Origin of the sequence: Clostridium sp. HBUAS56010 (genome assembly GCF_007115105.1) — a bacterium.
GTDB lineage: Bacteria > Bacillota > Clostridia > Lachnospirales > Lachnospiraceae > Lacrimispora.
The window spans coordinates 286617-344287 of the sequence record NZ_SULJ01000001.1; the positions used below are offsets into that span (position 1 = coordinate 286617).

Here is a 57671-nt window from a genome sequence, read left to right on the forward strand (position 1 = left end):
CCAATTTATCTGTGATAAAGAAGGTAAAACGGTTAACGAAGTGATGGATATCCTGAATAAGAAATCTGGTATTCTGGGTATGTCCGGCGGAATTTCAAGCGATTTCCGTGATGTTCAGAAGGCACAGGCAGAAGGAAACCATCTTGCAGATAATGCAATCAGCGCTTACGTTTACCGTGTTGCAAAATACATTGGTGCGTACACCGCAGCTATGAATGGTGTGGATGCCATCGCATTTACGGCAGGTGTTGGTGAGAACGATATGCCGATCAGAGCAGAAGTTTGTGAATACTTAGGCTATCTTGGAGTTGCTATTGATGCGGAAGCAAACGGCAAAAGAGGGGATAACAACATGATTTCCGCTCCGGAATCCAAGGTTAAGGTCTGCGTCATTCCTACAAACGAAGAGCTTGCAATTGCAAGGGAGACAAAAGCTCTGGTATAATCCAGGCTATGATGGTGCATCCTAGTTATGCAGCATCAAATATGGAAATATTTTGTTGACAAATAGTGCGCGTCTATGTATAATAACATAGGTGCGTATTAGGAGACTAATATGCTTATTAATTTAACCGAGTTGTTTACCCTTGATGGGAAAGAGAAAACCTATACACCCGATATTGATATGAAGATTTACCATGGGCCATACGGTGATTATGAAGTAGCGGCTGCGAAACCGGTTGTTTTACGGATTATGAATCTGGGCGGCAAGAAACTGGAAGTTGAAGGGAAAGCCTGTCTTACTCTTGCAATTCCATGTGCCCGTTGCCTGGAACCAGTGCCAGTTGAGTTGGAGTTCGATATTGTTCGTGCCATTGATTTGAATGAATCAGAGGAAGAACGTGTAGTGGATCTTGAAGAGCAACCATATGTTAATGGTTATAATCTGGATGTAGACCAGTTGGTTTGTGATGAACTCATACTGAACCTGCCTATGAAGGTTCTCTGCAGTGAAGACTGTAAGGGGATTTGTAATAGATGTGGAACAAATCTCAATCATGAGACTTGTGACTGCGATATTAGGCCTACAGACCCTAGAATGGCAGTTATCCAGGATATTTTTAAACAGTTTAAGGAGGTGTAACCATGTCTATCTGTCCAAAGAACAAATCTTCTAAAGCAAGAAGAGACAAACGTAGAGCAAACTGGAAGATGAGCGCTCCAAACTTAGTGAAGTGCAGCAAATGCGGCGAGCTTATGATGCCTCACAGAGTATGCAAAGCTTGCGGTTCTTATAACAAGAAAGAAATCATCAGCGTTGAAGCTTAATATTCTTAAGGATTAAAAGGCTGTTACTCAGATATCTGAGTAACAGCCTTTTTACATTTCAGTAATTTATTTATTTTTATCAAGAGCTTCTTCCAGTGTGTGCCATGCAAGAACTGCACACTTGACTCTGCCTGGCATATGTGAAATTCCTTGAAGTGCAACGATATCATCCAGAACTTCCAGTTGTTTGTCATCGGTGATCTCACCTTTTATCATGCCGTAAAAGGTGCCCAGAAGCTCTCTGGCGTCCTCTACGGTCTTTCCTGTGACCAGATCAACCATCATAGATGCAGAAGCCTGGGAGATGGCACAACCGCTTCCCGTAAAGCCTGCGTCTTTGATAATTCCCTTATCTACATACAATTCGATGGTAATATCATCTCCGCAACTTGGATTAACACCCTCTAAGACAGAGGTCGCGTGTTCCACTTTGTGCCGGTTGTGGGTAGCACGGCTATTTTCTACAATTATCTGGTTATATAGCGCTTTCAGATCCAAATCCCATCCACCTCCTTACATTCTTCAGACTATTTAGAAATGCATCCACATCGTCTGTTGTATTATAAATTCCAAAGCTGACCCGGACACATGCGTTAATCTTTAAGTATTCCATGAGAGGCTGTGCACAGTGATGGCCAGCCCGTACGGTAATCCCGTCTGCATCCAGCAATGTGGCTGTGTCATGAGGATGAACTTCGTCCACATTGAAGGAAATGACTCCATGTCTTTTTTGGGGAGAGAGATCTCCGTATACGGTCACATGCGGAATGGATTTTAACCCCTCTAATGCCTGGGACATCAGCTTTTGTTCGTGGGTCTTAATATAATCCCACCCAATAGAGTCTAAGTACTGTATAGCAGCCGCAAGGCCAACCTCTCCACCTACATTTCTTGTCCCTGCTTCAAAACGCCTTGGCACTTCTGCAAAGGTGGAATTCTGCTCATGGACGTTGCCAATCATATCCCCGCCTGTTAAGAAAGGGGGCATCTGATCCAGCCATTTCTTTTTCCCATATAAAACGCCAACTCCCATAGGGGCATACAATTTGTGAGCGGAAAATGCAGCGAAATCAACATCAAGAGTTTTCACGTCCACAGGCATATGGGGAACACTTTGGGCACAGTCTAAAACAACAACAGCGCCGACAAGTCTTGCCTTTTTCACGATGGAAGCGACCGGAATCTCAAGACCTAAAACATTGGAAACATGACCAATTGCAACAAGCTTTGTATTTTTGGTAAACTTTTTATCTAATTCTTCTTCTGTTAATAATCCATTGGCGTCGGGGTAGAGATAGACCAGTTTTGCACCGGTTACCTTCGCAACCCGCTGCCAGGGAACCAGATTGCTGTGATGTTCAGCCACAGATAAAAGGATTTCATCCCCTTCTTTCAAAAACTCCATTCCATAACTGTAAGCAACCAGATTTAAGCTTTCTGTAGCATTTTGGGTAAAAATAATTTCTTCTGGTGTAGCATGTAAAAATTCTGCTACCACAAGGCGGGAGTCTTCGTGTGCCTTGGTTGCACGGGCAGCCAGTTCATAAACACCCCGGTGTGGATTGGCGTTGTCGTTGCGGTAGTAAGCATCCACGGCATCAAGGACTGGCAGAGGCTTTGAGGTTGTTGCTGCATTATCCAGATAAACCAACGGCTTTCCGTTTTCGGTAATGGACAGAATAGGAAAATCATTCCGGATATTTCTCATGGCTGTTAAGCCTCCTTTCAATATATTCAAGAATTTCATCCTTTAAGGCTTTATCTGGAACCATGTCAAGGACAGGAGCAAACCTGGCTTCCACCATCATACGTTTTGCTTCCAGAGGTGTCAGTCCTCTGGAACAGAGGTAATAGAGCTGTTTTTCATCAAACCGGCCAAGGGTGGCAGCGTGTTGTCCTTCCACCTGTTCTTCACCGCATAGGATAAGGGGAGCAGTGCGGTTGCGGGCTTTGGGGCTTAAAAGCAGTACAGTTTCATTTTCATGTCCAACCGAGTGGGAAGCTCCGCTGCAAAAATCAATGGTTCCCCGCAGGATTTTGCTGCTTTCATCTGCCAGAACACCGGAAGTATCCATCTCACAGGTGGTTTCTCTGCCTATGTGGCGGGCAATATCGTTAAAATCCAGATACTGTTCCTGGTGCCCGAAATAAGCGGTCTTTAATTCATAGTTTCCCTTTTGTTCTTCTAACAGGGCAAGGGAGCCACAGGCGGCTACACTTCCTCCAAGAACTGCACGGGTAAGCTTAACTTGTGCACCTTCTCCGATTCTGGCACCGACCGCTTCCCAACTGCGGCTCTGATTGCCTAAAAGCTGTATCTGTATAAGATGGAGAGAAGAACCAGCTTTTGCATCAATCTGGGTCAGGTTCATGTAAGCGCCGTCTGGGGCATCACCCCGGCTGATCTGAACCACAGTTAAGTGGCTGCCCTCTGCAGCCGTAATGCTCATGTGGGTCCGGCTGACCGGACGTTTAGGATCAATTATTTCAGTCATAACAAAAGAGTTCTTTACCTTTTTATCTATTGTAAGAAAACAGGTTTTATCAGCCCTGTCTTTGAGATAACCGTCAAAGTATTCTCCCATACCGCTTTCAATGGCTGATAATTCTTCCGAAAGGGTATCTGCACAATGGATGCCATCTGGGACCTCTCCATTATAGGGGATTTTCTTTCCCGGTAAAAATGTGTTCTCTGGTAAATTGGCTTTTTCATCCGCCCAGTTGACTCCGGTACGGTTCCAGGTGGGAACCGGCAGTATGTTTATCTTTTCATTCATGTTCCAGTTCCTCCTTTCAGCCTATGCTTCCAATCATTTCCAGATGGATCAGGTTATTCATCTCAACTGCGTATTCCAAAGGCAGTTCCTTTGCAATGGGTTCTGCAAATCCCCCTACGATCATAGCTCTTGCATCCTCCTCAGATAATCCCCGGCTCATCAGGTAAAAGATGGCTGATTCGCTGATTCGTCCAATTTTAGCTTCATGACCAATATCTGCATCATCACACTGAATATCCATCACTGGAATGGTGTCGGAACGGGATATGCTGTCTAACATCAGGGATTCGCAGGATACGGAGGATTTACTGCCGGCAGCACCTGGAGTCACTGTAATGGAGCTGCGGAACGTGGAGTTTCCCCCGTCACGGGAAATAGATTTTGTTGTAATGTGAGAGGTAGTATCAGGAGCGGAGTGAAGTACCTTTGCTCCGGTATCCAGACTCTGACCTTCTCCTGCAAAGGTAATTCCTGTAAACTCCATTCTGGAATTTTTTCCCTTTAAAATGCTCATGGGGTAGAGATAGGAGGTGTGGGAGCCGAAAGAACCGGATACCCACTCAATGGTTCCGCCTTCTTCCACAGAGGCACGTTTGGTATTAAGGTTATACATGTTTTTTGACCAGTTTTCAATGGTGGAATAACGAAGTCTTGCATTTTTTCCTACAAAAAGCTCTACGCATCCGGCATGAAGATTTGCCACATTATATTTTGGAGCTGAGCAGCCTTCGATAAAATGGAGGTAAGCACCCTCGTCCACAATAATGAGTGTATGTTCAAATTGTCCGGCTCCCGGTGCATTTAAACGGAAGTAGGACTGGAGAGGAATCTCAACGGATGCTCCCGGTGGAACATAGACGAAAGAACCGCCGGACCAGACTGCCCCGTGAAGAGCTGCAAATTTGTGATCGGAAGGAGGAACAAGACGCATAAAGTGTTTGCGGACCATCTCTGAATAAGGACCGGTGAGGGCGCTTTCCATATCTGTGTAAACAACGCCTTGAGCCGCGACTTCTGCCCGTACACTATGATAGACCACCTCTGAATCGTATTGTGCCCCTACGCCTGCCAAAGACTCCCGCTCGGCTTTTGGAATGCCCAAGCGTTCAAACGTGTTTTTGATATCGTTTGGTACATCCGACCATTTGGTACGCATATCCGTTTTAGGCCGGACATAGGTTACAATATTTGCCATATCAAGCTCATCAAGGGGAGGTCCCCAGGTGGGCATAGGAGTCTTGTGATAAGTCTCAAGGGCTTTTAAACGGAAAATACGCATCCATTCCGGATCGTGTTTTTCTTCGGAAATCTTCTGAACAATGGCAGAAGAAAGACCGGAAGACACTTCAAAATCTGAATCCACTTTATCGCGGATGTCATAGACGCTGCGGTCCATTTCATCGACAATGGTTTTCTCCTGATTAAAGTCCTTCATAAGCAAGTGCCTCCTTTCCAAGCATACCGAATCCATCATTGGTTATCTGGGCGACCAGTTCCTTTCCGCCGGTGCGGACAATCCGGCCATGTTCCAGAATATGAACGGCATCAATGGGAAGCCCTTCTAAAATTTTGGCGTTATGAGTAATAATAAAAAGGCCGTTGTGGCGGTTGCGGTAGCTGTGGATTCCTTTGGTAACGGTGCGGACTGCATCGACATCAAGACCGGAATCTGTTTCGTCCAGCAAAGCAAGTTTGGGGCGCAGCATAAGCATCTGCAAAATTTCTGCCTTTTTCTTTTCACCTCCGGAAAATCCCACATTCAGATATCGCTCCGTATAAGACGGGTTCATCTCTAAAGCTTCCATCTGTTCCAGCAATTCTTTTCGAAAAGAAAGAATCTTTGGCTGATGTCCGTCAACAGCCCCTCTGGCAGTGCGTAAAAAATTCTCTAATGTAATTCCTGGAATCTCTTCTGGTGCCTGGAAAGATAAAAAAACGCCGGCTCTTGCTCTGGCATCTGTTTTTTCTTCTGTAATATCCCGGCCTTCAAAGAGAATCTGTCCTCTTTCAATGGCATACCTGGGATCTCCCATAATGGCAGAAACCAGTGTGGACTTTCCTGTGCCGTTAGGTCCCATGAGCACGTGAAGCTCTCCGGGCTGAATGGTTAAGTTTACTCCATCAAGAATAACTTTGTTTTCTACGGAAACACTTAAATCTAAAATTTCAAGCAATGGACTGCTCATATATATCAACCTCCTCTATGCCTTAGGCAGGCAATTCTTTCGTTAGTAAAGTCTAACTATTCTTACATAATAATACTATACCTTTTTACTAGGAATTACAAGCCTTATTTTGGCTGAAATGACAAAAAAGAACCTAGGTCAAGTCCTTTTTGAGGGGGTGATGGAGTAGGATTCAGTATTTTTGAAATACATCTTGTGATATTGATAAGGGGTTATTTCTTCTTTTTCTTTAAAAAGGCGGATGAAATAGTTGATATTATCATAGCCTATTTTATTACAGATATCGCCTATGGATAGATTTGTATTTTGCAATAATATTTTTGCTTTATTTATACGGATGAGCTGAATGTATTTTTTAAACCCATAGCCAATGATTTCCTTGAACTGATGGGAGAGATAATATTTATTGATAAAAAAGGTTTGTGCCACTGTTTCCAGGCTTAATGGTTCCATATAGTGATGGTCAATATAATCTTTTATGGAGAAAATAATATTTAAGTCCTGGGTACTATTATCCAGAATGAACATGTCCTGGTTGTTCCGGTAGAGCAGGATTAACAGTTCAAAGAGAATGGCGGCACAACGTTCTTTCCACTTCATTTCCTGGTTTTCTGTCTCTGAAATCAGATTTTTAAAGTATTGTTCCACTTGGTTTGCCTGATTTTCTGTCAGGTTGATAATTCCCCGCCGGCTTCCCATTATAAATGCAGAAGCCATAAGCGGATCAGATATATATTCAGAACACAAATCCATTGAAGAAACAAAGACATATCGCCGGTATGGTGTCCGGATCGAGTGAGTGGAGTGCCTTTCCAGAGCACTGATGAATATCATCTGATTTTTTCTAATTGCGTATGGTTCCCCACCGATTTCAAACGTACATTCCCCTTCTTTTACAAAAATGATTTCATTTTGTGTGTGATGATGCCTTGTCATGGCTGCATTATGAAACCTTTCATTATAATAGGCGTAAGCAAATTCTTTTGGACGAATAATTCGATTTTGTTCACAATGACTGTTTTCGTTCATATTCAGGCTCTCCTTTTACTGTGGTGGAGTATTTAAAATAAAAAGAACTATTTTGTAAATTATAACTATTTTTTAAGATAAGTCAACTGAAAATATGTATTAATACCACAGAGAAACAAAAAAGGTGTATTATAGCCCAATTTAATGTCTAGATAATATGAATAAAACTTTTTATAATTAACTTACATAAATAGTATAATTTTGGAGGTCATAATCATGGGAAATCATAAAATGTTTCGGTATAAGTCATTGGAGGAATTAAGACAGGAGATTGTAAATGAAGATTTACATATTCAGTTGACAGATGATCTTTCTCCTCTCCGTAACACTGTGAAGATCGGACATTTAACAACATCAAATGCAATGGCAGTTTTGCCAATGGAAGGATGCGACTGCAACCCGGACGGATCTATGTCTGATTTGACAAAAAGGCGATATCTGAGATTTGCAAAAGGCGGTTCCAGTCTGATCTGGTGGGAAGCCAATGCGGTTGTGGAGGAAGGAAAAGCCAATCCAAGAGCCTTAATGCTGAATAAAGAAAACCTGACATCTTTTCGGGAATTCGTAAAGGAAAGCAAACAGGCGGCAAAAGAAGCCAATGATGTTTCCTTAATTAATATTCTTCAATTAACCCATTCCGGACGCTATAGCCGTCCTGGTGAAGACAGAGCACCCATGGTTGCGTTCCGTGACCCTATGTTAGACGGCAGAAGCGGTGTGATCAGTGATGAACAGGTGGTTACGGATGAATATCTGGATTCTCTTACTGAGAAATATGTTCAGTCCGCAATACTTGCGAAAGAAGCTGGTTTTGATGGTGTGGATATCAAATCATGTCACAAATATCTTTTAAGTGAATTATTAGGCGGTTTCACCAGAAAAGGAAAATATGGTGGTGAAAGTCTTGAAAACCGAAGCCGGTTCCTTGTTCAAACGGTGGAGGCAGTGCGCAAAGCAGTAGGAGATGAATTTGTTATCGGATGCCGGTTGAATGTGTTTGATGTTCATCCATATCCATACGGGTTTGGCTGTGATAAAGAAGATTTCCGCAAATGGGACAGTACAGAACCAAAAGAACTAATCAAGATGCTTGTAAAAGCTGGTGTAAATGTATTTGCACTTTCTTCCAGCAATCCTTACTACATTTATCCCCAGTTTGGACGCCCGTTTGATATTCCAAGCATTGGTGTTCCGGAGCCGGAAGAATCCCAGCTTGGTATTATTGAAAAAATCTTTGAATATTCAAGAGTCTGCCAGGAAGCGGCTGGTGATGTGCCTCTTATTGGCAATGGTTACAGTTGGTTCCGCAACTTCATTCCCAATGTTGCAGCGGCAAATTTAAAAGCCCACACCACAAAAATGGTTGGCCTTGGACGTTCCAGTTTTGCATATCCCGATGCGGCTCATGATTTGTTTACCAAAGGTGAGATGGACCCGAGAAAAGTGTGCGTAAGCTGCAGCAAATGTACTCAGATCATGAGAGATCATGGAAGTACAGGCTGTGTTGTCCGGGATTCAGAAGTCTACGTTCCAAAATACAGAGAAGCGAGAGCACAGGCAGAAGCCCTGGCATCAGCCAGCAGGTAATAGGAGGAAACGCAATGTCAAAGACAGCAATTGTAACTGGTGGAACCAGGGGAATTGGTCTTGCCATAGCCAAACAGTTATCCGATGACGGATTTTGTGTGGTTGTTGTAGGAACAAGGGAAAAAGAAGCATATAAAGAACATTTGCAATGGTTTGAAGATAATAACAGAGACTATTTTTATGTGGCTGGTGATATCTCCAGCCATCAGGACAGAATCCATATTGTTGAGGAAAGTGTAAAACATTATGGGAAAATAGATGTTCTTGTCAACAATGCAGGCGTAGCACCAAAGGTGAGGGCGGATCTGCTGACCATGACAGAAGAAAGTTTCGATTATGTGCTTGGAATAAATCTTCGTGGAACCATGTTTTTAACCCAGCTTGTTGCTAATCAGATGATTAAGCAGAAAGAAAAGGGAATTATTGTTAATGTTTCCTCCTGTTCTGCAGAAGTGTCCTCCGTAAACAGAGGAGAGTATTGTATATCAAAAGCAGGTATCAGCATGGTCACAAAGCTTTATGCAGATCGTCTTTCCTCAGAAGGGATTCTTGTTTATGAAGTGCGTCCGGGCGTTATTATGACAGACATGACAAGCGCAGTTCATACAAAATACGAGAAGATGATCGAGGAAGGTGTATTCCCCATCAGCCGTTTTGGTGCACCAGAAGACGTAGCACTGGCAGTCAGTGCTTTCGCTGGAGGAAAATTCCCTTATACCACAGGTAACTATATTGATGTGGATGGTGGATTTCACATCAAACGATTATAGCAGAGGTATGTGATGGAAAAGATAAGCTATCAATTTTTAGAATATGATACGGTTGTTGTAGGAAGCGGAGCAGCGGCTTTTAATGCGGTTGACTGGCTTTATGATCTTGGCAGAAGAAATATTGCTTTACTGACGGAGGGGATTTCCATGGGAACTTCCCGCAACACTGGAAGCGATAAGCAGACTTACTATAAGCTTTCCATTGGCTTTCAGGATCATGATTCCATTTTTGATATGGCACAGACCTTATACGATGGAGAAGGGGTGGACGGGGCAATTGCTTTGGCAGAGGCAGCCAATTCTCTGCGGTGTTTTTATAAGCTGGCAAATCTGGGAGTGGATTTTCCAACCGATGAATATGGTGTTTATGCAGGATATAAGACGGATCATGATCCTCGTCAGAGAGCAACTTCTGCAGGACCGCTTACTTCCAGGTATATGACAGAAGCTTTGGAAAAATCGGTAAAAGCAAAGGACATCCCGATTCTTGATCAACTTCTGGCTTTTCATATATATAAAGAAGAAAATCGGGTTCGCGGAATTGTTTGTCTGAATAAGAAAAAACTTTCAGACGACGGGCTGGAACTGGTAGTAATTGCTGTGAATCAGGTAATCTGGTGTACAGGAGGTCCCAGTGCATGTTATAAAAATGTAGTGTATCCGGCAGGACACACAGGAATGTCCGGTGCAGTGTTTAACGCAGGAGCCGATGGCGCAAATCTCCAGGAATGGCAGTATGGTCTTGCTTCTATAAAATACCGATGGAATGTATCGGGAACCTATCAGCAGGTGCTGCCCCGTTATGTATCTGTGGATGAAAATGGAGTGGAGCGGGAGTTTTTAAATGATTATATGACTGCAGAAGAAGCGGTAAACCTTGTGTTTTTAAAAGGATATCAATGGCCTTTTGATGCGGACAAAAAAAATGGCTCATCACGGATTGATTTATGTGTATATGAAGAAACTGCGATAAAAGGACGAAGGGTATTTATGGATTTCAGGAAAAACCCTTCTGGTCTGGAAAACGGATTGAAAGGTTTATCAGAAGAAGCATATACTTATCTGGAAAAATCAGATGCGCTGTTTGGAACTCCCATAATGCGGCTGAAACGAATGAATCCCCTTGCCATAGAGCTTTACAGAAATCATGGCATTGATCTGGAAACGGAACTGCTGGAAATCAGTGTTTGCGCCCAGCACCATAATGGGGGGATTTTAGTAGATGTCAACTGGGAGACCTGTGTAAAGGGCTTATATGTTGCTGGAGAAGCGGCTGGTACCTTTGGCGTTCACCGTCCAGGGGGTGCGGCACTAAATTCCACTCAGGCTGGTTCCATGAGAGCGGCCCAGCATATTTCCTATACCTGCAAAGAACAATTGCCAGACAGGACTTCCTGGGACATTCAGCCTGAAGAGCTGGCAGAAAAGATTGTTCGTGAATTACAGGATATGATAGGGGATCATGCCAATGTTTTTGATATAAGAGAAGAACTTCAAAGTTCCATGTCCAAAGCTGCGGCACAGGTTCGCGATTTGGAAAAGTTAGATGCTTTACGGAAAAAGGCAGAAGATTACCGGGTCAATTTTAAGGACAAGGTCCGGATTGAAACTGTCCGTACCCTTCCGGTTTTATTAAAAACCTATGACATGATTGTGACACAGTGTGCAGTTTTACAGGCGATGAAAGAATCCGCAGAGTTATTTGGCAGCAGGGGAAGCTGTCTGGTAAAAGGAAAAAACGGCATGTACCTGGAAGGAAAGTCTGAAAAGAAGAATTTGCGTCTTGTTACACAAAAGCAAAATGGCAGATTTGTAAGTTTTACGGAAGAAGTGCACCCTGTTCCTCAGGGGGGCGAGTGGTTTGAAACGATATGGACAGAGCACCGAACATTGCGTTGTTCTAAAACAATCCAATAGAAACCATCTCATAATACTAGAAAATCATATCGTAAAGAGAACTAAGGAGTATCATATGAAATACAATAAAATGGCTCAACGTATTGTTATATACATAATTGGAGTTCTATTGCTTGCACTTGGAGTTGTTCTTAACACAAAATGTTTACTGGGAGTTTCCACAACCAATTCTGTACCGTATGTCATCAGCAAAATCAGCCAATTGACACTTGGAACAGCCTGCACCATTGTGTATCTGGCAGACGTTTTATTTCAATGCATTATTTATCGTAAAATTAAAATTAAAGTTCTTCTTCAGTTTCCATTCTCTTTTGTTTTTGGGTGGATTGTAGACTTTTATAACAAATTTATTGTGATATCTAACCCGGATGGGGTGTTGAAATTTATTCTTTTAATATTGGCAATTCTCTGTATTTCCGTGGGAATCAGTATGGTGGTTAATATGAATTTTGTTCCTAATCCTCCTGATGGCGGAGTACAGGCTTTGGCTTCCCTTACAAAGCTACCCTTTGGGCGGGCAAAACTGATTTACGACGGAATTATGTTGTTGGTTACGGGTGTTATCAGTTTTATAGCTTCTGGAAAAATCATTGGTATTGGTATTGGTACGATTGTAGCTTTCTTTACAATCGGAAATATTATATATTTCATCAATAAACATTTTGGCACCTGGTTTCGTTCTGTTTATGATAAGGAGTCACAAGCGGTAAAGGGTTAATTACCAGGACCAAAGAAAAGACAATCTCATGGCTTAGAAATATAAGCTTTGAGATTGTTTTTTCTTGTAATTTTTAAAATATCGGTGACAAGTGAAAAGGAACGTGATAGAATACGTTTGCACTGCTGTAAAACAGCCTGACTTTCAAACGAAAAAGGATGAAAAAAATGGAAACAGATATGACAAAAGGCAGCCCTCTTCCGCTTATTTTAAAGTTTACGCTGCCTCTTTTTTTAGGAAATATTTTTCAACAGTTATACAATATGGTTGATACCATTGTAGTAGGTCGTTTTGTTGGACCAGGAGCTTTGGCAGCAGTCGGTTCTACTGGAACGATCATGTTTCTTGTCATTGGTTTTTCTCAGGGAATGAGTACTGGATTTACCGTTCTTACCAGTCAGAGGTTTGGGGCTGGTGATGAAGATGGAACCAGACGGTCTGTGGCAAACGGAACGATCCTGTCTTTTTTTGTTATTGCGTTCATTACGATTACAAGTCTGGCGTTTATGAAACCCATTCTTCGGCTCATGAATACACCGGAAGATATCTTTCAGGATGCACTGACCTACATTTCCATTATTTGCGTGGGAATAGCTGCGAACGTTTTTTATAACCTGTTCTCAGCATTTTTGCGAGCAGTTGGCAACAGCCGGGTTCCACTTTTGTTTCTTGCGTTCTCATCATTATTAAACCTGGCATTGAATCTTTTGTTTGTAATTGCCTTTCAATGGGGTGTTTCCGGGTCTGCATGGGCAACCAATGTATCCCAGGGGATTTCTGCTGTGCTCTGTCTGTTTTACATTTACAGGAAAGTTCCTGTCCTTGCTCCTGAAAAGGGTCACTGGAAACTGGGAAGATCAGAAACAAGGCATCAGCTTTCCATGGGCATTCCTATGGCACTCCAGTTTGCCATTACAGCGTCAGGAGCAATGATTATGCAGTCAGCTATTAATCTGTTTGGTTCGACAGCCGTTGCCGCTTTTACCGCAGCCAGCAAGATTCAGAATATTGCCATGCAGGGGATGATGGCAATGGGGCAGACCATGGCAACCTACACAGGGCAGAATTATGGAAAGGGAGATATAAAGAGAATTCATAAAGGTGTCCGTCTGGCGATTGGAACAGAATTTGTTTATGCGATTTTGTGTTCTCTGATTGTGACTCTTGCGCTTCCTCATGTGCTGGGAATATTCTTTTCAAAAGGAGTGGATATTACAGCCATGCTTCCCTGGGCAAAAACCTACATTTATTTGTGTGCGGCATTCTATATCCCTCTCAGTACGATTTTTATATTCAGAAACACCATGCAGGGCTGTGGATACGGTCTGCTGCCAATGCTGGGAGGTGTGGTAGAGCTTTTTGCAAGATTTTCCATGGCAGCTCTGGCGATTCGTCTGGTCAGCTATCCTTTGGCAAGTGCCTGTGATCCGGCAGCATGGACATGTGCGGCAATTTTTACAGGTGTCTCTTATATGATTGTGATGAAAAAGGTGAAAAATAAGATGCCTGTACCGCTCAGGGGAGAAACACAAAGAGAGATTTAATAGATTATTGTAATGCTTGTTTTATAGATTTTGTTTTATGCTTTATTTTTATCAAGTTATTGTTGATTTATAGAATAATATTTAGTATATTATGTAATAGATTATCTAGGAAGCACTTGAAAGGGGAATCGTGATGATAAAAGTAGCTGTAGATGCCATGGGCGGTGATTATGCACCAACTGAGATGGTTGCAGGTGCAGTGGCGGCTGTTAATGCGAATAAGGAGATCCAGGTTCTCTTAGTAGGGCAAGAGCATATTGTATCTGAGGAATTATCAAAGCATACCTATTCAAAAGATCAGATCCAGGTGATCCATGCGTCAGAGGTAATCGAAACGGAAGAACCTCCGGTTAATGCCATACGAAAGAAGAAGGATTCTTCTATTGTTGTTGGAATGAATCTGGTAAAGAAAAAGGAAGCGGATGCGTTTGTTTCAGCAGGCAGTTCCGGTGCCATATTAGTTGGCGGGCAGGTAATTGTCGGTAGAATCAAAGGGGTGGAGAGACCACCGCTGGCACCGTTAATTCCTACAGAAAAAGGTGTTTCCCTGTTGATTGACTGTGGAGCCAATGTGGATGCAAGACCATCCCATCTTTTACAGTTTGCCCGGATGGGGTCCCTTTATATGGAACATGTAATGGGGATTAAGAATCCACGGGTTGCCATTGTTAATATTGGTGCAGAGGAAGAAAAGGGGAATGCCCTTGTAAAAGAAACATTTCCACTGTTAAAAGAGTGTGAAGAGATCCGTTTTACCGGAAGTATTGAAGCCAGAGAGATTCCGCAGGGCGGGGCAGACGTGATTGTCTGCGAAGCATTTGTAGGCAATGTGATCTTAAAGCTTTATGAAGGTGTGGGAGCAACTTTAATCAGCAAAGTGAAAAGCGGTATGATGGGAAACTTAAGAAGTAAAATTGGAGCTTTGCTTGTGAAACCAGCTTTGAAGGAGACATTAAAATCATTCGATGCATCCCAGTACGGCGGAGCACCGCTTCTTGGGCTTAATGGTCTGGTTGTTAAGACTCACGGGAATTCAAAGGCAATAGAAGTAAAAAACTCCATACTTCAGTGTGTAACCTTCAAAGAACAGGGAATTAATGATAAGATAAGAGAAAGTCTTAAATCAAAGAATGAAGGAAATCAAGAATAGGAGAGAGGAAAGAAAAATGGAATTTGAAAAATTACAGAACATTGTTGCAGAGGTATTAAATATTGAGGCGGATGAGGTTTCTATGAATTCTACATTTGTGGATGATCTTGGCGCTGACTCCCTCGATGTGTTTCAGATTATTATGGGCATTGAAGAGGAATTTGATATCGAGATTCCAACGGAAGTGGCAGAGAACATCGTTAGTGTCAGTGACGCAGTAGAACAGATCAAGAATGCTTTAAATTAATAGATGTGGGTGCTGCAGGGACTTTTTTGTCTGTCCGCAGCACCTTCTTTCATAATTGGGAAAGAGGGATTGTATGAGTAGAAGTTTAAGAGAACTGGAGGAACGGATCGGCTATCGTTTTTCGGACAAGCATCTGATGACGCAGGCAATGACCCATAGTTCCTACGCCAATGAACATCGGTTAAATAAATTGGAATGCAATGAACGGCTGGAATTTTTAGGCGATTCTGTGCTTGAGATATTCTCCAGTGAATGTCTGTACCACAAATACCCTGATAAGCCGGAGGGTGACTTAACAAAGATACGGGCGAGCATTGTCTGTGAACCAACCCTGGCGTATTGTGCAGAAGAAATAAAGCTTGGGGAGTATTTACTTCTTGGAAAAGGGGAAGAAGCAACAGGGGGAAGAGGACGTGCTTCTATTGTTTCCGATGCCATGGAGGCGCTGATAGGAGCCATATATCTGGACGGTGGTTTTGCTAGCGCAAAAGAGTTTATCCTTCATTTTATTATGAATGATCTGGAACACAAGCAGCTCTTTTATGATAGCAAGACTATCTTGCAGGAGATTGTACAAAGCCAGACAGAAGAACCTTTGACATACAACCTTTTGCGTGATGAAGGACCGGATCACAATAAAGTATTTGAAACACAGGTTTTGATTGGAAATAAGGTGATTGGGCAGGGAACCGGCAGAACGAAAAAGGCAGCAGAACAGGTGGCAGCCTATAACGGAATCCTGGCACTTAAACATAAGGAGAAATTCTGATCTATGTATTTAAAAAGTATTGAGATACAGGGGTTTAAGTCATTTGCAAATAAGATCATCTTTGATTTTCATAATGGAATCACTGGAATTGTAGGTCCCAATGGCAGCGGTAAGAGCAATGTTGCTGATGCGGTCCGCTGGGTTCTTGGGGAGCAGAAAGTAAAGCAGCTTCGTAGTTCCAGTATGCAGGATGTAATCTTTTCCGGAACAGAACAGCGAAAGCCTCAGGGATTCGCCTATGTGGCAATCACGCTGGATAATTCCGATCAGCATCTTTCGATTGCTTATGATCAGGTAACTGTTTCACGAAGAGTTTACCGTTCCGGAGAAAGTGAATACAGAATCAATGGCAGTGCCTGCCGGTTAAAGGATATCTATGAACTGTTTTATGATACAGGAATCGGAAAAGAAGGGTATTCCATCATCGGTCAGGGACAGATTGATAAGATTTTGAGCGGTAAACCGGAAGAACGACGGGAATTATTTGATGAAGCGGCAGGTATAGTAAAATTTAAAAGGCGAAAAGCAATAGCTCAGAAAAAACTGGAAGATGAGAAACAGAATCTGGTCCGGGTCAATGACATTCTTTCTGAACTGGAGAAACAGGTGGAACCACTTGCCAGGCAGTCAGAGGCTGCGAAGGAATACCTGCGTCTGAAAGAAGATTTAAAACGGTATGATGTGAACCAGTTTTTAATGGAGACAGAAGCATTGCGTTTTCAGATAAAGGAGCAGGAAGACAAAGAGACCATTGTTTCAAGAGATTTAAATGATGCGAAGAAAGATTCTGAGGGAATTCGGGAGAAGTATGACGCTCTTGATGCGTATTTAAGTCAACTGGATGAGTCTGTTACATTCCTTCGCAATGATAAGAACCGGTCTGACATGGAAGCTGGTAATTTAGAAGGCCGTATTAATGTATTGAGAGAGCAGATTAATACGGAACACATGAATACGGAACATATTGAAGCCCGTGCCGCCTCTATTCTTTCTGAGATTGAGTTAAAGAAGGCCCAGGAAGTTACCTATGAGCAGGCGCGTGCCACAATTGCCAGTCAGGTAAAGGAAGCACTTGTAAAACTTGGAGAAGCAGAGAAAATTCTCGCATCAGAGGATGAGAAGATCAGGCTGTTTGAGCAGCAGATTGAAGCTGGAAAAGGACGAATCATAGATCTTCTGAATGAGAAGGCCTCTCTTGCTGCCAGGCAGCAGCGGTACGAAGCCATGCTTGAGCAGGTAAACGTCCGCCGCTCCGAGGTTTGCCAGAAACTATTAAAATATAAAAGCGATGAATCCGAGCAGGATGAACAGATCATCAGCCTTCAGAAAGAATCAGATGAGGTTTCTCAGGAGATTGAGAAACAGGAAGAGGCACAGGCATTTTGTGAAGGCAGAACTGAGGAACTGGAAATCCTGGTAAAAAAACTTAATAAAGATTTAAATGACAGGCAGCAGGAATATCACACCAGTCATACAAAACTGGAATCATTAAGGAATATGGCAGAACGGTATGACGGCTATGGCGGAAGTATCCGTAAGGTCATGGAAGTAAAAGACCGGATCAGAGGAATCCACGGTGTTGTAGCTGATTTAATAACGGTAAAAAAGAAATATGAGATCGCCATTGAGACTGCTCTTGGCGGAAGTATACAAAACGTTGTTACAGATTCGGACCAGACTGCCAAACAGTTAATTGAATATCTGAAAAAGAACCGGTTTGGAAGGGCGACTTTCCTTCCGATTACAAGCATTGGCAACCGAAACTTTTTTCAGCAGGAGAAGGCGTTAAAAGAGCCTGGTGTACTGGGGCTTGCCAATTCCCTTGTGGAGGCTGCCCCTCAGTATGAAGGGCTGATGAATTATCTTCTCGGCCGTGTGGTAGTGGTGGATACGATTGATCATGCCATTGCATTAGCGAAAAAGTTTCAGTATTCTCTCCGGATTGTTACATTAGAAGGGGAGCTGTTAAGTGCCGGTGGTTCCATGACCGGCGGTGCTTTCAAAAACACAAGCAATCTTCTCGGCAGAAAGAGAGAGATTGAGGAACTGGAAGGTGCTTTAAAAAAAGTTCTGGCTGATATTGATCATCTGAATAAAGAACTGACTATGAATGAGGGACTTCTTGCAGAAAGTAAAGAAGAACTGGAAAAGATTCGTAAAGCAAAGCAGAATCTTTATTTAAGGCAGAATACGGTTAGAATAAACCTGCGCCGGGTGGAAGAAAAGAAGACGGAAATCAGAGAATCCTACGGAGACCTGGAGCAGGAGAATATTCAATTGGAATTTCAGATTCATGAAATCACCAACAGTCAGCAGGAACTTTCAGTCCAGGTGAAAAATCTGGAGAACAGAAATCAGGATACAGGAGGAGAACTGGAGTCTTTGAATCAGGCACTGGAAAAATCAAAGACGGACAGGGAAGAATTCTTTAAGAATCTGTCTTCTGTTCAGATGGAGACGTCTGGATTAAAGCAAAAAGATGATTTCGAACTGGAAAATCTTCGAAGAATCAAAGAAGAGATAAAACGTATGGAAGAAGAACTGTCTGGACTGTCCGATGGTTCAGAAGGTTCCAGACAGATTATTGAAGAGAAGCAACGGGAAATCGAAGAATTAAAAGAGAAGATCGGGAAAGAAAAAATCCGCAGCAAGGAACTGGAAGAACGAATCGAAGAAGAAGCGGGCAAAAAAGAACATAAATCCAGAGAACAAAAAGAGCTGTTCCAAAAAAGAGAAGAACTGACGGGCAGAATTGGACTTTTGGATAAAGAACTGTTCCGTCTGCAAAGCCAGAAGGAAAGGCTTCATGAACGATTGGAAGATCATGTCAACTACATGTGGAATGAATATGAGCTTACGTTTTCTACTGCAGAGGTTCTGCGGAATGAGGAATGGACTTCTCTGCCTGATATAAAACGGATGATTGCCTCTTTAAAGGAGGAGATCAGGAAACTGGGCAATGTCAATGTCAATGCCATCGAGGATTACAAGGAAGTTTCTGAACGCTATGAGTTTATGAAGACCCAGCATGATGATCTGGTAACGGCAGAAGGCACCTTATTAAAGATCATTGATGAATTGGATGGAGGAATGAGAAGGCAGTTCGAAGAAAAATTCAGGGAGATTCGTGCAGAATTTGACAAAGTATTTAAAGAATTATTCGGAGGCGGCAGAGGAACCCTTGAACTGGTAGAAGATGAAGATATTTTAGAGGCTGGTATCCAGATTATTTCCCAGCCACCAGGGAAAAAACTCCAGAATATGATGCAGCTTTCCGGTGGAGAAAAGGCATTGACTGCCATTGCCTTATTATTTGCAATCCAGAATCTAAAGCCATCCCCGTTTTGTCTTCTTGATGAGATTGAGGCGGCTCTTGATGATTCTAATGTGGACCGGTTTGCAAAATACCTCCATAAGCTGACAAAGAATACGCAGTTTATCGTGATTACCCACCGACGTGGTACAATGGTATCTGCGGATCGCCTGTATGGAATAACCATGCAGGAAAAGGGCGTTTCGACGCTTGTATCTGTAAACCTGATTGAAGAAGATTTAGACCGTTAAGGAGACTGATTATGGGTGAGAAAAAGGGATTTTTTGGAAAGCTGGTAGCTGGACTGCAAAAGACAAGAGACAATATTATGGCCGGCGTAGACTCCATTTTCAGTGGGTTTTCTGCCATTGATGACGAGTTTTATGAGGAAATAGAAGAAATTCTTATTATGGGAGATTTGGGAATCCAGACCACCATGTCAATTGTAGAAGATTTAAAAAGAAAAGTGAAGGAACAGGGAATTAAAGATCCCTCTGAGTGCAAACAGCTTCTCATGGACAGTATTATGGAACAGATGGACCTTGGAGAGAATGCCTACGAATTTGAACATAAGAACTCTGTTTTGCTTGTAATTGGTGTAAATGGTGTGGGTAAGACCACTTCTGTTGGAAAGCTTGCCGGGCAGATGAAAGATGATGGAAAAAAGGTGATTGTTGCAGCAGCGGACACATTTCGTGCAGCAGCCATTGAACAGCTTACGGAATGGGCGAGAAGGGCTGAGGTAGATATTATTGCGCAACAGGAAGGATCGGATCCTGCGGCAGTGGTATTTGATGCAGTAGCCGCTGCAAAGTCAAGACATGCGGATATTTTGATTTGCGATACGGCAGGACGTCTTCACAATAAGAAGAATCTGATGGAAGAACTTAAAAAGATTAACCGGATTATAGATAAAGAATATCCGGATGCATACCGGGAAACTCTTGTGGTATTAGACGGTACTACTGGTCAGAATGCGCTTGTGCAGGCAAGACAGTTTATGGAGGTAGCGGATATTACCGGAATTATTCTGACGAAACTTGACGGAACTGCGAAAGGCGGCATTGCGGTTGCCATTCAGTCTGAACTTGGAATACCGGTGAAATACATTGGAGTTGGGGAGAAAATTGATGACTTGCAGAAGTTCAATGCGAATGAGTTTGTAAACGCATTGTTTCACGTAGATGAGAAAGAAGAGGCGTAAGTATGTTGACATTGGAAAAGTTCGAAGAAGCAGCAGAAGTTGTAAGCAAGGTAACTCTGGAGACGAAACTTGTATACAGTGAATATTTTTCCGCCCAGACAGGGAATAAAGTATATTTTAAGCCGGAAAATATGCAGTATACAGGGGCATATAAAGTCCGGGGTGCCTATTATAAGATCAGTACTCTGTCCGAAGAAGAAAAATCCAAAGGTCTGATTACAGCTTCTGCAGGGAATCATGCCCAGGGAGTTGCCTATGCAGCAAAGCTTGCAGGAATTCCCGCCACCATTGTTATGCCGACAACAACACCCCTTATGAAGGTAGACCGGACCAAAGGTTATGGTGCTGAGGTAATCCTAAAAGGAGATGTGTTTGATGAAGCTTTAAAGCATGCCAATCAGCTTGCTGAGGAACGTGGCTTAACATTTGTCCATCCTTTTAACGATCTGGATGTAGCAGCCGGACAGGGAAGTATTGCAATGGAGATCATTAAAGAACTTCCTACGGTTGATTACATTCTTGTTCCAATTGGAGGGGGCGGTCTGTGTACCGGAGTTTCCACCTTTGCCAAAATGTTAAATCCTAATATTAAAATCATTGGAGTTGAACCTTCCGGGGCAAATTGTATGCAGGAATCTCTGCGCCAGGGAAAAGTGGTTTCCCTGCCAAGTGTGAATACCATTGCAGATGGTACAGCCGTGAAATGTCCAGGGGACAAGCTGTTTTCTTATATTCAGGAAAATGTGGATGAGGTTATTTCCATTGATGATTCAGAACTCATCGTATCATTCCTTGATATGGTTGAGAATCATAAGATGATTGTTGAAAATTCAGGGCTTCTTACGGTAGCCGCTTTAAAACATATGGATGTAGAAAACAAAAAGATTGTATCCATCTTAAGCGGAGGTAATATGGATGTGATTACCATGGCTTCCATCGTTCAGCTTGGACTAATCCAGAGAGACCGTATCTTTACCGTATCCATTCTTCTTCCGGATAAGCCAGGTGAACTTGCAAAAGTATCTGCTCTGCTTGCGAAAGAACAGGGCAATGTAATCCGTCTGGAGCATAATCAGTTCATTAGCATCAACAGAAACTCTGCAGTAGAACTGCGGATTACATTAGAAGCATTTGGAACGGATCATAAAAATAAGATTATGGAAGCTTTAACTGCACAGGGATACCGTCCGAAGCTGGTAAAATCAAAAGGTACTTACGGGGAATAAATACTTGCAATCAAAAGGGATCAATGCGTTTTTTAAGCATTGATCCCTTTTGATTCTAAAAATCCCCTCATTGCTTTCTGTACTTTTCCTATCATGCGTACGGATACGGTATACCGTTCTTTGTTATCCATAATAAGGCATCCGTCTTCTTTGGAGAATTTCAGTACATGTTTGAAATTTATAATTGCAGAACGGCTGCACTGGAAAAAGGAATCATTTAGAGTGGTATGTATTTCTTTTAAAGATCCCGTTGTCTGACGAATCCCGTTTTTTGTATGAACGACAACTTTATGGTTATCTTCGGAAGTAGTAATAGCCACAATGTCGTCCTGATCAAGAACAAGGGAGTTTTTGTCGATTTTTATAGTTAAAAGCCTGTTTGCTGAAATTAACTGTGCTTTATAGTTGATTTCAGCATTTTTAATACAGCCACAGATTTGTTCCGGTAAAGTCTGTACCTCATCTTTGATAATAAAATCCATGGCTTCCACTTTATACTTAAATGTAAGAACCGCCATTTCGCTGTGGGTTGTCACAAAAACGATGTATCCTCTAGGATCGTATTTTCTGATTTCCTGCGCCAGCTCAATTCCATTTTTATCAGCATGTAAATCAATATCTAAAAAGTATAATCCTGTAACTTTGGATTTCTTCCTTATCAAAAGCAGTTGATCTGGATCCGAAACAGCACAGTATAACTGTGATTCTGTAGAATTCATCAATAGATACTTTTCGATAATTGTTTTCCAACGCAATAATTGTCTGCTGTCATCTTCACAGAGATAAATGTGGATCATTTGTTTACTCCTTCAGTTATATCTTAAACAATGTCAGTTCCTGAATAAAATAGGGGGCTTCATATGCAGTATCCCATACGGCATTTTTATAAGCATTTAAAATCATTGCTGCATTGTATAAACCGACTCCCCGGTTTTCGCCCTTTGTAGAAATTCCATGGCTGCGCAGTTCAAATAAAGAATGGTCTGGTGGGAGCGTAGTATTTTGTATGATGAGATGAAGATTCTCATCCTTATAAAACATACAAAAAATCAGTTCTTTTTCCTCTGTCTCTGCCGCAGCTTCTATGGCGTTGTCCAAAAAGATACCAACAACACGGGAAAGATCCAGGGCATCCATATATAGAGCTTCAATCGGTTCTGTCAGTTCAATCTCAGCTTTGATTCCAGTCTCCATGGAGTAGATGAATTTGGAGGATAGAAGACTTTTCAGTGCTGTATTTTTAACCTTCGATAAGGCCCCCAGCTTTGTATCGGATTCTGAGAATGCGTGACTGATGGGCAAAACCTTTTCTCCATAATACTCAGTCAGACCTTTCATATTATTTTCTTCCATATAACCGGACATGGTACTTAAAATGTTCATGTAATCATGTTTGAACTTTCGCATAATTCCATAGGAATTCTCTAAACGTTCTGTATATAATCTCAGATTTTCAAATTGAGCCATGCGGTTGTTATAAGCCTGTTCGCTTAAAGTGGCTTTATAGATGGAATACATAAGAAAAACAGTGATTCCAAATAATAAAAGAAATATAATTCCATTTAATGCGATGACACCATAATTATAACCCAAATATTCTCCGTAAGAAAAGTTGAAAATATAAAAAAACACCAATATAAAAAGATTAATAAAAATAGCCTTGATCAGATGCTTGTTTGTCAAATATTTTAAAAGATTCAGCTTCTTGTGAATGTACCATCCAATAAATTTCGTGGAAATTCCACAATAAATACTGTAAGTAATGGAAAAAATCATACTCATCCCTTGGTGCGCCAGTAATTCCTGCATATCCATCTTTAATAAAATTCCAGCGGCCCACATAAACAGATAATTAAATGAAATTGTATAAAGATAACCAAATAAATAACAAGACATGTACAGGTAAGATTCTTTTGTAAATAAAAGAATCAGAAGCAACATGCCCACAAAGGTGATATAAGTGCTCGCCTGACCGTATATTCTGTTAAATAGAAACAAACTCCCGAATGCGTATAGAAAAATAAATAATTTACTGGAGTTTTTTAATTTTGATGGAAGGAGGTTTACGCAGGAGAAATAATTACAAAAACCGCCCGTAAATGTGTAAATAAAATAAGTCATATGTATCACCTCGTAAGTAAGTACATCTATTCTACCCTTTTATAAATGGAAAGTAAAGGAAATTGTTTATATAGAATAGACATCTAACGTTTAAGTTCAAAAATTCAACGAAAATTGCAAAAACATTCATTTGCTCGAAAATATGGTAATATAAATACAAATGGTGGTGATAGTTATGAATATTTCGGGAATTGCTGTCGGATTTTGTAACTGGCTGAATAAAATAAATCCCAGAACTCAAGACGAAAACAAAGCGATTCAGTACGGAATGGAGTTGTTACTGGATAATGTGGTAAAGTTTGCAATGATCCAATTGATCGGTGTTTTAATTGGAAAAGGCTTTGAGACCTTTATCATTTTATTATCCTTTTGTGGTTTGAGACTTCAGGCTGGAGGTGTTCATGCAAAGACGGGAATGGGCTGTGGATTCAGCATGCTATTTATTTGGGCAGTTTCCCTCTTAGGAAATAGTTATATTAATATGGATATTTCTGTACTTCCTCTGATTTATGCATTATCTATGCTGATTGTATGGCTTTGTGCACCACGAACCATTAATATCAACTTTTTTAGCCCAAAGGATAAATTAAAAAAGAAGATATCCTCTTCTGTTTTATTGACAGTTTTCATGGCAGTTACATCTGTTTTTCCATCGCTGCGGGAACTGATTATGATTCCAGTTATTTTGGAAGTAATGACATTGCTTCCCCAAAATAAAAAACAAATTGAAGAAGGAGAGAACGAGGGATGAAGAAAACATTAGCAGAAAAAGTTCAAACAATGTTGGTGAAGATTTCTTTGGATTCCGTGGGAAGAAGTATTCCTGCAGGAGTTTATGAAAGAAAAATCCCGCAAGAAGTTTTGAAAATTTACAATGCAAAATAAGCCAATATTAAAAAAACATCTGAACCTGTTAAAAGAACTTTTAACAAAAAGTCCGGTATGAGTATGAAAAAAACATATATCAAAAAGCTTACATAAGGAATTTGATATGAAAAATGATTTACACTGAATGATCAAGGGGGAAATTTTGATAAGTGTTGCAGGTCTCTGTGATTACAATTATCACTATTTTATGAGCAGTTCAGTGTAATATCATTTTGTTTTTCTATTTGTGGGGCAAATAGAAAAGGGAGAAGATTAAATGAAAAGGAATTTGTTTCGGAGATTTCTTGAAAAGGAAGAACATTTTTTTGAGCAAAAGCGCCGAAGGAGAATGATTATTCCTGAAGAATATTTCATTGAGGTGATAACAACCGTTCCAGAGAAAAAATCGGTAGTTGTATATTTGGAATGATATAAAGCAGGTGAAAAGAAAAAACTTGGATTTTTTCTTTTCACCTGCTTCTGTTTTGCCTGTTTTTTTGAAAATCCACCTAAATATAAAAGGTAACAAAAGGATAATCTGTATAATATTATGATAATAAGTCTTTACAGATTAATAAAAACAGGTAAAAACAATGTGTTATAACATGATTATTTACAGTAGATTTGTAATGATGATAGAATAATTGAGGAAAGGAGGGATGAGGATTTACGATGCAAGAACTGTAAGAACAACAAATGATTACGACTATTTATTTGGAGGGGGAATCGTATGATTTTCAGAAAAAAGATGAGACATGGTTTATTTCTTGCTGCAGGTGTATTCTTGCTTGCTGCAGGACCCACTTGGCTGACATCAGTTGCAGGTAATAGCGTTTTGCCACAGACCTATAACGGATTGGTAAACCGATCTGACAGGGCGCTGGTGGCGGTAAAGGCGGATCAGGGGAATTTGGTTAGCTGGCGTTTTTACCCGGAAGATGGTCCGGCAGCATCTTTTGTTCTTAAACGGAATGGAGAAGAGATTTACCGGGGCAGTAATACGAACTTCCTGGATAAGGAGGGAAAATCAGGAGACAGGTATGAGCTGGAGGATCATCTGGGAAGCAGGCATATCGGACAAACCGCTTTTGCGTGGGATAAGGAATATCTGGAAGTGATTTTGCAGGCACCCGCAAAACAGGTCATGCCCGATGGTTCCGTTACAGATTATACAGCCAATGACATGTCTGTAGGAGATTTGGACGGGGATGGACAGATGGAACTGATTGTGAAGTGGTATCCAGATAATGCCCAGGATAATTCAAAGGATGGATATACAGGAACAACGTTTCTTGATGCTTATGACATTGATACGAATACAGGTGCCGTAACACTTCTATGGAGAATTGACCTGGGAGTGAACATCCGCTCCGGTGCCCACTATACGCAGTTCCAGGTATGGGATTACGATGGAGATGGAAAAGCAGAAGTGATCTGTAAAACGGCTGATGGCTCTACTTCTTATCAGAATGTAGATGGTGTATTAAAGGAAACGGGTCATGTCGGTGCGGTTAATGCAGAAGCCCTTCCAACGGATAAAATAAGTGAAAAGTATGACTACCGCAGTTCCCAAAAAAGAATTGGGCGTATTGTAAATGGAGATGAATTCTTAACTGCATTTGATGGAGAAACCGGTAAAATCATAGACACGACGGCATATATTCCTTCCAGAGGAATCTATGACGAGAAAACTGGAACCTGGGACACCTCTATGTGGGGACTGGACAGCAAAGGAAGACCAGAACCACAAGGATATGCCAACCGTCCAGACCGCTTTCTGGCTGCAACGGCTTATCTTGACGGAAAAAATCCAAGTGCTGTATTCTGCCGTGGATATTATGGACGGACCGCCATTGCTGCCTGGGATTTAAAAAATGGGAAACTGACTCAAAAGTGGATTTTTGATGTGCCTACAGGTGATCCTTATGCAGGACAGGGAAATCATGGTTTGTCTGTCAATGACGTTGACAATGATGGTAAAGATGAGATCATATATGGTTCCTTAACCCTTGATCATGACGGAACGCCCAAGTATACCACAGGATTGGGACATGGAGATGCCATGCATGTGGGAGACTGGAATGATGACGGAAAACTGGAAGTCTTCCAGGTTCATGAAGAAAAAAGTGCAAAATATCATATTGAACTTCACGATGCAGATACAGGAGAGATCTTGTGGGGATATCATTATGGAAAGGATACAGGACGGGGGGTTGCTGCGGATATTGATCCAAGACACCCTGGAGCTGAAATGTGGGGAGCTGTTAAAGCCATCACTTATAATTCCAAAGGACAGCAGATCTATAAAGAAGGCGTAAGACCCAGCCAGAACTTTTCTATTTACTGGGATGGAGATCTTTTGATGGAACTGTTTGATTCCAATAATTCCAAGGATTTAATTCCTCAGGTGCAGAAGTGGAATTATGAAAAAGAAAAAACAGATGTTATGATCCAGATGGATGGGACAGAACTGAACAATGGAACGAAAGCAAACGCAGGTCTTGTTGCAGATATTCTTGGAGACTGGAGAGAAGAGATTATTGTACGGGATGCAGGTGACAAAAACAAAATAAGAATATATACCACTCCCATTGAAACGGATTACCGTGTTCCATGTCTACTTACCAACAGGGCTTATCTGGAAGGAGTGGCATGGCAGAATACCGCTTACAATCAGCCAGCTAATTTAAGTTATCTGCTTTCTTCCGGAATCAGGGTTCCAGAAGTAACGGTTCAATTAGCAGGGAACCAGACTGCCGGTTTAAAGTGGAGTGCTGCAAGTGATGGGACGTACGGTCATAAAGTGTCCGGCTATGAGATTTACCGGGCAGAGCAGGATGGAGATTTTATTCTTGTGAAAACCGTAGGGAACAATACCTTATCTTATGAAGATAAAGACTTAAAATCAAATACCCGGTATCAGTATAAGGTGGCTGGGATTGTGAATGGAAAGACTTCTTATTTTTCATTTCCAGTTTCCCTGACACCGGATTCTTAACCACAGATCATAAAAAGGAACCGTCGGTTCTGTATAGACCGTCGGTTCCTTCTTGCTAACATTCTTTTAATACCAGCCTGGGATCTGCAACCATGGAATAGTTGGTATGGTAAATAACAAATCCGGGGGCAGCTCCTGTGACTTTTTTAATCTGCTTTCTCTGGATATAATCAATCTCCACTTTATCATTGTCCCTGCCTTTGGAGTAATAGGCAGCCAGGGAAGCTGCTTCCTCAAACAAGCGGTCAGGCAGTTCTTTTCCTTCTGTTTTTACAATAACATGGGAACCGGGGATGCCTTTTGCATGAAACCACCAGTCATTGCCATTTGCAAATTTAAATGTCAGTTCCTCATTCTGATAGTTATTTTTTCCGACATAGATATGGAAGCCATCTGTGGAAATATAATGAAAAGGTCTGCTTGTAACTTTTGGCTTTTTGTCCCCGCTACGGCGGTGTTTGATATATCCATACTCCATCAGCTCCTCTTTAATCTGGACCAGATCTTCTTCTTTTAATGCAATGTCCAGGGCGGAGCTGACTGATTCCAGATGATCAATCTCCAGTCTGGTTTCTTTAATCTGCTCTGTTACCGCTTCAAAGGTACGTTTCAGTTTATTATACCGGTCGAAATATTTCTGTGCATTTTCTTTTGCAGTTAACTGATCGTCTAAGGGAATGGTAATGTCTTCGTTGGTATAAAAATTAAAACAGGTCAGTTTTCTCTCTCCACCAGTCAATTCATATCCGTAAGTGTGAAGAAGTTCCCCATATATCTTAAACTTCTCCCTCTTTTCCGTATCCTTTAGCTGTTTTTCCTGAAGGTCGTATTTTTTGTAATTCCGCTCCAGAGCTGTCTGCACGATTTTCCGTAAATCAGAGGACTTTTGCCGAATTCTTGTAATCGTGTTTTTTGAGGCGTAATATGTTTCTAAAAGTGAACTGATGGATTCAAACGATTCTGCTCTATAATCTGTTCCTTCATAACAGGTCAGGGGAAGGGCAGAAAATTCCACTGGCTCCTCCTCACGGTAAACGATGTTGGGCGTAAAGTTCTCCTGTCTGATATCTTCTATAAAAAGAGAGAACATCCGGTAGAGATGGATCATCTCTGTTTCTGTCAATTCAGTGGCGAAACGATCTCCATCAATTCCCGCAAGGTGGCAGAGTTCATGTCCCATAACAGGGCTGATGCCTGTAAGCTTTAAATAAAGAGCCTTCTGTATGGGGTCTGACGTTGCTCCTATAATCTCAGAAAATTCATCAGAAGAAATGGTCAGAGGATCTTTTTTATCCATGGTATGGGGAATAAAATAAGTTCTTCCTGGCAGAACTTCTCTTACAGAACTTACCTGGGCAGAGATATGTTTGATACTGTCTATAATCATATCGGATTCATTGCAGAAAATAATGTTGCTGTGCTTTCCCATGATTTCAACAATCAGTTTCTTAGTTCGTTTATCTCCCAGTTCATCCAGATGTTCGATTTCCATACAAAGGATTCTCTCAAGACCTGGCTGGGTTATTTTCATAATCCGCCCGTTTCCGATATGCTTTCTTAAAAGCATGCAGAAATTAGGTGCTGTCATGGGACTTTGTTTATTAGACTCTGTAAAATATACCAGCGGAAGACTGGCACTGGCAGAGATTAAAAGCCTCCATGTGTTTTTTTGATTTTTAATTGTAAACAGCAGTTCGTCTTTTTCCGGCTGGGCAATTTTTGCAATCTTGCCGCCTTCTAACCGGTCCTTCATCTCTGCTGCGAGATTAGCCATAACAATTCCGTCTAATGCCATCGTCTGATTCCTCCGGTAAATGGTCTATATGATACAAATAGTATAGCACAGAAACACGATTGTGTAAAATTCAAAACCAATTGACTTGTTTTTTAATATGACTTATAATGGATATTATCTATGGCGAAAGAGAGGCATTTGCAATGATTAAGAGCATGACAGGTTTTGGAAGGTACGAAACTGTCACGGATGAATACAAGATTTCCGTCGAGATGAAAGCTGTAAATCACAGATATTTGGATTTAAGCATAAAGATGCCGAAAAAGTTTAATTTTTTTGAAGCAGGAATCAGAAATCTGTTAAAGAATTACATCCAGAGAGGGAAAGTTGATGTTTTTATCAGCTACGAAGACTACACGGAGAATAAGCTGTGTTTGAAGTACAACAGTGCTCTGGCTGCTGAGTATATGGATTATTTCGCAAAGATGGAGACCCAGTTTGGAATTCCAAATGACATTAAGGTATCAGCCCTTGCAAGATGCCCCGAAGTTCTTACGATGGAAGAAGTTCCAGAGGATGAAGAACAGATGTGGAAGCTTCTTTCCGAGACTGTTGAGGAAGCTGCGAAACGGTTTGTGGATACCAGAATTACTGAAGGTGAGACATTAAAGACTGATTTGGTGAAGAAACTTAATTATATGACAGAACTTCTGGATTTCATTGAGGTCAGATCTCCAAGGATTCTTTTGGAGTACCGGACGAAACTGGAAGACAAAGTAAAGGAACTTTTAGCAGGTGCTTCCATTGACGAAGGCAGAATTGCTGCAGAAGTTACTATATTTGCTGATAAAATTTGTGTGGATGAAGAGACTGTAAGGCTTAGAAGCCACATTGAAAATACACGGGCAGAATTATGCGGCGGTGCAAGTGTGGGCAGAAAACTGGATTTCATTGCCCAGGAGATGAACCGGGAAGCCAATACAATCTTGTCAAAGGCCAATGATCTGGAGATCTCAGACAAGGCAATTACCTTGAAGACTGAGATTGAAAAGGTTCGGGAGCAGATCCAGAATATTGAGTAGGAGAATGATAGACCAATGAATGAACAAGGCATGTTGGTGGTTGTATCGGGTTTCTCAGGAGCAGGCAAGGGAACTCTTATGAAAGAGCTTTTGAACCGGTATGATAATTATGCGCTGTCCATTTCTGCGACCACCAGGAACCCCAGAGCCGGGGAGATAGACGGAAGAGAATATTTCTTTGTTACAGAAGAATCATTTAAAGAGATGATAAAAGAAGACGCATTGATTGAATACGCCCAGTACGTAAAACATTTCTACGGAACACCCAAAGAATATGTTTTGAATCGTATGAAAGAAGGGAAAGATGTAATTCTGGAGATAGAGATTCAGGGAGCACTTAAAATTAAAGAACGTTTCCCTGAGACAATCCTTATTTTTGTAATGCCTCCCAGTGCGGAAGAGTTAAAACGCCGTTTAATTGGAAGAGGAACAGAAAGCATGGAAGTAATCAATGCCAGGCTGAAACGTGCATCAGAAGAAGCGAATGGAATGGAAGCATACGATTACATTCTGATTAATGATAAGATTGATACATGCGTGGAAGAGATGCACCAGATGATTCAGGTACAGCATTGCCGTGCTTCCAATAATACAGCATTTTTATCCCAGATCCGGGAAGAATTAAAGAATATATAGCTGATTAAGAAAGGGGAATAAAAGATGTTACATCCATCCTATTCAGATTTGATTAATGTAGTAAACAGTGAGGTAGAACCAGGCGATACTCCCGTTGTACAGAGCCGTTATTCCATCGTGATCGCCGCTGCAAAAAGAGCAAGACAGATCATTGGAGGTTCTGAGCCGGAAGTACCGGGAGCTGGAAAAAAGCCGCTTTCTGTTGCAGTAGAAGAATTATATGAAGGACATGTAAAGATTTTAAGCGAAGCAGACGCGACAGAAGAAGACGATAATTGAGAAAAAAGGCCGTCTCCCTTTTGGTAGATGGCTTTTCTCGTATTTGAAATTTTAACGACAGGAGTTTTAGGATGAAATTATTATGTGTTTCATTGGGCTGTGACAAGAATCTTGTAGACACGGAGATGATGTTAGGTCTGTTGAATAAAGACGGATATACCTTTACTGATGATGAATATGAAGCGGATGTCATTGTTGTCAATACCTGCTGTTTCATTGCGGATGCAAAAGAAGAAAGCATTAATACGATTTTGGAGATGGGTCAGAGAAAAATTGACGGCAACTGTAAAGCACTGATTGTAACGGGATGTCTGGCGCAGAGATATAAGCAGGAGATTGTAGAAGAGATTCCAGAGGTTGATGGAATTTTGGGAACGTCTACTTACGACGAGATCTCCAATGTCTTAAAAGAAGCGTTGGCAGGGAAGGAACATGTACAGCTCTTTCACGAATTAAAAGGAATTCCAGAAGTGGAGACGGGACGTGTACTTACCACAGGAGGTCACTATGCTTTTTTAAAGATCGCAGAAGGATGCGATAAGCATTGTACTTATTGTATTATTCCCAGTCTCCGTGGAAGCTACCGCAGCGTTCCCATGGAGCGGTTGATAAAAGAAGCGGAAGAACTGGCAGCGCAAGGCGTGAAAGAACTGATTCTGGTGGCGCAGGAGACAACACTGTATGGTGTGGACATTTACGGGAGAAAGTCACTTCCCCAATTGTTGAAAAAGCTTTGCAGAGTATCTGGAATCCAGTGGATCAGAGTTCAGTATTGCTACCCGGAAGAGATTACGGATGAGCTGATTCAGACAATAAAGGAAGAAGAAAAGATCTGCCATTACCTGGATCTCCCTATCCAGCATGCCAGCGACCGGATTTTAAAGAGGATGGGGCGGAGAACGAGCAAAGATCAGCTTCGTGAGATTGTGAAAAAGCTGAGGAGTGAGATTCCAGACATTGCACTGCGCACCACTTTGATTTCCGGATTTCCTGGTGAGACAGAAGAAGATCATGAGGAATTAATGGAATTTGTGGATGAACTGGAGTTCGAACGTCTGGGTGTATTTGCCTACTCAGCCGAAGAGGATACTCCGGCTGCAGAATTTGCTGATCAGGTTCAGCAGGAGATCAAAGAAGACCGTCGGGATGCGATTATGGAGCTTCAGCAGGAAATATCATTGGAACATTCCAATTCCATGATCGGGAAAACCGTAGAAGTAATGATTGAAGGAAAAGTGGCTGATGAGAATGCTTATGTAGGCCGTACTTATATGGATGGTCCTGGTGTGGATGGAATGATTTTTGTCCAGACGGGTCAGGTGATGATGTCAGGTGATTTTGCCAGAGTTCGTGTAACAGGAGCCATGGAATATGATTTGATGGGGGAATTGGAAGATGAATTTACCGAATAAACTTACGATTTTAAGAGTTATCATGATTCCGTTTTTTGTTTTTTTTCTTCTGAGAAATGGGGATGCAAACGGAGTACATCGTTGGATTGCGGCAGCAATTTTCATTGTCGCAGGTTTTACAGATCTGTTAGATGGAATGATTGCAAGAAAATATAATCTGGTAACGAATTTTGGAAAGTTTATGGACCCTTTGGCGGACAAGCTACTGGTTTGTTCTGCACTGGTCTGTCTGACTGCCTTAGGACAGCTTCCGGCATGGATGGTAATTGTTATCATAAGCAGAGAGTTTATCATCAGTGGATTCCGTCTGGTGGCATCTGATAATGGAGTCGTGATTGCCGCCAGCAAATGGGGGAAACTCAAAACAGTGTTTCAGATGACCATGGCTGTTCTGCTGATTGTAAATATATCTCTGTTATATCCAGTTACAGTCGTGGTCACATGGATTGCTGTGATTTTGACGATTGTATCACTGATTGATTATATAGGAAAGAATTATAAGGTTCTTACAGAAGGGAGTATGTAATCATTATGGTTGTTGAACTGATTTCAGTTGGAACAGAACTTTTGCTTGGAAATATTGTAAACACCAATACCCAGTTTCTTGCGGAAAAGTGTGCGCTTCTAGGATTGACCATGTATCATCAGGTTACAGTGGGGGATAACAGGGAACGGCTCAGGCAGGTCCTTGAGACCGCTCTGGAGCGTTCGGATGTGGTTATCTTAACCGGTGGATTAGGACCCACAGAAGACGATCTGACAAAGGAAGTGTGCGCAGAGGTAATGGGAAGTGATCTTGTGGAAGATTCCCACACGAAAGAACAGATTACAAACTATTTCAAGAACAGTATCTATAAGGAAATACCGGATAACAACTGGAAACAGGCGATGGTTCCTCAGGGAGCCATTGTTCTCGACAACAATAATGGTACTGCCCCCGGGCTTATCATAGAAAAAGATGGGAAGACGGCAGTTTTACTGCCGGGACCGCCCAATGAATTAAAGCCGCTTTTCATGGAACAGGTATTTCCTTTTCTGCAGAAGCGTCAGCCGGAAGTGATCCATTCCCGTATGATTAAGATTTGCGGACCAGGGGAAAGTCAGGTCGAGAACCGGATTCTTGATCTCATTGATGGTCAGTCAAATCCCACTATCGCCACTTATGCCAAAACTGCTGAAGTACATCTTCGTGTTACAGCAAAGGCTTCCAGTGAAAAAGAAGCCAAAGAGCTTTTAAAACCCATGGTAAAAGAGATTAAAAGCCGGTTTGGCAACGATGTGTATTCTACAAAAGAGGACGAGACTCTTGAGATGACAGTGGTTCGTCTTTTGAAAAAACATGAATTAACAGTAACCACGGCAGAATCCTGTACCGGAGGGTTAATAGCTGGACGGATTGTCAATGTATCAGGAGCTTCTGAAGTTTTTCAGGAAGGGTTTGTGACTTATGCCAACAAGGCTAAACGGAAATATCTGAATGTAAATAAAAGCACTCTGAAGAAATATGGGGCTGTCAGCAGTCAGACTGCAAAAGAGATGGCAACAGGAGGCGTATTTGCAACGGATGCAGACGTGTGTATTGCGGTGACTGGCATTGCAGGACCAAACGCAGAAGGTGAGAAGCCGGTAGGTCTGGTATATATGGCATGCTATCTGAAAGATAAAGTTAAAATCGAAGAATATCACTTTAAAGGCAATCGCGAAAAGATAAGGGAACAATCTGTTGTGAAAGCACTTGATCTTTTAAGACGGTGTATTCTTTCAAATTATAATACTTAAGAGGAGCCGAAAGGAGAGAAATTGTGAATATCCGTTTGCTGAAAAAACAGATGACTGCAGCTTATCAGTATTCTTATGTAAGGCTGGTCCTTAACTATTATACTCTTTTTGAAACAATTGGAGAAGAGCCTGGAATATCAGAATCTATTTCTGAGTGCTGCAGACGGTTAAATGAACTTCTTGGCGACCATTTTTCAGGGGTGGATTGTCTGGAAGATTTGCTTAAACTTCGGGAAGCAATTACCGGTGAAGTGGAGATTATGACTTCTTATACCGATTGTTTTCAGAACTATGAATATGTTCTCAATCGTCTGGAACGAAAGTTTAAATCCTTACCGGATAGCAAATCAGATGATTCTGCATTTGCCGAGAAACTGCTGTCTTTTATTACTGGTTCTGACGAGACGGTAGTAATGAATGGCAGAATTAAGGATGTCGTTGGCCAGCTTCCGGTTCGTCTGACAAAGCAGAAGTTTTTCAGCCTTATTGCAGAAGGACTGTCTGTATATATCGGTTCTTCACCGGAGAGCTTCCAGGATATGATGTATACACTTCGTTCTGTATCCATGACAAGTCTTCCTAATGATATGAAAAAAGGGCATGAGGAGTTTTATTCACTTTTAGAACAGTTCCGTTGCATGGATTATAAGAATTTAACCGGAGAACAGTTTGATTCTGCTATGGCAGGTCTTAAGTCGGTCAGTGAGAAGCTCATTGCTGAATCTGGTCTTTATGTGATGCTGCAGGAGATTGTTAATGATTTCTGCGTTCTTCTATTTTCAGGAAAAGAAGCGGTAATTGATGTAAATGAGGAAGAATTTTACCAGTCCATGATTACAGAAGTTCTGGGGAAATTTCAAAAAGAAGATTATTCGTTTGGCGATGACTCATTTTTTGAAAAACTGACTCAGTTAGAGGGCAGGCAGGAATCCTATTATGAACGGTATTTAAAAGTGGAAGTACCCCAGGAAGAGGAAGAATGGGGAACAGATCCGGATTATATTAAATCAGTTAATATTGACAGACTTTTATCCGGAAGCAGTTTTGCAGAATTAAAGACGTTTAAGACGGAGATTGTTTCTGAAAAGGAAGAGTCTTTGGTTGATCGTTTTTATCTGGAAAAAGAAACGGGTATCTATATAAAGGAACTGGAACAGTTTTTCTCCGGAACATCAAAACAGGTTACAAGAGCTGTGATGGCGAAAGTGCTTTCTTGTCTTCCGGTATACTTTAACTCCATAGATGAAATACAGGCATATATCAGAGGAAGTCTGACAAGCTGCCTGGACGAAGCGGAAAAAGAAACGTGCAAAGAATTATTGGAAGAGCTGATGGATTATGAAAATATGCTGGTTTGATCATCTGTATGTAGGTGAGAAAGCGAAGAAATGGCGCTACCGGATTATCCAGGGAATTCGGAATTCAAAGCCGGGACTTGGTATTTATGTGATTATACCGGCTTCAAATGGGAATAATATACTTGATATCTATCCGGCACCAGAGTTGTTTGTCCCTTTTTTTCAAAGAGAAGAGATACTGGTATTGGGCATTGCTGCTGATTACTGGGAAGCTCTGGAGGTGGCCGGATGTCTGATTCATGATATGTACCAGATAACAGGAGGCTTTCATTTATCTGCATTTGTGGAGAAAAAAAGCCAGTAAGGTGTGAGGTGTCCATGCTTCATATAATTTTATTGATATTAAAAATATTTGGCCTTCTTTTGCTGGCTGTTGCAGGAATTCTTCTTTTTCTGCTTCTGTTGGTGCTTTTCGTACCTGTCCGCTATCGCGGAAGAGGCTCTTATTACGGAAAGGGAAAAGGAAGTGCTGTAATCTCCTGGTTGCTACATATCCTTACCATAAGAGTCGAGTACGATGAGGACGTAACCGTTGCGGTGCGTTTCTTTGGTTTCCGCATTCTCAAACCAAAGAAGATAGATGAAGAACTGGAAGAAGCGGAAGAAATTATGGTTCATGCCATGGAACGGGTGGAACCGGAGGTTTTTAAAGAGGCGGAAGAGTTGAAAGAGGAAGTTCTTTTGGATACTCAGAATGAACAGCCAGAACCAAAGAAAAAAAGAATCAGATTATCTGGTTTTTGGAATCATGTGAGAAAGAGAATCAGACGTATTTTATCAAAAATTAAGTTTTTTTTCCGCAGGATCTATGATACACTGAGGACAGTAAATGAAAAAAAGAATGAGATTTATTCCTGGTTTTCCAATAAGGATAATCAGAAAACAGTAAGACTCTTTCTAAAACAAAGCAAGAAGCTGATACGGCATATCTTTCCCTTAAAGGGGAAAGGAACCGTTACCTTTGGTTTTGAAGATCCGTACATGACAGGGCAGGTGCTTGTGTATGCAAGCGCAGTTTATCCGTTTTGCCATAAACATCTGGATTTGTATCCGATGTTTGACCGTGCGGTTTTTGAAGCGGAAGGAGAATTCCGAGGCAGAATTCGGGTGTGGACACTGCTTATGATAGGCGGTCGGATGCTGATGGATAAGAATTTCCGAATTCTATTTAAGAGATGGCTTCGATAAAGGAGGAATTACTTTCGATGGCAGATAATAATTTTACATCTACAGTTGAGGCGCTCTTTAAGGGGATGGATTCTTTTGTGGCGACTAAAACTGTAGTAGGAGATGCAGTTAAGGTTGACGACGCGATTATTCTTCCTCTGGTGGATGTGACCTGTGGAATGGCTGCAGGTTCTTTCGCGGAAAATGCCAAGCAAAGAGGTGCAGGTGGTATGCACGCAAAGATGAGTCCGAGTGCAGTTCTCATCATTCAAAATGGAGTGACAAAACTGGTTAATATCAAAAATCAGGATGCAGTAACTAAGATTCTTGATATGGTACCTGATTTCGTGAACAAGTTTACAGGGGGAGCAAAAGAGGTTTCTTCTGACGCGGTAAAGGTGGCAGAGGAGATGGCAGCTTCCGGTGATGAAAAGGGAGTGGAATAAGAAGGGGATAAGCCGCATAGGATGTCATATAGTCTGAATGAATTGAGGGATGATATGAGAAGAGTATGCGGACTTATGCTGTTCTGTTTCGGAGCGGGAATGGCAATCCTGCTTTTTATCCCGGCAACAATCGTTACAATTTTGTTTATCATTGGATGTCTGGTATTGGGATATAATCTGTTTTGTTGCTGACAGAACATTGCTATAGAAGGAAAAGAACGTGGGCTGGTTCTTGAAAAGGACCAGCCCACATCTCTATAAATAAGCAAAAAAATACCCCTGACTGCAATCAGCCAGGAGTTTCCTTCGATTAAGCTCTTTCAACTAAGCCGGATCTTAAGCAGGAAGTACATACGTACATCTTCTTAGCGCCGCCAGTAGTAACTTTAACTTTAACGGACTTTACATTTGCTTTCCACATTTTATTGGATCTTCTATGGGAATGGCTCACTGCGTTACCAAAGTGAGCGCCTTTTTCACAAACTGCACATTTAGCCATGATTGCACCTCCTTAAAAGCTACTTGGATTTTTAATGGTTGAAAAATCCACAACAAGTGTATGATAACAGAAAACACCATGTTTTGCAAGTGAAAAATAAAATTTTGTTTCTTTTTTTGGTAAAATCATGTATAATTAAAACAGACAGAAAGAACGGAGGTAGAGACTATGAAGGGTTATATCAATAATAAACTGGGCGAAATCCAGGTAAGCCCTGATGTTATCGCTATGTATGCCGGAACTACTGCGGTAGAATGCTTCGGTATTGTGGGTATGGCGGCTGTCAGCATGAAGGACGGACTCGTTAAACTTTTAAAACGGGAAGGTCTGACTCATGGAATCAATGTAAATATTCAGGACAACCATATTACAATTGATTTTCATGTAATTGTTGCATATGGAGTCAGCATTTCTGCAGTTGCAGATAATCTGATTGAAAGTGTAAAATACAAAGTCGAAGAATTTACCGGAATGACAGTAGATAAGATTAATATCTATGTCGAAGGTGTAAGAGTGATTGATTAAGGAGGAAACTACCTGTGGGTATGAACTATATAGACGCCAGTATGCTGCAGAAGGCATTTCTGGCAGGCGCGAAAGGGCTGGAAGCAAAAAAAGATTGGATTAACGAATTGAATGTGTTTCCAGTACCGGATGGAGATACCGGAACCAATATGACCATGACGATTATGTCAGCGGCCAAAGAGGTGGCGGCCATTGAGAATCCCACAATGGATGCTTTGGTAAAAGCAATTTCTTCTGGATCATTAAGAGGTGCAAGAGGCAACTCAGGCGTTATCCTGTCTCAGCTATTCAGAGGTTTCACAAAGGAGATTGCAGGCGAAGAGCAGATTACCACACTTGTTTTGACCAATGCGTTTGTAAGAGCAACTGAGACTGCCTATAAAGCGGTTATGAAACCCAAAGAGGGAACGATTCTTACTGTGGCTAAGGGAATGGCTGATAAGGCTGCGGAGCTGGTCACTGAGACAGAAGATATCATAGAATTTTGTCAAAAGGTCATTGATCATGGCGATTATGTATTAAGCCAGACACCGGAGATGCTGCCCGTTTTAAAACAGGCAGGTGTAGTAGATTCCGGCGGACAGGGACTCATGCAGGTATTAAAAGGTGCTTTTGACTGTCTTCTTGGTAAAGAAGTGGATTTGTCTGTAGAGAGAAGTGATCACCAGCAGAGTTCATTTTCAGCAGACAGCAGAGGGCTTGAAGATATTGATATCAAGTTTGGGTACTGTACAGAATTTATTATTAATCTGGAAAAACCCTACGATGAAAATTCAGAACTGGATCTTAAGAATTATCTGGAATCCATCGGGGATTCCCTGGTTGTTGTCTCTGATGATGAAATAGTAAAAATCCATGTTCATACCAATGATCCAGGTCTGGCGATCCAGAAGGCTCTCACATATGGATCATTATCCCGGATGAAGATTGATAACATGAGAGAAGAGCATCAGGAGAAGCTGATTAAGGAATCAGAAAAGCTGGCACAGCAGCAAAAGGCGGAAAAAGAAGCAAAACCCCAGCCAAGAAAGCCTTATGGTTTTATTTCTGTATCAGCAGGAGAAGGTCTTGATGAGATCTTTCGTGGAATCGGTGCAGACTATCTGATTGAAGGCGGTCAGACGATGAATCCAAGTACTGAGGATATGTTAAATGCGATTGACCGGGTTAATGCGGATACGATTTACATTCTTCCCAACAATAAAAATATTATTTTAGCTGCGGAACAGGCAAAAAGTCTTGTAGAAAACAAAAAAGTCATTGTAATTCCATCTAAAACCATTCCTCAGGGAATCACTGCTATCATAAACTTTGCGGCAGATTTGTCACCGGAAGAAAACGAGAAGAATATGATGGAAGAACTGTCCAAAGTAAAGACAGGGCAGATTACTTATGCAGTGCGCAATACCATGATTGATGACATTGAGATTCAAGAAGGAGATATCATGGCATTAGGCGACCATGGAATCCTTGCTGTCGGCAAAGATATTGACACTACCGTTTTAAAATCGCTTCAGTCTATGATTGAAGAAGAATCAGAACTGGTGACCATTTATTACGGTAAAGATGTGAGTCCGGAAGAGGCAGAAGGATTGAAAGAAAAAGCAGAAGAGATCTTTTCTGCCTGTGAAGTGGAACTTCATGCAGGTGGGCAGCCTATTTATTACTATCTGCTTTCCGTAGAATAAAAGTTTGTATTTCCCGGGCAGATGGGACCATGACTGCCCGGGTTTTACTATTTGAAAAAGAGACTGGAGGTGAATTCTATTCATGAACCGTGAACCGATTGATACATTAAAGGGAATTGGAGAAAAAACAGGAAAACTGTTTCAAAAATTAGGAATTGTTACAGTAGGGGATCTTTTGGAGTATTATCCCAGAGCTTATGATGCTTACGAGGAACCTGCCCCCATTGGGGAACTTAAGCCAGATCATATCATGTCAGTAGCTGGAATGCTTTATAAAACTCCTGATGTAAAGCGATATAGCCATATTCAGGTCATTACCACAACTTTAAAAGATTCTACTGGCACCCTGACTCTGACCTGGTTTAATATGCCCTATCTTCATTCCACTTTAAAAGCGGGGATGCGTGCAGTTTTTCGCGGAAGAGTGGTGAAAAAGAGCGGGCGGCTTACCATGGAACAGCCGGAAGTGTTTACAGCGGAGGCTTATGAACAGATTATTCATTCCATGCAGCCTGTGTATGGGCAGACAAAAGGGCTTAGTAATAAAACCATTGTGAGGGCGGCAAGACAGGCTTTTGAAACACGGCAGATGATTCGGGATTATCTGCCGGCTTATTTAAGAAAAAAACATGAACTGGCGGAATATAACTTTGCCATCCAGCGGATTCACTTCCCAGAGGACCGAAAAGAATTGTTATTTGCCAGAAAACGCCTTGTCTTTGATGAATTTTTCTTATTTTTAATGGCAGTAAGAAGATTAAAAGAGCAAAGGGAAGATAAAAAAAGCCCTTATTACATAACACTGTCCCCAGAGGTGGAAGAATTGAAGGGAAAACTCCCTTATTCTCTTACGAAGGCACAGGAGAAGGTATTGCAGGAAGTATATGAAGATATGTCCGGCGGACAGGTGATGAACCGTCTGGTTCAGGGTGATGTGGGCTCTGGTAAGACCATCATAGCAATCTTAGCTCTTCTTCAGGCTGCCTTCAATGGTTATCAGGGGGCGCTCATGGTTCCCACGGAGGTTTTGGCAAAACAGCATTTTGAATCAATGACAGAGCTGTTTTCCCAATATGGGATAGAGAAAGTCCCTTTGCTGGTTACTGGTTCCATGACTGTAAAAGAAAAGAGAATTGCTTATGAAAAAATTGCTTCCCACGAAGCGGACATTATTGTGGGAACTCATGCTCTGATTCAGGAAAAAGTAATCTACGATCATCTGGCACTGGTAATCACCGATGAACAGCACCGGTTTGGTGTAGGCCAAAGGGAAATGCTTGGAAAAAAAGGCGAAGAACCTCATGTTATGGTAATGAGTGCAACACCCATACCAAGAACTCTTGCAATTATTATCTATGGTGATCTGGATATATCTGTTATTGATGAATTGCCGGCGAACCGTCTGCCCATAAAAAACTGTGTGGTGGATACAGGATACAGAAAAAAAGCATATGAATTTATTCGGAGCGAAGCAGCCAGGGGACATCAGGCTTATGTAATCTGCCCTATGGTAGAGGCAAGTGAGATGATTGAAGCGGAAAACGTAGTGGATTATACAAAGCTTTTAAAACAGGCTCTTCCCGGAATTGCAGTGGAATATCTTCATGGTAAGATGAAGCCAAAAGAAAAAAACAGGATTATGGAGCGGTTTGCAGCCAGAGAGATACAGGTACTGGTATCCACAACGGTCATTGAAGTGGGGGTAAATGTTCCCAATGCAACGGTAATGATGATTGAAAATGCAGAGCGTTTTGGTCTGGCGCAGCTTCACCAGTTAAGAGGAAGAGTCGGACGGGGAAAGGATCAGTCTTATTGTATTATGGTCAATGGTTCTGATCAGGATGGAACAAAAGAACGCCTGGATATTTTAAATAAATCCAACGATGGTTTTTATATCGCTTCTGAGGATTTAAAACTCAGGGGACCTGGTGATATTTTCGGAATCCGTCAAAGCGGAGACCTGGAATTTAAACTGGCGGATATTTTTACTGATGCTAATTTGTTAAAAACTGTATCCGAAGAAGTGACACAGCTTTTTAAAGAAGATATGGAACTTGAAAAAGAAGAACACAGGGAATTAAAAATTAAGCTGCAGGAATATCTGGAAAAAAGTTATGATAAGTTAAACCTGTAGCAGTATTTGGAATCAGGGGAGGTAAAATGGACAGAGTAACGTTAAAGATGGATGCAAAAGCAGCGATGAGACAAGCGGCAATCAGCCCATATGGTTTTACGGTGATTTTTATTGCTATTGTTGTGATTTTAGAAGTTGTGGAAACATTTTTTAATATAAATGAAGTTATATTAGACACCATATTCGGATACAGGGATCTTTGGCAGCTTCTCTCCTTTATAAGAACCAGTGCGGCGTTTTACGTTATTTATTTTGTGGTTAGCACCTTGATTGATTTTGGATACCAGTCATTTTCTTTAAAGGTTTCAAAAAGAGATGACACCATGTCTTACTGGGATATGTTTTCCAGTGTAAGATATATCTGGAAAGCTGTTTTACTAACGATTGTAATGTTTGTATTGGAACTTTTATGGTCGCTGCTCCTTATTATTCCAGGAATCATCGCTTCCTACCGCTATTCTCAGGCAGTTTTAATATTGGTGGAAAATCCGGAAAAGGGAATCTTCCAGTGTATTCATGAAAGCAGTGAGATGATGAAAGGTCATAAGTGGGAATACTTTGTATTGGAGCTGTCTTTTCTTTTATGGTATCTTATGGCGATTTTTACCTGCGGACTAGGCGCAATCTATGTGATCCCCTACAGCAACGTTACATTTGCAAATTTTTATAATGCTATTAAGCCAGATACAAATATGGCACCAGACAGAAATCTGGAATGAAAAAAGGAATCTAAGGAGTGCAAAAGATGAAGTGTATACTAATTGGGATCGCCGGAGGAACTGGTTCGGGAAAGTCAACGTTTACTAATCGGTTAAAAGAGGCATTTTGCGATGATATTGCAGTGATCTACCACGATAATTATTATAAAAAGCAGGACGGAATTCCTTTTGAGGAAAGAAAAAAGATGAATTACGATCATCCGGAAGCATTTGAAACAGAACTTTTATTAAAACAGCTTGACTGCCTGCGCCTTGGCAAGTCTGTCAAGTGTCCGGTTTATGATTATACCACTCATAACCGATCTGATGAAGTGGTGGAGATTAAACCTAAGAAGGTTATTTTAGTTGAAGGGATTTTAGTCTTTGCTGATCAGAGACTTCGGAATATGTTTGATATTAAAATATTTGTTGAAGCAGATGCTGATGAAAGAATTCTCCGCCGTGTGATTCGGGATGTGAAAGAACGTGGAAGAGATATTGAAGGTGAGGTAGAACAGTATTTAACTACAGTAAAGCCTATGCACTATCTTTATGTAGAACCGACCAAGCCTCTTGCAGATGTGATTATTAACAGTGGAATGAATGAAGTGGCATTTCAATTGATGAAGACAAATATTGAAAAAATGCTGACTTCCTGCTGATGAACTGAAAGTCTGTATAAGAGTAATTATAAGGGTTCAGAATGGATTTCCTAAGTTTCCCATTTTACGAAAAACCTTCTAGTTTATTTCATTATGTTTCAGCCATAATAGGAGTGTAGCACAAAACACACCATGTAAAAAACAAACAAAGACATGGTGAAATAGATGAAAAGGAGGCATTTTATTATGTCAGGAAAATCTAACACTACAAATGTACCAGAAGCAAAGGAAGCAATGGACCGTTTCAAAATGGAAGTAGCAAATGAATTAGGTGTTCCGTTAACAAACGGATACAACGGTAACTTAACTTCTGCACAGAATGGTTCCGTAGGCGGTTATATGGTTAAGAAAATGATTGAATCCTATGAGAGAAACCTTGCAGGTAAATAATCTGTAAAAAGAAAAGAGGAGTCGCAGACTGGTAAATGAAATTTATTTACAGGAGCTGCGGCTCCTTTTTCTTTGTCTCTGGTTTAAAAGATTATGGTTGTATATCTTTTCATTTCATACTATAATAGTTTGGAAAAATAAAGTGAGGATTTGTCATGAGAGTGATTGCAGGAAAAGCCAGACGGCTTTTATTAAAGACAATAGAAGGTCAGGATACCCGGCCTACCACAGATAGAATAAAAGAGACACTGTTTAATATGATTCACGAGGAATTACCGGATTGTTGTTTCCTTGATCTGTTTTCCGGCAGTGGAGCCATTGGAATTGAAGCGCTGAGCCGCGGAGCAAAAAAAGCGGTATTTATAGAACAGAATCCAAAAGCAGTGGAATGTATCCGTGATAATTTAAAGTTTACCAGACTGGAAGAAGATGCCATTGTAATGAATTGTGATGTTTTAACCGGGCTTTCCCGTCTGGAGGGAAAGAATTATGTGCTGGATCTGGTATTCATGGATCCGCCTTATGATATGGAATGGGAGAAAAAAGTGCTTAAATATTTATCTGGTTCTTCTCTTATCGGCGAACATACCATCCTTATTATAGAAGCTTCTCTTTCGACTTCTTTCGACTATCTGGAGAATATGGGATATACAATTATAAAAGAGAAAAAATATAAGACGAATAAACACATTTTTATAGAAAAAGAGAATCAGGAAAAGAGATGAAACCATGAGAAAAGCAGTATACCCTGGAAGCTTTGATCCGGTAACCTTTGGACATCTGGATATTATTGAACGTTCTGCCAAAATGTCGGATCACTTGATTATCGGAGTTTTGAATAATAATTCAAAAACGCCGTTGTTTTCCGTAGAAGAACGTGTTAATATGTTAAAGAGCCTGACCAAAGATCTGCCGAATGTAGAGGTTGTTTCATTTGCAGGACTTTTGGTTGATTTTGTACGAGCCAATCGGGCGGATGCGGTTATCCGCGGGCTTCGCGCTGTAACGGATTTTGAATATGAATTGCAGATTGCACAGACCAACCGGGTTATTGCACCGGAAGTGGATACTGTGTTTTTGACGACGAATCTAAAGTATTCTTACTTGAGTTCCAGCATTGTGAAGGAGATTGCCGCTTTTGGCGGAGAGATAAACGCGTTTGTGCCTCCAAGTGTGGCAGATCGTGTGATGAAGAAGATGGAAAACAGAACGAAATAAAAGTAAGGAGTGTTCGAATTTATGATGAGTAGAATTGAGCAGTTAATCGGTGAAATTGAAGAATATATTGATAGTTGTAAGTATCAGCCTCTCTCAAACAGTAAGATTGTGGTAAATCGGGATGAGTTAGAGGAACTTTTAGTGGAATTACGCCTGCGTATTCCTGATGAGATTAAACAATACCAGAAGATTATCAGCAACCGGGATGCCATTTTAAATGAAGCCCGTCAGCAGTCTGATTCCATACTTGCCCAGGCAAATGCTCAGACCAATGAACTGGTGAATGAACACGAGATTATGCAAAAAGCATATGCCCAGGCGAATGACATCATTGAGCAGGCAAGCCAGCAGGCACAGCAGATCGTGGAGAAAGCGGTGGAAGATGCCAATGGTATCAGACAAAGTTCTGTCCAATATACCGATGATATGCTAAAGAGTCTTCAGACCATCATCAGCCATTCCATGGAAGGTGCTCAGGGACGTTTTGACGCATTTATGACATCCATGCAGTCCAGCTATGATATTGTTTCATCAAACCGTCAGGAATTGACCGGAGCCGTTATGGGAACGGGACAAGCTCCGGAACCTGAGACAACAGAGTAAAGAGGATAATGGTAAGAAGGCTGTGAAAAGCTTTCCATGCTACATAATGCCGGATGGACAATCCGGCATTTTTTATGACACTCTTTGTCTGAAAGATTCCGGATAATCCTCCAAACGCTGTTGCGGCGGCGATCCATAAGCCTCCTGTAAATCCTTGAAAAGTTTCAGATATTGCTTTGATTCCTGTGGTAATTTCAACAACTCCAAGAAGAATTGCTTTGTATTCCGGGATATGTAGGGGGATTTTTGTGATGAAAAGGGCAATGATGGAAAACAGCATAATGTACCCTCCTATCTTCACCATAACTTCACAGGAATCCATGAGGCTGTCATCAAAGGACTGGATGGCTTTTTTGCTTACAGGAAGAGAGAATGCTGGCTCTGTCACTTTGTAACAGGCTCTGGCAGCAAAGGAAACCGGAAAAACAGGGAGATAGATACTTGCTGCAAGTATCCAGACCGGCACAGAAGAGGAAAGTCCTGAGGCGGCATATCCTAAGAGAAACATGGGACTGGATTGATTACAGATAGCCAGCAGGTATTTTCCTTCCTTTTCCGTAATTCGGCTATGATCCATGAACTCACTGCAGGTTCTGGCTCCCATGGGATAGCCGCATAAAAGGCCGGATACCAGAGCGTAACTTCCGGCTTCAGAGAGACAGAAGAAACGGTTAAGTATTTTTTTAAACGGAAAGATCAGAATATGGATTGCATTTAAGGTAACAATGACATTGGAACAGATCATAAATGGCAATAAAGTGGGAACGATTACAGATCCCCATAGAAGGAGTCCGTTTCTTGCACCTTCTAAAGCGATTGCCGGACGGGCTAGTAAAGAGAGAAGTGCTAAAACGGAAAGCACACGGAAAAAGGATTTTTTCATATGCACCTGAATAGATTGTTTTATACATTTATATGAAAAGGTGTGATTGATATGATGGTGATTGTTTTTTTCATTGCAATTTTATCGGTGTTTCATGTAACTATGATTGATTACTTATATAATAATCCGACTTTTTACCAGCTCAATGCCTATACCTGGGAAAGTGATGATTTTAGAAAGCTGAATCTGGGATCCATGGTAGCAGATTGGGATTCTATTGATTATGATACCCTTACTTCTCTGATGGTAGAACACCAGTACGATCTGACCAAAATTAAGGATAAAAAGAATCAGGGAACCAGATTAAAAAAGATAAAGCCCCAGGAGTACAAAAAACTTAAAAACGCATATGCGACACTGCTTGGAGATTTGAAGTTTTTCCCGATTCCTCTTAATCTGAAAACAGAATCTCCGGACATTACTTATGAAAATGGCTGGATGTCTCTCCGTACTTATGGAGGGGAACGGGGACATGAAGGCTGTGACTTAATGGGAAACAAGCGTCCGAGAGGTTCTTATCCGGTTGTAAGTATGAGTGATGGGGTTGTGGAAAAGGTAGGCTGGCTTAACAAGGGCGGCTGGCGTATTGGAATTCGTGCTCCTGGAGGTGCGTACCTTTATTATGCCCATCTTTATGGATACAGCAAAGAATGGAAAGAAGGGGATATTGTGAAAGCGGGAGAACTGCTGGGATTTATGGGAGATACAGGCTACAGTGAGATTGAGGGGACTACAGGGAATTTTGATGTCCATCTTCATGTGGGAATTTATTTGAAAACAGACCACAACGAGGAGATGAGTGTCAATCCCTACTGGGCATTGAAATACCTGGAGAAAAATCGGTTGAAATATTCTTATTAGTATATTAATATTGGTTTACATAGATAAAAACGGGAGTGAAAACGTGAAGGAATTTAACATTTCGGAAGAATTTTTAGACAGAATGAAGGACTTGCTGGGAGAAGTGGAGTATGAAGCTTATCGGAAAAGTTTTGAAGAGGAACGGCTTTATGGGCTTCGTGTCAATACGTTAAAGATATCCCCGGAAGAATTTGAAAAAAACACTGCACTATGTTTAAAACCAGTTCCCTGGATCAGGAACGGGTTTTATTATGATGGAAGTGAGCGGCCGGCAAAAGATCCCCGTTACTATGCCGGGCTTTATTATCTCCAGGAGCCAAGTGCCATGACACCTGCCAGCCTTCTTCCAGTGGAACCTGGAGACAAGGTTCTTGACCTTTGTGCGGCTCCTGGCGGGAAAAGCACAGAGCTGGGCGCGCGATTAAAAGGAAAAGGTCTTCTTGTTTCCAATGATATCAGTAATTCCCGGGCAAAGGCACTTCTTAAAAATCTTGAGCTGTGGGGAATTGAAAACATCTGTGTTACCAGTGAGGAACCTGGAAAACTCCGTGAAACGCTGGGCATGTTTTTTGATAAAATTCTAATTGATGCTCCATGTTCCGGAGAGGGCATGTTTCGAAAAGACGGGGACATGGTAAAGAGTTATGAAGAACATGGACCAGAGTATTATGCAGCAATTCAGAAGGAGATTGTAAAGGAAGGGGTGGACATGCTGCTTCCAGGTGGGTTTCTCCTGTATTCTACCTGCACCTTTTCTCCTTCTGAAGATGAGGATATTATCCGGTTTATTCTGGAAGAATATGAGGAGATGGAGCTTGTTCCTCTTCCTCTTTTTGAGGGAGCCTCCGATGGAATCGGGCTTTCTGGCTGCCTTCGTCTCTTCCCTCACCGCATAAAGGGGGAAGGGCATTTTATGGCACTATTAAGAAAAAAGGAATCTGTGCAAGCGTTATTGAGGGATACACAGAAAGAAAAGAAGGAAATGCCTTTACCGGAAGAACTGGTACAGTTTTTATCCATGGTATCGAAGCCTTTTGTCCTCAGCAGGATTCGGATTATAAAGGATGGTGTGTATTATCTGCCGGAAGCATTTCCGGAACATGCCAAAAGACTTCGGTTTTTGAGAACCGGATTAATGCTTGGAGAGATGAAAAAAGGCAGATTTGAACCGGCTCAGGCATTTGCCATGGCTCTAAAACCAGAAGAGTTCAAACAGATTGTTTCCTGGGATATGAGCGATCAGCGGGTAATCCGATACCTAAAGGGGGAAACCATATCTCTGACAGAGGAGGAAGGAACCATAAAAGGCTGGTGTCTGGTATGTGCCGATGGTTTTCCTCTGGGTTTTGCAAAAGGCACAGGAATCACTCTTAAAAATAAATATTACCCAGGATGGCGGTGGCAGTAATGAAAGAAATCAGATTGGATAAGTTCTTAGGAGAAATGGGGGAAGGAACACGGAGCCAGATCAAAGAGATGGCAAAAAAAGGACGAATATGGGTGGATGGAATTCCAGAGAAAAAAACAGACAGAAAAATTGATCCGGAGAGCAGTCAGGTGTCGGTTGACGGAAGAATTATCTCTTATGCTGCCTTTGAATACTATATGTTAAATAAGCCCCAGGGAGTAGTTTCTGCTACCGAGGATAGACGGTATGAGACAGTGGTTGGACTGATTAAGGATCGGAAAAGGGATGATTTGTTTCCGGTGGGAAGGCTGGATATTGATACAGAAGGCCTTCTTCTTATTACCAATGACGGAGACTTGGCACATCAGCTTTTATCTCCGAAAAAACATGTGGATAAGACTTATTTTGCTAAAATACAGGGCATAATCCCCTCAGATGCTGGAGAACGCATGAAAGAAGGTCTGATTCTTTCTGACGGGACAAAAACGCTTCCTGCCTGGCTGGAGATTCTTCGCACAGGAGATGTTTCCGAAATAAGCCTTACCATCCGGGAAGGAAAGTTTCATCAGATTAAACGGATGTTTGAAACTCTTGGGTGCAATGTGATATACTTAAAGAGGATGTCCATGGGCAGTCTGATTCTTGATGAGGCATTAGAACCTGGAGAATACAGAAGCCTCTCCAAAGAAGAACTGGAAGCATTAAAAAGGCATGGAAAGGAAATAAAAGACCAATGATGTTAAATGGGAAAAAAGCAGTGATTTTTGATCTGGATGGAACTTTAGTTGATTCCATGTGGATGTGGAAGTCTATAGATGAGGAATTTCTTGGACTGAGAGGACTTTCCTGCCCCGATGATTTACAAAGAGAAATCGAAGGAATGAGTTTTTCTGAAACGGCCTTTTATTTTAAGGAACGATTTAAACTGGAAGAATCCTTAGATGAGATTAAAGAAATATGGATTGGAATGTCTATCGAAAAATACAGGAATGAAGTGACTTTAAAACCAGGTGCCAGTGATTTTTTAAATTACATACAAAGGCAGGGGATAAAGGCAGGAATTGCTACCAGCAATGGCAGACAGATGGTGGATGCGGTGATTGATTCACTTAAAATCGGGCAATATTTTCAGATAGTGGCTACTTCCTGCGAGGTGGCGGCAGGAAAACCGGCACCGGACATTTATTTAAAGGTGGCAGGAGATCTTTTGGTTCCTCCGTCTCATTGCCTTGTATTTGAAGATATCCCGGCAGGAATTATTGCAGGAAAACGGGCAGGGATGACGGTCTGCGCCATTGATGATGCGTCTTCCAAAGAACTGGAACTGGAAAAAAGAGAACTGGCAGATTATTTTATCACAGATTATCACCAGATACTAAATAGAAACGGAGCAAACCAATGATACATGATTATCTTCCTATCAGCAGGGCTGATATGAATATTAGAGGATGGAAACAGTGTGATTTTGTCTATGTGACCGGAGATGCCTATGTGGATCACCCTTCCTTTGGACATGCCATTATCAGCCGCCTGTTAGAAGCACACGGATACAAGGTGGGGATTATAGCCCAGCCTGACTGGAAGGATAAAAAAAGCATTCAGGTTCTTGGAGAACCAAGACTTGGTTTTCTGGTATCAGGCGGTAATATGGATTCCATGGTAAACCACTATTCCGTATCGAAAAAACGGAGACAGCAGGATTCCTATACACCGGGCGGTGTTATGGGAAAACGACCTGACTATGCAACCACTGTTTATTGTAATTTAATCCGTTCCGTATATAAAGATGCTCCTGTTATTATCGGAGGGATTGAAGCCAGTCTGAGGAGACTGGCTCATTATGATTACTGGTCAGACCGGCTGAAACATTCCATACTCATTGATTCCCAGGCCGATTTAATTTCCTACGGGATGGGAGAAAAGTCAATTGTTGAGATTGCAGATGCCTTGAACAGCGGCATTGACATTAAAGATGTCACATTTATTGAGGGGACGGTTTATAAAACCAACAGTCTGGAATCTGTCTATGATGCACAGATGCTCCCGTCATTTGACAGCATGAAAGCAGATAAGATGGAATATGCAAAGAGTTATTACATCCAGTATTCCAACACAGACCCCTTTCTTGGGAAACGACTTGTGGAACCTTATAATGATCATTTGTTTGTGGTTCAGAATCCTCCCGCCAAACCTCTTTCTGTAGAAGACATGGATTATACCTACGATCTTCCTTATATGAGGAATTACCATCCTTCCTATGAAGAATTGGGAGGAATTCCGGCAGTGAGAGAAGTGAAATTCAGCCTGATTAACAACCGTGGCTGTTTCGGCGCCTGCAGTTTCTGTGCCCTTACGTTTCATCAGGGAAGAATTATTCAGGCGAGAAGCCATGAGTCTCTTATCGAAGAAGCAAAAGTTCTGATAGAGGAACCGGATTTTAAAGGCTACATCCACGATGTAGGCGGACCCACTGCGGACTTCCGTTACCCTGCCTGTGAAAAGCAGATGACAAAGGGTGCCTGTTCCAACCGCCAGTGTCTCTTTCCGGAGCCATGCAAGAATTTGCGGGCAGATCACACGGATTACATTGAGCTGCTTCGGAAACTAAGGAATCTTCCAAAGGTGAAAAAGGTGTTTATCCGTTCTGGAATCCGATTTGATTATGTTCTGGCTGATCCTGGGAAAAAGTTTTTGAAAGAGCTTTGTGAATATCATGTCAGCGGACAGTTAAAAGTAGCACCGGAGCATGTGGCAGATAAGGTTTTATCCAAAATGGGAAAACCCCAGAACAAAGTTTACCGCCAGTTCGTAAAAGAGTATAATGACATGAATGGTCGTCTTGGTTTAAAGCAGTATCTGGTTCCCTACCTGATGTCCTCTCATCCTGGCTCGGGACTTTCCGAAGCCATTGAACTTGCAGAGTATTTAAGGGATCTGGGCTATATGCCGGAACAGGTACAGGATTTTTATCCTACGCCTTCTACCATATCCACCTGCATGTATTATACAGGTTATGATCCCCGGACAATGGAAAAAGTGTATGTTCCTACCAACCCTCATGAAAAAGCCATGCAGAGAGCTTTGATCCAGTACCGGAATCCTAAAAATTATGATTTAGTTGTAGAAGCACTGAAACTGGCAGGAAGAACTGATTTAATCGGATTCGATAAAAAATGTCTGATCCGTCCAAGAACAGGTAACACTTATGGAAGTGTGAAACGAGTGGATGGAGCTTTGGAAAGCCAGAAAAGGCATAAGAAAAAGACCATACGCAATGTCCACAAGAAATCAGTGAAAAGATAAAATTTATAGTTCAGGAAAAGAGGGTGCATTATGAAAATTGCAATTGTGACTGGTGCCTCTTCCGGAATGGGGAGAGAGTTTGTTATGCAGATTGCAGACCGTTTCCATGGAATTGAGGAGATATGGGCGATTGCCAGGCGAAGGGAGGAGATGGAAGAACTGTCCTCCCAGGTTCCTGTAAAACTTCGGGTTTTTCCGCTTGACTTAACCGTTGAGAGCGAGATAAGACAATTGGAGAGCCGGCTGAAAGAAGAAAAGCCAGAGGTGAAATGGCTGGTCAATTCAGCGGGATACGGAAAGATCGGCACAGTAGGTAATATTAATCTGGCAGATGAAACCGGGATGGTTGAGCTAAACTGCAAAGCCTTGGTTGCAGTTACCCATGTGGTTCTTCCGTATGTCTCTTATAACAGCAGAATTGTACAATTTTCTTCTTCTGCTGCTTTTATGCCTCAGCCCGGGTTTGCAATTTATGCTGCAACCAAAGCTTTTGTTCTTAGTTACAGCAGAGCACTGAATGAAGAATTAAATGAAAAGAAGATCTATGTTACCGCCGTATGCCCCGGTCCTGTGCACACGGAATTTTTTGAGATTGCAGAAACTACAGGAAAAATTCCTGCTTATAAAAAAATTGTTATGGCAAATCCCAAAAAGGTTGTGTCCCGGGCGCTGCGGGACAGCATGATGGGGCGTCCGGTTTCCGTGTATGGAACTACGATGAAAGTATTCCGTGTCATATGCAAAGCATTGCCTCACAGTATTATTTTCCGCTTTTCAAAAGGGCTGTTGAAGGTACGCAGGCCTTCCTAAAGGGGCTGACAGAAAGGATAAATCATGCAGTCTTTGATTGTATCGAATAATGAAGCAGACCAGCGTCTGGACAAACTGCTTTCCAAATATCTAAATCTTGCAGGAAAAGGATTCTTATACAAGATGATGAGAAAGAAGAATATCACCTTAAATGGTAAAAAGTGTGATGGTTCGGAAAAGCTTTCTCCTGGAGATGAAATAAAACTTTTTTTATCTGATGATACCATAGCAAAGTTTTCACAGGTGAAAATACCGGTTGTGAAAAAGATTAATCTAAATGTTATTTACGAGGATGAACATATTTTGCTCATTAATAAGCCGGCAGGTATGCTATCTCAGAAAGCAAAGGAATCCGATGAGTCTCTGGTGGAATATCTGATTGATTACCTGCTTTCAGGCGGTAAGCTTCTGCCGGAGGAGTTTAAAAGCTTCCGTCCTTCCATCTGCAATCGTCTGGACAGGAATACCAGCGGGCTGGTGGTTGCCGGAAAGTCTCTGGCAGGTCTTCAGGTGATGTCAGAGGTATTTAAAGACCGCACCATACACAAGTATTACCAGTGTGTGGTAAAAGGACAGGTATTAAGTCCAAAAACCATTAACGGATATCTGTCAAAGGATGAAAAGACCAATCAGGTCACCGTCCATAAGGAGTGCGTCAAGGGAAGCGCAGCCATTGTGACAGAGTATGAGCCTATGGGATATTCACAGGGCTATACCAGATTAAAAGTAACGCTGATTACAGGACGGACACATCAAATCCGTGCCCATTTGTCTTCCATTGGACATCCGATTGTCGGCGATTACAAATACGGCGATGAAAAGGTGAATGAAGAGGCAAAAAAGCAGTATCATATTCAGTCCCAGATGCTTCATTCCTTTCAGGTAGTATTTCCCGAACTCAGGGAACCGTTATCTTACCTGTCAGGAAAGTCATTTCTTGCCCCTCTTCCGAAAACCTTTTCAAATATATGCAAAGACTGGAGATAGAAAACATCTATGGGAACCTGGAAAACAAGAGGATTGCGGGGATCTGCGTTAGAAGACCTGATAAACCGCAGTAATGAAAGCTACAGGGAGAAAGGACTGGCTTTGATTCAGAAGATTCCGACTCCCATTACCCCCATATCCATTGATAAGGAAAGCAGACATATTACTCTTGCCTATTTTGATCAGAAGAGTACAGTGGATTATATTGGAGCGGTACAGGGAATCCCCATATGCTTTGATGCCAAAGAATGTGCGGTCAATACGTTTCCGTTACAGAATATCCACCCCCATCAGGTGGCATTTATGGAGGAGTTTGAACGTCAGGGAGGGATAGCTTTTATTTTATTATCCTATACCCACAAAAATGAGATTTTTTATCTTCCCTTTGTCCGGTTGAAAGAATTCTGGAAGAGAATGGAAGACGGCGGAAGAAAAAGTTTCACTTATGAAGAAGTGGATCAATCATGGAAGGTTGGCAGTTACCGGGATGTTTTTGTTCACTATCTGGAAATGATTCAGAAGGATTTAACAGGAAGAGATTGACAAGCGGCGATTTGTGCCCTATAATAAACAACACATTATCGAATTAGCACTTTACTACAAGAAAGTGAAGATAAAATGAGAAGACGTGAAATGTATTTTCATCACTGATTCAATCGGTCAGGAGGTTGTTATGACAAATAAACTGTTACATACACCAGATGGTGTCCGGGATATCTATGGTGCAGAGTGTACGAGAAAAGCGGTCATTCAGGAAAAGATGCTGGAAGTCTTTCATCTGTGCGGCTATCAGGATATTGAGACTCCAACCTTTGAATTCTTTGATATATTCAATGAATCCAGAGGCAGTGTTAAGGCGAAAGAGATGTTTAAATTCTTTGACAGGGATAACCATACCCTGGTACTTCGCCCTGATGCAACTCCTGCCATTGCAAGATGTGCGGCAAAGTATTTCCTTAATGAAGATATGCCTATCCGGCTCTGCTATATGGAACGCACTTTTATCAATCACTCTAGTTATCAGGGACGGTTAAAGGAAGCCAGCCAGACCGGGGTGGAGTTGATTGGAGATGATTCTGCCGACTCAGACGGCGAGATTCTTGCCATGGTGATCTGGGCTTTAATGAGCACTGGTCTGACGGAGATTCAGGTGGAGCTTGGAGAAGTGGATTTTTTTAAAGGTCTTTTGGAAGAGGCAGGAATGGATGAGGACCAGGAAGAGGCGCTGAAAGAGCTGATTGAGAATAAGAATTATTTTGGTGTGGAAGAACTTCTTATGGCGCAGCCCATATCCGATGAATTAAAGCAGGCATTTTTAAAACTTCCAGAACTGTTTGGCTCTCTGGATCAGATCAAAGAAGCGAAAAAGCTGACCAGGAACAAGCGTGCGTTAAAAGCCATCGAACGGCTGGAAGAAGTGAATCAGATTCTTTCTTTTTACGGGTTATCTGACTATGTTTCCTACGATCTTGGAATGCTCAGCCAGTATCAGTATTATACCGGGATTATTTTTAAGGCGTATACGTACGGGACCGGAGATTATATTGTAAACGGCGGAAGGTATGATGGGCTGCTCCAGCAGTTTGGAAAGGATTCACCTGCAGTTGGTTTTGGAATCTCTGTGGATGATCTTTTACTGGCTCTTTCCAGACAGAAGATTGTAACAGAGATCCCTGTTGCCAATACACTGATTCTCTATGAGCAGGAATCCAGAAAGCAGGCAATTTTGCTGGCAGAACATTTTAGAAGCTCAGGAGTTGCTGTCCAGCTTCAGAAAAAGGAACCCGACTCTTCCATGGAAGACTATGAAGCATATGCCCGCCGCAGGGAGCTGATGAATGTGCTTTATTTAAATCAGAAAGGGCTTACAGTTATCATTAAAAATCTTTCCATGGAGCGGACTGATGAGATACCGCTTTCGGAATACTTAAAAGGATCGGAGGGACTATGAGGTATTTAACCATTGCTCTCGCCAAAGGGCGCCTGGCAACCAGAACTCTTGCCATGTTTGAAAAGATTGGGATCACTTGTGAAGAGATGAAAGACAAGGATTCCAGAAAGCTGATTTTTGCCAATGAAGAACTTCGTATCCGTTTTTTCCTTGCAAAAGCAAGTGACGTTCCTACCTATGTGGAATATGGTGCTGCTGATATTGGTGTGGTAGGGAAAGATACGATTCTGGAAGAAGGCCGTAAGCTTTATGAAGTTATGGATCTTTTAATCGGCAATTGCCGCATGTGTGTCTGCGGTCCGCTTTCGGCACAGGATTTGTTAAAACACCATGAACGCATCCGGGTTGCGACCAAGTATCCTGCCATTGCCAAGGATTATTTTTATAATAAGAAACATCAGACCGTGGAGATTATCAAGTTAAATGGTTCCATAGAACTGGCTCCTATTGTAGGACTTTCCGAGGTTATTGTAGATATTGTGGAAACAGGAGCTACATTAAGAGAAAACGGGCTTGATGTATTAGAGGAAATCTGTCCTCTTTCTGCCCGTATGGTAGTGAACCAGGTGAGCATGAAACGGGAAAATGACAGGATAACAAAACTGATTCACGATCTTCGCACGTTACTGCAGGAGGAAAATCAATGAGAATTGTAAAATTAGACGAAACTTCTAAAAAGAATATTCTGGCTGATCTTTTAAAAAGAGATCCCAATCAATATGGCACCTATGCAGATGCGGTGCAGAAGATTGTAGATAATGTGAAAAAGGACGGAGATAAAGCCGTCTTTTCCTATACCAGAGAGTTTGACAAAGCAGATATCAATGCAAAAAATGTCCAGGTGACCGAGCAGGAGATCCAGGAGGCTTTAAAAGAAGTGAAACCGGAACTGTTGGAAGTAATGAAAAAATCCATGAAAAATATCAGGGAATTTCATGAAAAGCAAAGGCAGTACAGTTGGTTTGACAGTAAGCCTGATGGGACCATTCTAGGACAGAAAGTAACTCCTTTAGAAAGCACAGGAGTCTATGTTCCAGGCGGAAAAGCATCTTACCCCTCTTCTGTTCTTATGAACATTATCCCTGCTGAAGTTGCCGGGGTAAAACAGATCGTAATGGTAACACCACCTGGAAAAGATGGAAAGGTGAATCCAGTTACGTTAGCAGCAGCCCATCTTGCGGGTGTAACAAAAGTCTATAAGGCAGGCGGTGCCCAGGCAGTGGCAGCACTTGCATTTGGAACAGAGTCAATTCCCCGTGTGGATAAAATTGTGGGGCCGGGTAATATATTTGTTGCTCTTGCTAAAAAAGCGGTTTACGGTCATGTAAGCATTGACAGCATTGCAGGACCCAGCGAGATTTTAGTTTTGGCAGATGAAAGTGCCAATCCAAGATTTGTGGCAGCAGACCTGCTTTCCCAGGCGGAGCATGACGAACTTGCTTCTGCCATTTTAGTAACAACCAGC

General features: G+C 41.6%; 59 protein-coding genes (2 of these 59 cut by a window edge). 48 read left to right on the forward strand and 11 right to left on the reverse strand.

The genetic code is table 11. The annotated features are described in order from the left end of the window. The 3 genes from FAY33_RS01365 to rpmF form a co-directional block, all read left to right on the forward strand. Window positions 1-445: the 3' end of an acetate kinase gene (locus tag FAY33_RS01365; protein WP_143318965.1), read on the forward strand. 749 nt of this gene lie to the left of the window's left edge; only the last 445 of its 1194 coding nucleotides appear in the window; the start codon falls outside the window, past its left edge; its stop codon occupies window positions 443-445. A 111-nt stretch (window positions 446-556) separates the two neighbouring features. Then, the gene (locus FAY33_RS01370; RefSeq protein ID WP_143318966.1) at window positions 557-1084 is read left to right on the forward strand and encodes a DUF177 domain-containing protein; all 528 of its coding nucleotides are present in this window, start codon (window positions 557-559) and stop codon (window positions 1082-1084) included. A 2-nt stretch (window positions 1085-1086) separates the two neighbouring features. Further along, window positions 1087-1269: a 50S ribosomal protein L32 gene (gene rpmF / locus FAY33_RS01375; protein WP_143318967.1), complete on the forward strand. Its 183-nt coding sequence runs from the start codon at window positions 1087-1089 to the stop codon at window positions 1267-1269. A 66-nt stretch (window positions 1270-1335) separates the two neighbouring features. On the opposite strand, the gene sufU is transcribed toward rpmF, so the two are convergent. From sufU to FAY33_RS01405, 6 genes are all read right to left on the reverse strand, one after another. Then, window positions 1336-1767 carry a Fe-S cluster assembly sulfur transfer protein SufU gene (gene sufU / locus FAY33_RS01380; RefSeq protein WP_143318968.1) on the reverse strand — a complete coding sequence of 144 codons (432 nt, stop codon included), beginning with the start codon at window positions 1765-1767 and terminating at the stop codon, window positions 1336-1338. After that, window positions 1745-2977 (reverse strand): cysteine desulfurase, encoded by a 1233-nt coding sequence (locus FAY33_RS01385; protein ID WP_143318969.1) that lies wholly within the window; start codon window positions 2975-2977, stop codon window positions 1745-1747. Before FAY33_RS01385 ends, sufU begins: the two co-directional genes overlap by 23 nt. After that, on the reverse strand, window positions 2958-4046 hold the full coding sequence (locus FAY33_RS01390; RefSeq protein ID WP_143318970.1) for a SufD family Fe-S cluster assembly protein: 1089 nt from the start codon (window positions 4044-4046) through the stop codon (window positions 2958-2960). Before FAY33_RS01390 ends, FAY33_RS01385 begins: the two co-directional genes overlap by 20 nt. Before the next feature lie 16 nt (window positions 4047-4062). Further along, a complete protein-coding gene (gene sufB, locus FAY33_RS01395) occupies window positions 4063-5481 on the reverse strand; it encodes a Fe-S cluster assembly protein SufB (protein WP_143318971.1) in 1419 nt (472 codons plus the stop codon). Beyond that, window positions 5468-6232 (reverse strand): Fe-S cluster assembly ATPase SufC, encoded by a 765-nt coding sequence (gene sufC / locus FAY33_RS01400; protein ID WP_143318972.1) that lies wholly within the window; start codon window positions 6230-6232, stop codon window positions 5468-5470. Before sufC ends, sufB begins: the two co-directional genes overlap by 14 nt. Window positions 6233-6370: 138 nt before the next feature. Continuing rightward, window positions 6371-7261 carry an AraC family transcriptional regulator gene (locus FAY33_RS01405; protein ID WP_143318973.1) on the reverse strand — a complete coding sequence of 297 codons (891 nt, stop codon included), beginning with the start codon at window positions 7259-7261 and terminating at the stop codon, window positions 6371-6373. A gap of 216 nt (window positions 7262-7477) precedes the next feature. Between FAY33_RS01405 and FAY33_RS01410 the strand changes: the two genes are divergently transcribed. The 11 genes from FAY33_RS01410 to ilvA all read left to right on the forward strand — a co-directional run bounded on the left by FAY33_RS01410 (window position 7478) and on the right by ilvA (window position 21706). Continuing rightward, window positions 7478-8848: an NADH:flavin oxidoreductase gene (locus FAY33_RS01410; RefSeq protein WP_143318974.1), complete on the forward strand. Its 1371-nt coding sequence runs from the start codon at window positions 7478-7480 to the stop codon at window positions 8846-8848. 14 nt (window positions 8849-8862) lie between these two features. Next, window positions 8863-9618 (forward strand): 3-ketoacyl-ACP reductase, encoded by a 756-nt coding sequence (locus FAY33_RS01415; RefSeq protein WP_143318975.1) that lies wholly within the window; start codon window positions 8863-8865, stop codon window positions 9616-9618. A gap of 12 nt (window positions 9619-9630) precedes the next feature. Beyond that, on the forward strand, window positions 9631-11535 hold the full coding sequence (locus FAY33_RS01420) for an FAD-binding protein (protein ID WP_143318976.1): 1905 nt from the start codon (window positions 9631-9633) through the stop codon (window positions 11533-11535). Window positions 11536-11590: 55 nt separating this feature from the next. Next, entirely contained in the window at window positions 11591-12253 is a 663-nt protein-coding gene (locus FAY33_RS01425; protein WP_143318977.1) for a DUF6198 family protein, read from the forward strand. Between the two features lie 167 nt (window positions 12254-12420). Then, on the forward strand, window positions 12421-13797 hold the full coding sequence (locus FAY33_RS01430; protein WP_143318978.1) for an MATE family efflux transporter: 1377 nt from the start codon (window positions 12421-12423) through the stop codon (window positions 13795-13797). A 133-nt stretch (window positions 13798-13930) separates the two neighbouring features. Beyond that, window positions 13931-14947 carry a phosphate acyltransferase PlsX gene (gene plsX / locus FAY33_RS01435; protein ID WP_143318979.1) on the forward strand — a complete coding sequence of 339 codons (1017 nt, stop codon included), beginning with the start codon at window positions 13931-13933 and terminating at the stop codon, window positions 14945-14947. A 16-nt stretch (window positions 14948-14963) separates the two neighbouring features. Further along, window positions 14964-15194, forward strand: a complete 231-nt coding sequence (gene acpP / locus FAY33_RS01440; RefSeq protein ID WP_143318980.1) for an acyl carrier protein — start codon at window positions 14964-14966, stop codon at window positions 15192-15194. A gap of 73 nt (window positions 15195-15267) precedes the next feature. Continuing rightward, window positions 15268-15963 (forward strand): ribonuclease III, encoded by a 696-nt coding sequence (rnc, locus tag FAY33_RS01445; RefSeq protein ID WP_143318981.1) that lies wholly within the window; start codon window positions 15268-15270, stop codon window positions 15961-15963. Window positions 15964-15966: 3 nt separating this feature from the next. Then, entirely contained in the window at window positions 15967-19527 is a 3561-nt protein-coding gene (gene smc / locus FAY33_RS01450; RefSeq protein WP_143318982.1) for a chromosome segregation protein SMC, read from the forward strand. A gap of 11 nt (window positions 19528-19538) precedes the next feature. Beyond that, a complete protein-coding gene (gene ftsY, locus FAY33_RS01455) occupies window positions 19539-20480 on the forward strand; it encodes a signal recognition particle-docking protein FtsY (RefSeq protein WP_207705990.1) in 942 nt (313 codons plus the stop codon). Window positions 20481-20482: 2 nt separating this feature from the next. Then, a complete protein-coding gene (gene ilvA, locus FAY33_RS01460) occupies window positions 20483-21706 on the forward strand; it encodes a threonine ammonia-lyase (RefSeq protein WP_143318984.1) in 1224 nt (407 codons plus the stop codon). 32 nt (window positions 21707-21738) lie between these two features. Here ilvA and FAY33_RS01465 read toward each other — a convergent pair whose 3' ends face one another. Together FAY33_RS01465 and FAY33_RS19235 are read right to left on the reverse strand one after the other, a co-directional pair. After that, the gene (locus tag FAY33_RS01465) at window positions 21739-22503 is read right to left on the reverse strand and encodes a LytTR family DNA-binding domain-containing protein (RefSeq protein WP_143318985.1); all 765 of its coding nucleotides are present in this window, start codon (window positions 22501-22503) and stop codon (window positions 21739-21741) included. A 16-nt stretch (window positions 22504-22519) separates the two neighbouring features. Continuing rightward, window positions 22520-23299, reverse strand: coding sequence for a GHKL domain-containing protein (locus tag FAY33_RS19235; protein ID WP_185967455.1), 780 nt, complete (start codon window positions 23297-23299; stop codon window positions 22520-22522). 703 nt (window positions 23300-24002) lie between these two features. Here FAY33_RS19235 and FAY33_RS01475 point away from each other — a divergent pair. The 3 genes from FAY33_RS01475 (at window position 24003) to FAY33_RS01485 (ending at window position 27692) form a co-directional block, all read left to right on the forward strand. Continuing rightward, complete coding sequence (locus FAY33_RS01475) at window positions 24003-24578, forward strand: accessory gene regulator B family protein (protein ID WP_185967456.1); 576 nt, start codon at window positions 24003-24005, stop codon at window positions 24576-24578. After that, the gene (locus FAY33_RS01480) at window positions 24575-24712 is read left to right on the forward strand and encodes an exodeoxyribonuclease V subunit alpha (RefSeq protein WP_143318988.1); all 138 of its coding nucleotides are present in this window, start codon (window positions 24575-24577) and stop codon (window positions 24710-24712) included. The genes FAY33_RS01475 and FAY33_RS01480 overlap by 4 nt, the downstream gene beginning before the upstream one ends. A gap of 712 nt (window positions 24713-25424) precedes the next feature. Next, window positions 25425-27692 (forward strand): rhamnogalacturonan lyase, encoded by a 2268-nt coding sequence (locus tag FAY33_RS01485; RefSeq protein ID WP_243126529.1) that lies wholly within the window; start codon window positions 25425-25427, stop codon window positions 27690-27692. 55 nt (window positions 27693-27747) lie between these two features. Here FAY33_RS01485 and FAY33_RS01490 read toward each other — a convergent pair whose 3' ends face one another. Next, window positions 27748-29487, reverse strand: a complete 1740-nt coding sequence (locus tag FAY33_RS01490; protein WP_143318989.1) for an NFACT RNA binding domain-containing protein — start codon at window positions 29485-29487, stop codon at window positions 27748-27750. 143 nt (window positions 29488-29630) lie between these two features. Between FAY33_RS01490 and FAY33_RS01495 the strand changes: the two genes are divergently transcribed. The 11 genes from FAY33_RS01495 to FAY33_RS19240 all read left to right on the forward strand — a co-directional run bounded on the left by FAY33_RS01495 (window position 29631) and on the right by FAY33_RS19240 (window position 37778). Beyond that, window positions 29631-30509, forward strand: a complete 879-nt coding sequence (locus FAY33_RS01495) for a YicC/YloC family endoribonuclease (RefSeq protein WP_143318990.1) — start codon at window positions 29631-29633, stop codon at window positions 30507-30509. 15 nt (window positions 30510-30524) lie between these two features. Next, window positions 30525-31145, forward strand: coding sequence for a guanylate kinase (gene gmk / locus FAY33_RS01500; protein ID WP_143318991.1), 621 nt, complete (start codon window positions 30525-30527; stop codon window positions 31143-31145). 24 nt (window positions 31146-31169) lie between these two features. Continuing rightward, window positions 31170-31424 (forward strand): DNA-directed RNA polymerase subunit omega, encoded by a 255-nt coding sequence (gene rpoZ / locus FAY33_RS01505; RefSeq protein ID WP_143318992.1) that lies wholly within the window; start codon window positions 31170-31172, stop codon window positions 31422-31424. Between the two features lie 71 nt (window positions 31425-31495). Further along, window positions 31496-32836 carry a 30S ribosomal protein S12 methylthiotransferase RimO gene (rimO, locus tag FAY33_RS01510; RefSeq protein ID WP_143318993.1) on the forward strand — a complete coding sequence of 447 codons (1341 nt, stop codon included), beginning with the start codon at window positions 31496-31498 and terminating at the stop codon, window positions 32834-32836. Then, the gene (pgsA, locus tag FAY33_RS01515; RefSeq protein WP_143318994.1) at window positions 32820-33362 is read left to right on the forward strand and encodes a CDP-diacylglycerol--glycerol-3-phosphate 3-phosphatidyltransferase; all 543 of its coding nucleotides are present in this window, start codon (window positions 32820-32822) and stop codon (window positions 33360-33362) included. Before rimO ends, pgsA begins: the two co-directional genes overlap by 17 nt. Window positions 33363-33367: 5 nt before the next feature. Continuing rightward, complete coding sequence (locus tag FAY33_RS01520) at window positions 33368-34615, forward strand: competence/damage-inducible protein A (protein WP_143318995.1); 1248 nt, start codon at window positions 33368-33370, stop codon at window positions 34613-34615. A 23-nt stretch (window positions 34616-34638) separates the two neighbouring features. After that, window positions 34639-35973, forward strand: coding sequence for a hypothetical protein (locus tag FAY33_RS01525; protein ID WP_143318996.1), 1335 nt, complete (start codon window positions 34639-34641; stop codon window positions 35971-35973). Then, window positions 35954-36277, forward strand: coding sequence for a hypothetical protein (locus FAY33_RS01530; protein WP_143318997.1), 324 nt, complete (start codon window positions 35954-35956; stop codon window positions 36275-36277). The genes FAY33_RS01525 and FAY33_RS01530 overlap by 20 nt, the downstream gene beginning before the upstream one ends. Before the next feature lie 14 nt (window positions 36278-36291). Next, window positions 36292-37161: a DUF2953 domain-containing protein gene (locus FAY33_RS01535; RefSeq protein WP_143318998.1), complete on the forward strand. Its 870-nt coding sequence runs from the start codon at window positions 36292-36294 to the stop codon at window positions 37159-37161. Between the two features lie 17 nt (window positions 37162-37178). Continuing rightward, entirely contained in the window at window positions 37179-37586 is a 408-nt protein-coding gene (locus FAY33_RS01540) for a GerW family sporulation protein (protein WP_143318999.1), read from the forward strand. A 54-nt stretch (window positions 37587-37640) separates the two neighbouring features. Next, complete coding sequence (locus FAY33_RS19240) at window positions 37641-37778, forward strand: hypothetical protein (protein ID WP_013272624.1); 138 nt, start codon at window positions 37641-37643, stop codon at window positions 37776-37778. Between the two features lie 118 nt (window positions 37779-37896). On the opposite strand, the gene rpmB is transcribed toward FAY33_RS19240, so the two are convergent. Further along, window positions 37897-38085, reverse strand: coding sequence for a 50S ribosomal protein L28 (gene rpmB, locus FAY33_RS01545; protein ID WP_143319000.1), 189 nt, complete (start codon window positions 38083-38085; stop codon window positions 37897-37899). A gap of 168 nt (window positions 38086-38253) precedes the next feature. Between rpmB and FAY33_RS01550 the strand changes: the two genes are divergently transcribed. The 9 genes from FAY33_RS01550 to FAY33_RS01590 all read left to right on the forward strand — a co-directional run bounded on the left by FAY33_RS01550 (window position 38254) and on the right by FAY33_RS01590 (window position 46003). Continuing rightward, window positions 38254-38610 (forward strand): Asp23/Gls24 family envelope stress response protein, encoded by a 357-nt coding sequence (locus FAY33_RS01550; RefSeq protein WP_143319001.1) that lies wholly within the window; start codon window positions 38254-38256, stop codon window positions 38608-38610. Window positions 38611-38624: 14 nt separating this feature from the next. Next, complete coding sequence (locus FAY33_RS01555; RefSeq protein WP_143319002.1) at window positions 38625-40298, forward strand: DAK2 domain-containing protein; 1674 nt, start codon at window positions 38625-38627, stop codon at window positions 40296-40298. 82 nt (window positions 40299-40380) lie between these two features. Then, window positions 40381-42432: an ATP-dependent DNA helicase RecG gene (gene recG / locus FAY33_RS01560; protein WP_143319003.1), complete on the forward strand. Its 2052-nt coding sequence runs from the start codon at window positions 40381-40383 to the stop codon at window positions 42430-42432. 26 nt (window positions 42433-42458) lie between these two features. Beyond that, window positions 42459-43151 carry a DUF975 family protein gene (locus FAY33_RS01565; protein WP_143319004.1) on the forward strand — a complete coding sequence of 231 codons (693 nt, stop codon included), beginning with the start codon at window positions 42459-42461 and terminating at the stop codon, window positions 43149-43151. Between the two features lie 26 nt (window positions 43152-43177). After that, a complete protein-coding gene (gene udk, locus FAY33_RS01570; RefSeq protein WP_143319005.1) occupies window positions 43178-43792 on the forward strand; it encodes a uridine kinase in 615 nt (204 codons plus the stop codon). A 186-nt stretch (window positions 43793-43978) separates the two neighbouring features. After that, window positions 43979-44182, forward strand: a complete 204-nt coding sequence (locus tag FAY33_RS01575; protein WP_143319006.1) for an alpha/beta-type small acid-soluble spore protein — start codon at window positions 43979-43981, stop codon at window positions 44180-44182. A 155-nt stretch (window positions 44183-44337) separates the two neighbouring features. After that, on the forward strand, window positions 44338-44907 hold the full coding sequence (gene rsmD / locus FAY33_RS01580) for a 16S rRNA (guanine(966)-N(2))-methyltransferase RsmD (RefSeq protein WP_143319007.1): 570 nt from the start codon (window positions 44338-44340) through the stop codon (window positions 44905-44907). A 4-nt stretch (window positions 44908-44911) separates the two neighbouring features. Continuing rightward, complete coding sequence (coaD, locus tag FAY33_RS01585; protein ID WP_143319008.1) at window positions 44912-45400, forward strand: pantetheine-phosphate adenylyltransferase; 489 nt, start codon at window positions 44912-44914, stop codon at window positions 45398-45400. 24 nt (window positions 45401-45424) lie between these two features. Beyond that, complete coding sequence (locus FAY33_RS01590; RefSeq protein ID WP_347562653.1) at window positions 45425-46003, forward strand: vacuolar family H+-ATPase subunit H; 579 nt, start codon at window positions 45425-45427, stop codon at window positions 46001-46003. On the opposite strand, the gene FAY33_RS01595 is transcribed toward FAY33_RS01590, so the two are convergent. After that, entirely contained in the window at window positions 45960-46886 is a 927-nt protein-coding gene (locus tag FAY33_RS01595) for a nucleoside recognition protein (protein ID WP_143319010.1), read from the reverse strand. The genes FAY33_RS01590 and FAY33_RS01595 overlap by 44 nt on opposite strands. Before the next feature lie 51 nt (window positions 46887-46937). On the opposite strand from FAY33_RS01595, the gene FAY33_RS01600 reads away from it, so the two are divergent. From FAY33_RS01600 to hisD, 11 genes are all read left to right on the forward strand, one after another. Next, window positions 46938-47747, forward strand: coding sequence for a M23 family metallopeptidase (locus FAY33_RS01600; protein ID WP_143319011.1), 810 nt, complete (start codon window positions 46938-46940; stop codon window positions 47745-47747). Window positions 47748-47790: 43 nt separating this feature from the next. Then, on the forward strand, window positions 47791-49155 hold the full coding sequence (locus FAY33_RS01605) for an RsmB/NOP family class I SAM-dependent RNA methyltransferase (RefSeq protein ID WP_143319012.1): 1365 nt from the start codon (window positions 47791-47793) through the stop codon (window positions 49153-49155). Further along, entirely contained in the window at window positions 49155-49892 is a 738-nt protein-coding gene (locus FAY33_RS01610) for a pseudouridine synthase (protein ID WP_143319013.1), read from the forward strand. Before FAY33_RS01605 ends, FAY33_RS01610 begins: the two co-directional genes overlap by 1 nt. After that, window positions 49889-50557, forward strand: coding sequence for an HAD family phosphatase (locus tag FAY33_RS01615; protein WP_143319014.1), 669 nt, complete (start codon window positions 49889-49891; stop codon window positions 50555-50557). Before FAY33_RS01610 ends, FAY33_RS01615 begins: the two co-directional genes overlap by 4 nt. Next, complete coding sequence (locus FAY33_RS01620; RefSeq protein ID WP_143319015.1) at window positions 50554-52458, forward strand: YgiQ family radical SAM protein; 1905 nt, start codon at window positions 50554-50556, stop codon at window positions 52456-52458. Before FAY33_RS01615 ends, FAY33_RS01620 begins: the two co-directional genes overlap by 4 nt. 30 nt (window positions 52459-52488) lie before the next feature. Further along, complete coding sequence (locus tag FAY33_RS01625) at window positions 52489-53268, forward strand: SDR family NAD(P)-dependent oxidoreductase (protein WP_143319016.1); 780 nt, start codon at window positions 52489-52491, stop codon at window positions 53266-53268. A 24-nt stretch (window positions 53269-53292) separates the two neighbouring features. Further along, window positions 53293-54255, forward strand: a complete 963-nt coding sequence (locus FAY33_RS01630; protein ID WP_143319017.1) for an RluA family pseudouridine synthase — start codon at window positions 53293-53295, stop codon at window positions 54253-54255. A gap of 9 nt (window positions 54256-54264) precedes the next feature. Beyond that, complete coding sequence (locus FAY33_RS01635; protein ID WP_143319018.1) at window positions 54265-54798, forward strand: Holliday junction resolvase RecU; 534 nt, start codon at window positions 54265-54267, stop codon at window positions 54796-54798. A gap of 130 nt (window positions 54799-54928) precedes the next feature. Further along, a complete protein-coding gene (gene hisZ, locus FAY33_RS01640) occupies window positions 54929-56206 on the forward strand; it encodes an ATP phosphoribosyltransferase regulatory subunit (RefSeq protein ID WP_143319019.1) in 1278 nt (425 codons plus the stop codon). Continuing rightward, window positions 56203-56853, forward strand: coding sequence for an ATP phosphoribosyltransferase (hisG, locus tag FAY33_RS01645; RefSeq protein WP_143319020.1), 651 nt, complete (start codon window positions 56203-56205; stop codon window positions 56851-56853). The genes hisZ and hisG overlap by 4 nt, the downstream gene beginning before the upstream one ends. Then, a protein-coding gene (gene hisD, locus FAY33_RS01650) for a histidinol dehydrogenase (protein WP_143319021.1) crosses the window boundary here: on the forward strand, window positions 56850-57671 show its 5' portion. The gene runs 480 nt beyond the window's last position; 822 of the gene's 1302 nt are visible here — the first part of the coding sequence; it begins with the start codon at window positions 56850-56852; its stop codon lies off the right edge, out of view. Before hisG ends, hisD begins: the two co-directional genes overlap by 4 nt.

Excerpts from the sequence above, each read along its gene's own strand:
- FAY33_RS01370 (WP_143318966.1), top strand. The coding sequence starts at position 557 with ATGCTTATTAATTTAACCGAGTTGTTTACCCTTGATGGGAAAGAGAAA.
- rpmF (WP_143318967.1), top strand. The coding sequence starts at position 1,087 with ATGTCTATCTGTCCAAAGAACAAATCTTCTAAAGCAAGAAGAGACAAA.
- FAY33_RS01385 (WP_143318969.1), bottom strand. The coding sequence starts at position 2,977 with ATGAGAAATATCCGGAATGATTTTCCTATTCTGTCCATTACCGAAAAC.
- FAY33_RS01390 (WP_143318970.1), bottom strand. The coding sequence starts at position 4,046 with ATGAATGAAAAGATAAACATACTGCCGGTTCCCACCTGGAACCGTACC.
- sufB (WP_143318971.1), bottom strand. The coding sequence starts at position 5,481 with ATGAAGGACTTTAATCAGGAGAAAACCATTGTCGATGAAATGGACCGC.
- sufC (WP_143318972.1), bottom strand. The coding sequence starts at position 6,232 with ATGAGCAGTCCATTGCTTGAAATTTTAGATTTAAGTGTTTCCGTAGAA.
- FAY33_RS01405 (WP_143318973.1), bottom strand. The coding sequence starts at position 7,261 with ATGAACGAAAACAGTCATTGTGAACAAAATCGAATTATTCGTCCAAAA.
- FAY33_RS01410 (WP_143318974.1), top strand. The coding sequence starts at position 7,478 with ATGGGAAATCATAAAATGTTTCGGTATAAGTCATTGGAGGAATTAAGA.
- FAY33_RS01415 (WP_143318975.1), top strand. The coding sequence starts at position 8,863 with ATGTCAAAGACAGCAATTGTAACTGGTGGAACCAGGGGAATTGGTCTT.
- FAY33_RS01420 (WP_143318976.1), top strand. The coding sequence starts at position 9,631 with ATGGAAAAGATAAGCTATCAATTTTTAGAATATGATACGGTTGTTGTA.
- FAY33_RS01425 (WP_143318977.1), top strand. The coding sequence starts at position 11,591 with ATGAAATACAATAAAATGGCTCAACGTATTGTTATATACATAATTGGA.
- FAY33_RS01430 (WP_143318978.1), top strand. The coding sequence starts at position 12,421 with ATGGAAACAGATATGACAAAAGGCAGCCCTCTTCCGCTTATTTTAAAG.
- plsX (WP_143318979.1), top strand. The coding sequence starts at position 13,931 with ATGATAAAAGTAGCTGTAGATGCCATGGGCGGTGATTATGCACCAACT.
- acpP (WP_143318980.1), top strand. The coding sequence starts at position 14,964 with ATGGAATTTGAAAAATTACAGAACATTGTTGCAGAGGTATTAAATATT.
- rnc (WP_143318981.1), top strand. The coding sequence starts at position 15,268 with ATGAGTAGAAGTTTAAGAGAACTGGAGGAACGGATCGGCTATCGTTTT.
- smc (WP_143318982.1), top strand. The coding sequence starts at position 15,967 with ATGTATTTAAAAAGTATTGAGATACAGGGGTTTAAGTCATTTGCAAAT.
- ftsY (WP_207705990.1), top strand. The coding sequence starts at position 19,539 with ATGGGTGAGAAAAAGGGATTTTTTGGAAAGCTGGTAGCTGGACTGCAA.
- ilvA (WP_143318984.1), top strand. The coding sequence starts at position 20,483 with ATGTTGACATTGGAAAAGTTCGAAGAAGCAGCAGAAGTTGTAAGCAAG.
- FAY33_RS01465 (WP_143318985.1), bottom strand. The coding sequence starts at position 22,503 with ATGATCCACATTTATCTCTGTGAAGATGACAGCAGACAATTATTGCGT.
- FAY33_RS01475 (WP_185967456.1), top strand. The coding sequence starts at position 24,003 with ATGAATATTTCGGGAATTGCTGTCGGATTTTGTAACTGGCTGAATAAA.
- FAY33_RS01480 (WP_143318988.1), top strand. The coding sequence starts at position 24,575 with ATGAAGAAAACATTAGCAGAAAAAGTTCAAACAATGTTGGTGAAGATT.
- FAY33_RS01485 (WP_243126529.1), top strand. The coding sequence starts at position 25,425 with ATGATTTTCAGAAAAAAGATGAGACATGGTTTATTTCTTGCTGCAGGT.
- FAY33_RS01490 (WP_143318989.1), bottom strand. The coding sequence starts at position 29,487 with ATGGCATTAGACGGAATTGTTATGGCTAATCTCGCAGCAGAGATGAAG.
- FAY33_RS01495 (WP_143318990.1), top strand. The coding sequence starts at position 29,631 with ATGATTAAGAGCATGACAGGTTTTGGAAGGTACGAAACTGTCACGGAT.
- gmk (WP_143318991.1), top strand. The coding sequence starts at position 30,525 with ATGAATGAACAAGGCATGTTGGTGGTTGTATCGGGTTTCTCAGGAGCA.
- rpoZ (WP_143318992.1), top strand. The coding sequence starts at position 31,170 with ATGTTACATCCATCCTATTCAGATTTGATTAATGTAGTAAACAGTGAG.
- rimO (WP_143318993.1), top strand. The coding sequence starts at position 31,496 with ATGAAATTATTATGTGTTTCATTGGGCTGTGACAAGAATCTTGTAGAC.
- pgsA (WP_143318994.1), top strand. The coding sequence starts at position 32,820 with ATGAATTTACCGAATAAACTTACGATTTTAAGAGTTATCATGATTCCG.
- FAY33_RS01520 (WP_143318995.1), top strand. The coding sequence starts at position 33,368 with ATGGTTGTTGAACTGATTTCAGTTGGAACAGAACTTTTGCTTGGAAAT.
- FAY33_RS01530 (WP_143318997.1), top strand. The coding sequence starts at position 35,954 with ATGAAAATATGCTGGTTTGATCATCTGTATGTAGGTGAGAAAGCGAAG.
- FAY33_RS01535 (WP_143318998.1), top strand. The coding sequence starts at position 36,292 with ATGCTTCATATAATTTTATTGATATTAAAAATATTTGGCCTTCTTTTG.
- FAY33_RS01540 (WP_143318999.1), top strand. The coding sequence starts at position 37,179 with ATGGCAGATAATAATTTTACATCTACAGTTGAGGCGCTCTTTAAGGGG.
- FAY33_RS19240 (WP_013272624.1), top strand. The coding sequence starts at position 37,641 with ATGAGAAGAGTATGCGGACTTATGCTGTTCTGTTTCGGAGCGGGAATG.
- rpmB (WP_143319000.1), bottom strand. The coding sequence starts at position 38,085 with ATGGCTAAATGTGCAGTTTGTGAAAAAGGCGCTCACTTTGGTAACGCA.
- FAY33_RS01550 (WP_143319001.1), top strand. The coding sequence starts at position 38,254 with ATGAAGGGTTATATCAATAATAAACTGGGCGAAATCCAGGTAAGCCCT.
- recG (WP_143319003.1), top strand. The coding sequence starts at position 40,381 with ATGAACCGTGAACCGATTGATACATTAAAGGGAATTGGAGAAAAAACA.
- FAY33_RS01565 (WP_143319004.1), top strand. The coding sequence starts at position 42,459 with ATGGACAGAGTAACGTTAAAGATGGATGCAAAAGCAGCGATGAGACAA.
- udk (WP_143319005.1), top strand. The coding sequence starts at position 43,178 with ATGAAGTGTATACTAATTGGGATCGCCGGAGGAACTGGTTCGGGAAAG.
- FAY33_RS01575 (WP_143319006.1), top strand. The coding sequence starts at position 43,979 with ATGTCAGGAAAATCTAACACTACAAATGTACCAGAAGCAAAGGAAGCA.
- rsmD (WP_143319007.1), top strand. The coding sequence starts at position 44,338 with ATGAGAGTGATTGCAGGAAAAGCCAGACGGCTTTTATTAAAGACAATA.
- coaD (WP_143319008.1), top strand. The coding sequence starts at position 44,912 with ATGAGAAAAGCAGTATACCCTGGAAGCTTTGATCCGGTAACCTTTGGA.
- FAY33_RS01590 (WP_347562653.1), top strand. The coding sequence starts at position 45,425 with ATGAGTAGAATTGAGCAGTTAATCGGTGAAATTGAAGAATATATTGAT.
- FAY33_RS01595 (WP_143319010.1), bottom strand. The coding sequence starts at position 46,886 with ATGAAAAAATCCTTTTTCCGTGTGCTTTCCGTTTTAGCACTTCTCTCT.
- FAY33_RS01600 (WP_143319011.1), top strand. The coding sequence starts at position 46,938 with ATGATGGTGATTGTTTTTTTCATTGCAATTTTATCGGTGTTTCATGTA.
- FAY33_RS01610 (WP_143319013.1), top strand. The coding sequence starts at position 49,155 with ATGAAAGAAATCAGATTGGATAAGTTCTTAGGAGAAATGGGGGAAGGA.
- FAY33_RS01615 (WP_143319014.1), top strand. The coding sequence starts at position 49,889 with ATGATGTTAAATGGGAAAAAAGCAGTGATTTTTGATCTGGATGGAACT.
- FAY33_RS01620 (WP_143319015.1), top strand. The coding sequence starts at position 50,554 with ATGATACATGATTATCTTCCTATCAGCAGGGCTGATATGAATATTAGA.
- FAY33_RS01625 (WP_143319016.1), top strand. The coding sequence starts at position 52,489 with ATGAAAATTGCAATTGTGACTGGTGCCTCTTCCGGAATGGGGAGAGAG.
- FAY33_RS01630 (WP_143319017.1), top strand. The coding sequence starts at position 53,293 with ATGCAGTCTTTGATTGTATCGAATAATGAAGCAGACCAGCGTCTGGAC.
- FAY33_RS01635 (WP_143319018.1), top strand. The coding sequence starts at position 54,265 with ATGGGAACCTGGAAAACAAGAGGATTGCGGGGATCTGCGTTAGAAGAC.
- hisZ (WP_143319019.1), top strand. The coding sequence starts at position 54,929 with ATGACAAATAAACTGTTACATACACCAGATGGTGTCCGGGATATCTAT.
- hisG (WP_143319020.1), top strand. The coding sequence starts at position 56,203 with ATGAGGTATTTAACCATTGCTCTCGCCAAAGGGCGCCTGGCAACCAGA.